Source organism: Mucilaginibacter sp. UR6-11 (assembly GCF_020880695.1).
Taxonomy (GTDB): domain Bacteria; phylum Bacteroidota; class Bacteroidia; order Sphingobacteriales; family Sphingobacteriaceae; genus Mucilaginibacter.
Window position 1 is genome coordinate 1,036,660 of record NZ_JAJIWO010000001.1, and the last position, 57,671, is coordinate 1,094,330.

A 57,671-nucleotide genomic window follows, 5' to 3' on the forward strand; every position below is an offset into this window, starting at 1 on the left:
CCGGGTATTTGTTTTGTGCTGGAAGTTATTGAGCCGGGCCTGCTGGTAATAAAACATAGCCGGACTGATGGTTTTGGCAAATTTGTGAACATAGCGGTACTTAAAGGGGACGAAATCAAAATTATTGACGAGCAAAATACCGGATTACAAAATTGTCCCGCCCTGATAGATTCCCTGCTGGGGATGCCGAATCCGTTTGCTGACGGATCTGTAAACATTATGGTTGAACTGGCTGCGTCCATGCGCATACATGGCCGCGGCGGGCTGGTATTGATAATACCCGAGCATTCAGGCCAATGGCAGCAATCTATCGTCCACCCCATAACTTACCCGGTGGTACCTACGTTTAAGGGTATTACCAGGTTGATGAAACAGGATAAATGCGATAGGTCAAAAACCGACTGGCAGGAGGCACTGCTGCGGGCGATAGATATCATTGGTGGCTTCACCGCGGTTGATGGCGCCACCATTATCAATCGTAATTATGAATTGCTGGCATTCGGTGCAAAAATTGCACGTTCAGGCATGAGCTCGCCCGTTGATCAGATCATTACTACCGAACCCGTGATGGATGGCGGACCTGTGCTGATGCATCCCAGCCAAAACGGCGGCACCCGACACCTGGCAGCTGCCCAGTTTGTGTTTGACCAGCGGGACGCCATAGCGCTGGTGGCTTCACAGGATGGCAGGTTTACTATTTTCGCCTGGTCACCAATATTAGAGATGGTGCACGCGCACCGGATTGATATCTTGTTATTGTAAACCGCCCCGGATCGTCCGTGAAATTTTAAAGTTGCCCCTTTAAGAGCAAAAGACCGGTAGAAAAAAATTAAAAACCGTCAGCCTTAGCGCGTACAGGTAAGAATACCTGAGGCAACTGACAAATCTCTTAATTTTTTCTACCGAACTTATATCCCTATGGACTTGTGAAGGCGCGTCCAAACGGTAGTCTTAATCTTTTTCTACATAATTTTTCAAACCAGTACCGGTAACATAGGTCCAGCCTTTGGCAAAACTTGTTCTGGCAAATGATGGATTATCCTGCGGGAAGGTTTCTAATCCGGTATGGGTGAGTTTAATGCGGGTTTTATCGCCTTCCTCAAATAGCTCCCAGGTTACCAGCGAGTCGCCCGGAAATTCTTCATAGCGCCACGAATGCGATAGTTTTTTAAGCGGCACCACTTCCGTAATAACACACCTGTGCCAAAAAGTAACGCCTTTATCTGTCCCGCTAAAGCGGAAGGTAAAACCAACCTCGGGCTTAAAATCATCAACATCAAAATACCACTCTTTCATTTTGGCCTTGTCGGTAATGGCGCTCCATACGCGCTCAACCGGCGCGTTGTAGGTTTGTTCAATAACAAATGGTTCTGTCGTCATATCGTAATAGCTGTTTATTATTTGTTTAAGAAATCATCAAGTTTACCGGCAAGATAGGTCCAGCCACCCAGGAATTTTTCGCGGGCATACATAGGGCTGCCTTTGGCAATTTCGGCCAGTTGGCTATGGGTTAATACTAACCTGGTTTTATCTCCCTCATCAAATAATTCAAACGTAACCAACGACTCCTGCGGGTAATCTTTATAGATCATTGAATAAGCCAGTTTTTTACCGGGGATGACCTCTTTAATCACGCTTTCATGTACAACCCTGGTGCCATTATCATTGCCTGAAAAGCTAAAGGCAAACCCGACCTCGGGTTTAAAGTCTTCCAGTTGAAAGAACCACTGGTTTATTTTATTGATGTCTGTCAGCGCCTGCCATACCTTATCCGCAGGTACGTTATAAGTGCGCTCTATTACAATAGGCTCTGTGTTCATAACTTTCTGTTTGATTTTTTATTGATTATTTCTTTTTAGTTTGTTGTTCTTTATCCAGAAAAGCGCCCAAAGCATCCAGTTTTTCGGTCCAGAATTTTTGATATCTGGCGGTCCAGTCGGCCACTTGTTTTAGCTTTCCAAAATCGGCATGGCAATAGCGTTCGCGTCCCTGCTGGGTTATGGTTACCAGGCCGCACTCTGTCAATATCTTTATGTGTTTGGATATGGCCGGTCGGCTGATGGCAAACTGATCAGCAACATTGTTCAAATTCAATGATTGTTGCGCCAGCATCCCGATGATCTCTCTACGGGTTGGATCGGCAATAGCCTGGAAAACGTCTCTTCTCATATATAAACCGGCATAATAAGTAACCGTTCGGTTACAAATATATAAGTAACCATTTGGTTACGCAAATTTATTTTAAAATTTATTGGCGAATGCTTCTGCTCCCCGCAGGGACGGGCTTCAATTTAAAGTGACATCTTGAACAAGCAAATGCGATAAATACGATTGAAAGTACAGACTTTGGATATTTCGATTTGGAACGCCCGTTGTGTTGGTCCGGATTTAGTCTGCCACTCTTCCGCAAGTGAGAGCGGAGGATCACATAGATTAACTGGTATTACTTCTTCTCCTTAGCAGCGTCGGGGTTTTCTTTCAGATAAATGCGGTATAGCTCAAAGAAATCCGGTGCGCTCAGCAGCTCTATTTTAGGATCCAGCTTTTTAAGTTCGGCAACTACCTGCACGTACCACGACGGGCTTTTCAAAATATTGCGGAACCAATGGAAAGGAACCCCGCGTTTATGAACACGATCATAAATGATCCGGGCGGCTTCAACCGGGTCCTGGTTAACGTCTTCATCTGATCGCAGTACCGGCATATTACCATGCAATGAAGTCAGGGGTACCTTTTGCGGCACAATACCGTTAGGGCTAAATGCAGCGTAGGCATCAAGCCCCTTTTGGTTCAGCGGCGGCGCCTGGCCGTCAATAATAAACCCGGTAATAGTCAGGCCCCATTGCTGGTAGTAGGGTTTGTTATGCGCTACCCAGGCATCCACACCATCGGGCAGGCCGGATAACGGCCGGGGGGCCTGCAGCATTCCAGGCATTAAATAACCGGCGCCATTATCCGCAGCAGCAAAATAATCATTGGGCGTAGCGGTTTCGCGCCGGTAATCCAGGGCCATCGGCACCCGCTCGGCCAGTACCGGGCTAATGCTCCACATCATGGGTACTTTGCCCCGGTTCGGATCATCCCAAAGCGTTGGGGTGGTTTGCGATACCCACGATGACGCGTCATAATCACCCACATAAAAAATAATGAAGTTGCGGCCTTTATAATCAATTTTACCATCAGCTGTCAAATAACCCTTGCCGGTTAACTGCGCTTTGGTTACCCAATTCTGCTTATACTCTTTTTTAAGCGGGAAATGCTGCCAGAACGACGCATTAGCCAACGCGCCATATCCAATAGCATCGGCATCCTTAAATGCATTGTAAGCGCTGATAATGCGCGAGTATTCCCACTCGGTTGCCACATCTTCATGGCTACCTTTGGCATGTCTGGTATATTTAAATGCCCACGGCGGGAAACCGCCCAGGTAAGCATAACCACCTTTGTTTTGCTTATATGCCGCCAGCAATAATTCTTTTAAGGTATTAACATCTGTACCCGGCGTTTGCGTCAGGTCGTCGGTGGCAGCTTCATCTGCCCAGGGGCTCAGATCAAAAAAGAAACCGCGACGGCTGATGAAAAAATCATGGTTTGACAGCGTATGATGGTTGCGATTAGCCAGGAAAGGATTTTTCAACCACTGCTGATCGATATAATAAGCGCCATAGCTGGTATTGACCTTACCGGTTTTCATGTACTTCTCTAAAAACCATAGATAGGCGTCGTTTTTTGCCGAACCGCTGGATACTCGGGTTGTACCGGGGATAGTACCCTTGCCAGTAAAAAGAGATGAACCGCCGGCATTTACCAAACTAACACGCACCGGGATTTTTGGGCCGCCGGTGATTATTTGCGAATAAAGGCTGTTGGGGCCGGTATCATATCTCACCACAATTAAATCCTCTGCGCCAGCCACTGACGATGCTACGTTACTGGTAGCCGGCACGTTTGGATCATAAACAACGGCGCCCCTGATCTTATTTTTATAGGCGGCTATTACATCAGCTACATTTTTATAGACGAGGGTATCGCGCCTGCTCAGCCATTTGCCTGGCGCACGGTATTTGTTCCACCAGTAGCGGTCTATATCGGCATTGGCGTTCTTTATCAGGAAAATATATAATTGCGGTCTATCCCGGTTAACAATGCCCTGCAGCGAGGCAATGGTGTGGGTATAATCCCATGCATTGTTTATGGCTTGCTGGTCGCCTTGCTGAACCTGCAGTGTAAAGCCCAGGTCCAACAAACCTATAGCTGGTAATTTTTTTGATTGAGCAAAAGAATTGGTAATGCAGGCAGCAATAAGCAGGCAAACTGCAAGGGCATATTTTTTCATAGGTAATATAATGGTGTGCCAAATGTAGTAATTGCGGGTTAAAATATTTAATAGGGCATTTATTATGAATTGTTTAATAAAATTTGTTTTTTTGATCGTGATAAGACCTATTGCATAACCGGCGATACCTAACCAATTTAACTGTTACCAATTATTTAATGTATATGATTGCAATGTCCTGCAATTATTTTACCCTAACCAACTAACCAATGAGCCAAAAAGCAGCTTTTACCGAGAAGAAATTTATTGTCACCTTTATTTTTGTCACCTCGCTGTTCCTGATGTGGGGTGTGCTACACGCTATGAGCGATGTACTGAACAAGCACTTTCAAAACGTTTTAAATCTATCCATCTCACAATCAGGCCTGATCCAGCTTTCTGTTTTCGGTGCCTATTTTATAATGAGTATACCGGCTGGGTTATTCATGAAGAAATACGGTTATAAAGCCGGGGTAATATTAGGATTATTGCTATTTGCCGGCGGTTTATTTTTGTTTGTGCCGGCAGCTAACGCAGCCTCTTTCATTTTTTTCAGGGTAGCTTTATTTATAGTGGGTTGCGGGATGGCAACGTTAGAAACCGTTGCGCATCCGTTTGCTGCTGCCCTTGGCGACCAGCGTAAAAGCGACCTGCGTGTAAACTTTGCGCAGACGTTTAATGCTGTTGGTACCATCATTGGCCCAACCATTGGCGCATTCTTTCTTTTAAGTGGCGATACGGTAAAGTCGACGGACCTTACTTCCGTAAAAACCTTATATGTAGCTATAGGTATTGTGGTATTGTTAATAGCCGTTGTTTTTGCGTTTTTAAAGATCCCCGCGCTGGTTGACCCACATGCAGCCGCGCCGTCTGACGATCCGGAAGCAATAAATGTAGACGTAGCCCCGACAAAAAAACTATACCAGCACAGCCACTTTGTTTGGGCCTGTGCGGCACAGTTCTTTAACGTAGCCGCTCAGGGTGGTACCTGGGCCTACTTTATCAATTATGGTGTGAGTGTTATGCATTTCAGTGATGAAAAAGCGGGTTATTTTATGAGTTTGTTTATGGGGATGATGTTGCTTGGCCGCATAGTGGGCACGTCATTAATGACTGTTATAGCACCTAACAAACTGTTGGCCATTTTTGCTGCAGGTAATATCCTGATGTGTTTAATTGTAGCGCAACATCTGGGCTGGCCATCATATATCGCTTTATTAATGATTAATTTCTTCTTTAGTATCATGTTCCCAACCATCTTTAGTTTGGGATTAAAGAACCTGGGAAGCCATACTCAACAAGCCTCCTCATTTATTGCTATGGGCGTAGTTGGCGGCGCTGTATTCCCTTTTATTATGGGTCAAATTGCTAATCATAACGTAGCGCAGGCTTATTACTTGCCAATTATCTGCTACGCGGTTATATTTATGTTTGGCTATAAATTTTACAAAGTAAAAGTAGCATAAGTTTTCTATACAGTTTTTTCTAGCCCGGGCAAATTGCCCGGGCTTTTTTTGTACCAGGAAAAAATATTTTCAAAAAAATCAACCTAACTATTGTTTCGTACGAAAACTTTCCTACCTTTGATTTATGGAACCCGGAAAAGAAGACAAAGCCCCTAAAACAGAACCGACAAAAGCCGAGCTGGAGATATTACAGGTATTGTGGCAGCATGGTCCAAATACTGTGCGCTTCGTTAATGACAGGCTAAATGAGCAGCGCGAGATCAACTACACCTCAACCCTAAAGCTGATGCAGATCATGGCGGATAAAGGCATTTTGAAAAGAGACGAAAGCCAGATGAAGCACATCTATCATGTGGTTGAGGCTGAAGAAAAAACCAAGGACCATTTACTGGATCGCTTTGTTGATACCGTTTATCGCGGATCGGCAAGTAAGCTGGTAATGCAGCTATTGGGCAACAAAAAAGCATCAAAAGAAGAACTGGCCAGCATAAGGAAAATACTGGACAACATGGAAAATAACGGTAACTTTTAACTTAAAAGATCATGACATTTCTGACAATCACTTCCTCTTTAATAATAACCGACCAATTTATCGGCGCGCTTTGTAATACCCTGGTACATTCGTTGTGGGAAGGGCTTTTGCTCTCGGCCGTAACCGGTTTGATTATTATTTTTACCCGGAAGGCAAGCGCCGTTACCCGGTACAATTTATTAATAACAGCGCTATTATTATTTGCTGTTGCGGCGAGCGTTACTTTTTTCATCCAGTTTAACCGGGAACAAATTACGGGGATAAGCGGGGTGTTGCCAACGGTCCGGGCGGGTTTGGTTGGGCCGCCTGTTATAGCCAATGACATAACCGCCATTGAAACTACCGGTTTTACCAATCAGTTATTCGGCTATTTAAACAACCATCACAATGCTATTGTGTTGGTCTGGTTTCTGGTTATCTGCGCAAAAAGCATACAGCTGGTTATAGGATTATTAGGCATACGCAGATTAAGGCAGACGAATATCATCCCTGCAAACAGCTATTGGTACGATAAGATGCAGCAATTGGCTGATGAGTTAAATATAAGTCAGGTTGTGGGATTACTGGAATCCGGCCTGGCAAAAATGCCCATGGTGATAGGCAATTTAAAACCAGTGATACTGATCCCTATTGGATTATTGACCACTTTATCAACCGAAGAAGTGGAAGCCATTTTGGTGCATGAACTGGCACACATTAAACGCCGCGACTATCTGGTTAATCTGTTGCAGGGCCTGATAGAAATTGTGTTCTTTTTTAATCCGGCCGTGCTATGGATCTCGCAATTAATAAAAACCGAACGCGAAAACTGCTGTGATGACCTGGCGCTGGCCCAAAGCAGCAATAAGGTAAATTATATCCGCGCGCTGGTAAGTTGCGAGGAATATCAACAGGCCATTCCGGCCTACGCCATAGGTTTTACGGGCGGTAAACACAGTTTAATTGACCGGATCAAGCGTATGGCAAGCAACCGTAATCATTCCCTTAATTTATTTGAAAAAACCATGCTGGCTGTTTGCCTGGTAGTATCTGGTTTATGTTTTTCGGCTTTTTCACAACAGGAAAAGGTTGAAAATATGGCCGATACTGTTGTTAAAGTAATCCACCATATTAATGTTAATCAGATTCAGCAACAAGAACTGGTAAATCCAACCCCTCCCCTAAAAAAACAGCTTGATAAGATTAACAAAAACGTTGCTGTAATTAATACCAATGCAACCGGATTAATGGCCGCTGATACCCTGCCGTCAAAAACAGAACAACATAGCGATAGGCGTATAGATGCGGTTACCTCACAAACGCCACCTGTTAATGTTCGTCTTGACCCGTTAAATGTCAGACTTGATAACGTAAATGTATCAACCAATTTAAAAGCAGATGTAAAAGCAAACGTCAACACCTCTGTGAACGTTGTGGCCCGGGTTGATACAACAATTAAAAAAATCGTGACGGTGCACTACGCGGATAAAAACACTAAAAAGTCTGCTCACAGTATTAACCAGGTTTTCACCTATAAAACAGATAGTGTTTATAAAAAGAACTACAATTATAACTACCACCCAAAAGTTAACGTCAACTATAGGTACACAAATAAAAACGACAGCGTTTATAAAGTAAATTCCAACTACAAATACACGCCTAAAATTGATGTTTATTCAAAAGGATATTCGGCCGACACATCAAAAAAATCATTTCCAAAGTCAGGGCCATTAGTATTAGCCAGACCAATGGCAATTGCAGCACCAAAGTTGAAGGTTAATCCATCAACACCCAGCTTTGCCGATGAATTGCTAAAGGCGGGTTTAATTAACAATAAAGGCAATTTTAAAGCAGAACTTAATAATAAGGAGTTAGTTATAAACGGCGTAAAGCAATCGGAGGAAAACCACCAGTTGATGTTGCAAAAATTTATGAAAAAAACCGGCGACAAAGTGAATTTGAGTTTTAGTCAAATCCAATAGATCTCTTCTTAAAACTACCTACCAACACTTATCAGTATGAAAAAATATAAACTGGTTCTTTTAACCATATGGGGATGTTTCGCCCTCAATTTTGCAGCCGCGCAATCTGCCGGATCAAAATTGTCAGGTTCGGTAACAGACAACAACACCCCACTTGATGGAGCCAAAGTAAGTTTACTTGCAGGAAAAGACTCGACAGTAATAAAAACAACACTGACTAAAGCTGATGGCAGGTTCGTTTTTGAGAACCTAAAGGCTGGCAGTTATTCACTACGCATAACTTCCGTAGGTTATAAAAATTATCTCAGCCATGATATAAGTATAACAGCGCAAGAACCGGTCAACTTGCCGGCCGTTCATCTCTCCCCGTCAAACACCGCATTAAAAGAGGTGGCTGTAAACGGTCAAAAAGCTTATGTGGAACAAAAGCTGGACCGCACAGTAGTTAATGTTAACGCACTTATATCAAATACCGGCAGCAATGCTTTGGAGGTTTTACAGAAAACCCCGGGTGTATTTGTTGATGCCGATGGCAATATCACTTTTAAAGGCAAAAGCGGTGTAATGCTAATGATAGATGATAAGCCAACTTACCTCTCAGCGGCTAATCTGGCAACTTATCTCCGGTCGCTGCCATCATCAGCGTTAGATAAAATTGAGCTAATGGATAACCCGCCGGCAAAATATGATGCAGCAGGTAGCGCCGGTGTAATTAACATTAAAACCAAAAAAAACACCATAAAGGGTTTTAACGGCACCTTTACCGGTAGCTATGCCCAGGGTTTTTACGGGCGAACAAGAGAGAGCCTTAATTTAAACTACCGGGTTGATAAGGTAAACCTGTTTGCCAACGTGGGTTATAATAGTAGTCGGTCTTACAGAAGGTTAGAGATAGACCGGCATTATTTTAATGCCGATGGCAGCCCGAACTTCTCATTTAAGGATGTATCTATATTTAGGGGAACAAGTACTGGATATAATGCCAAAGCGGGATTAGACTATTACCTGTCGCCAAAAACAATCTGGGGCATAGTTTTTACCGGCGGTTTATCAAACAGTCATGACGACAGCCCGGTATTCAGCACATTTTATAATATAAGCGGCGCGGCCGATTCGACCATTAGCACCCAAAACATATCCAGGAGCAAATTTGATAATGCCGGCATTAACTTAAATTATGGTCACCAGTTTGACACCACGGGTACTGCCTTAACGTTCGATTTGGACTATATCCGAGACGTATCGGGCAGCAATCAAACTTTTATAAACAATACTTTTACCCCTGACGGTGCTTTGCTTGCCTCGCAAACCTTAAAGAACGACCTACCGGCTTACATTAATATTTATGCAGCCAAGGCCGATTTTACCATGCCTTTAAAAGACAATGGAAAGTTTGAGGCAGGTGTTAAAAGCAGTTACGTAAATACTGATAATGCAGCCAACTATTTTAATGTGCTCAACGGCGTTAGTACCGTAAATTACGATAATACCAATCGATTTTTGTACAAGGAAAACATAAACGCCGCCTACTTAAACTATAACCGCAACTTCGGGAGGTTTGGTGTGCAAACTGGTTTACGTATGGAAAACACCAATGGTGAAGGGCACCAGCTGGGTAATGCGCAACGCCCCGACTCGTTATTTATTAATCATTATACTAACCTGTTTCCTACTGCCTATTTATCTTATAAACTGGATAGTGCGGGCCATAATATGTTGGTGGCGTCATACGGGCGTCGTATAGGGCGGGCCAATTATGGGCAGCTTAACCCGTTTACAGATATTGTAGACAAGTTTACTCATTTTCAGGGCAACCCCTTTTTAAGGCCGCAGTTTACTTATAATTACAAACTGGCTTATAGTTATAAGAGTTTGCTAACCGTAGCGCTGATGTATAATCGCATAGTAGATGGACAGGGCGAAACCATATACCAGGACGGTAACATATTTGTAGGCACCCCGGGTAATATCGGCGAACGCAAAAACTGGGATCTATCGGTAAACTTTAACCTTCAGCCTGCAACGTGGTGGACGGTTAATTTTTATGCCGAAACCTTTTACAATGCATACAGCGGTTTATTACATTCCAGTTATATCAATAACTCCTATACATCCTATTCGGGCAATGCAAATAACCAGTTTACAATGGGTAAGGGTTGGAGCGCCGAGCTAAGCGGCTTTTACAATTCGAGAAGCATATTTGCTCAGTTTAAAAACATCCCTAACGGTATGCTTAATGCAGGCTTACAAAAAAAGATCCTGCAAAATAAAGGAACTGTTAAGCTCAACATTAACGACATCCTACAAACATTCAAGCCAAGTGGCGATATTAATAATATCACTAACACAAAAGCATCCTACCATAATACGCTGGATACCCGGGTTACCACCCTGGCGTTTACCTATAACTTTGGCAAATCCATAAACAACCCACGCAGACGTGCAACAGGCAGTGCCGACAGTGAACAAGGCAGGGTTAAGTAATGAACAAATAATCGCATAAAAAAGCCCCGCCAGAAATCTGGCGGGGCTTTTTCTTATATAATTTTTTAACCTTTTGGCGTGTTAGCCGCCGCATAATCGGCCCAAAGCTGGTCGAACGTTTTGCCGGTTAGATCTTTGATCGTATTATCATTATAAGTATGCGCACGTAACCTGGCATCCAAATTAACAACCAGGCTTGGTTTTACATTTCTTTCAACCCAGATAAAAAAGCGGGCAGTAACGCGATAGCTGTCGGTATAACTTTGAGTAGGTTTAAATTTAGGCAGGAACCATTTAGCACCCGGGTTATCAACGCCGAAAACCGCGCGTACATAATCTGCTATACCTTCAGTAAGCCAGCCCGGGCCCCCGCTATTGCCATAATCCTGCACAATGTGCATTACCTCGTGGGTAACCACATCAATATCTGTGGGCTTTTTCAACATCCAGGCAGGGTTAAAATGCACTACGCCATTAGCTGTGGCGGCTACTCCTTTATAGTCAGGATCAATAATAAAAGTAACCTTATTTAAGGTGTTTTTATTGAAAGTCTCGGCCTCGGCGGCATACGCTGAAAAAAAGGCGTCTATCATCCGTTGTTTTACAGTGTCGCCTTTTTGAGCGAACGTAGCATCTTTATTTATAAAAATAAGTGTATATGTTTTCCGGCTGATGGTGTCGTGTGTAAGCGTATAGGTTTTGCGGGTGATTGAATCGCGGGTAATATATTTACCTGCATCTTCCCAGCCCTGGGCATTTACTTTTAAACCGGCAAACAGGATAATAATTAACAATAGTTTTTTCATTAATTGATATTTAAGGGTTGAATAACGTTGTAACAGGTTCAAATATCCCATTATTTAAGGTAATTAACAAGTGATTGGTATAACAAAAAGGTGTAATACAGAGCGATCTGACTATTCCTGCCCTTCTATAACCATGATTAGGCTGCATATCAAATGGTCGTTGAACAAGATCTCAAAATTGCAGGTTGATAAAAATATTGTGCGTTAGTATATTCGTTGATTTTTCCGACTTAGTTGTCGCCCATAAATAGGCTTAATGTATCTCTTGTTCTTAGAAATTTAATATTAAGGTAATAAGCCTGTTTTACTTTGCGTCCGTTAAATATATCCCTGATCATTATAACGACGTGGAACGCTTTACAGATTCTGAATTATTGGAACTGATAGTAAATGACGACAATAAAGCATTTACAATTATTTACAACCGCTATTTCCACCAGCTAAAACGCTTTGTTTTAAGGATATTAAAATCGCCTCAACTTACCGAAGATATTATACAGGAAGTTTTTATACTGATTTGGGCAAACAGAGCCAAACTAACCGGCGTTAAATCGATCAAAGCTTATTTATTTATCACCGCCCGTAACCGGGCCCTTGATAGTTTGAAGGCGGCATTCCGATCAGAAGTTGCCATGGCCGAGATTATCCAAAAGTTTATTGAGCAGCGTAATGTTATTGACGATGCATTGCTTGATAAAGAATATCATATTTTTTTAGACAAGGTTTTGGCCACATTACCGGACCGCAGCAGGCAAATATTTGCCTTATGCCGCGAGCAAAGTAAATCATACGATGAGGTTGCCGATATTTTAGGCGTCTCACGCAATGCTGTAAAAAACCACATGGTATTATCTATGAAGATACTTCGCACTTCGGTAAAACAAGAGCTTGGTATTTCCTTAATGTTATTACTAGCCTGGGTTTTTAGCCGCTAATTACTTAAATGCATTAAGTAATTATTAACTTTTATTTCAGTCCTACCCTGCCTTTAACTTTTACTGTCTTAGTATTTAAAAGCCATAATAATGGATGAAAGATATTATAAACAGTTAGTAAAAAGATACCTGGAAGGCAGTGCCAGCAATGATGAGCTGGAAGTATTTGCGCACCTGCTAAAAGATGGCAAGCTGGATAATTATTTAATACAAACGCTAAACAGCGAGGGTGGCATTAACGATGTAAATACCATAGCCCCAAGCAGTTTAACCAAAAAGGTTCAGGGTGTACCTTTTTGGTTAAAATACGCGGCTGCGGTATTCTTATGCACAACAATTGCTGTATACGGCTATTACTATTCTCTTAAAGATAAACAGGAGGTTGCAGTTGCGCCTGTAAAAAATGATGCTTTGCCGGGAGGTAATAAAGCTGTTTTAACTTTGGCCAATGGCCGAAAAGTTATTTTAAGTAGCCAGGCTAACGGGGCAATAAGTAAACAAGGCAGCACACGGGTTAACAAAGTGCAGGACGGTCTTTTAGTTTACCAGCCATCACGGGAAAATACAGTAGCGCAACCTGTTACTTATAACACAATTAGTACCCCTAAAGGAGGGCAGTACCAGGTTAGGCTCCCTGATGGGTCTAATGTGTGGTTAAACTCCATATCCACTATTACCTTTCCTACAGTATTCAATGGAAGTGAACGGGACGTTACCATCACCGGAGAAGTTTATTTTGAAGTAGCCAAAAATCAAGACCAACCATTTATAGTACATGCTGCCGGCCAAACTGTTAAGGTATTGGGTACCCATTTTAACATCAACGCCTATCCTGACGAAAACGCGGTGAAGACAACGTTGCTTGAAGGTGGTATTAAAATTAGTACACCATATGGCGAGAAAATAATTATTCCCGGGCAGCAAGCTCTCGTATCCAGCCGACATATTACCATTGTTGACGACAGTGACACGGAAGCCGCTGTAGCGTGGAAAAATGGAAATTTTGTCTTTAATAATACTAGCCTGCCGGCTTTAATGCGCCAGTTGGCGAGGTGGTATGATGTCAATATTATTTATAGCGGCACGGTGGCAGATCATGAATTTGTTGGCCAGATTAAACGAAGTGTAAAGCTTTCTGTAGTTCTTAAGATACTAGCAGCCAGCGGTTTGCATTTTACCGTAAACGGCAAAAATGTTTATATACAACCCTAATTGTTCAGCAATACTAATCCCCCCTTAAAAAAATGAAACCAGAAAAGTAACCACCTCAAAATTACACCCAAAAAAACCGGCAGTGCGCTAACACCACCGGTTAATGCTTGGGTGACCAAAAAACTATCGACAGAATTATTAACCCCCAAACAATGTAAATGTATGCAATTTAACCAAAGCAGTAAAGGTGCTGCAAAGGAAGTTTTCCCTTATTTCAAATATTTCATAGTCATGAAATTAACGGTCTTATTAATAACCATAGCGTGTTTACAGGTATCGGCGGCTGCGACAGCTCAACGCATTACCCTTCATGCTAAAAATGCCCAACTGGGTAAATTGCTTCTTACTATAAAGCAGCAGAGTGGCCAAAATATCTTTTATGATAACCAATTGATCAAAAATACGCCGCCAATTGATGTTTCCATACAAAACGGCACGTTAGAAGAAGCGCTGACCATAGTTTTAAAGGGACGGCCCTTAACTTATACAATTGTAGATAACACGGTAGTTATCAGCAAAAAACAAAGTGCAGTAAAAGCAGTTAACGCGCCGGTTCATATAACAGGCATAGTTACTGATGATCAGGATATGCCCTTACCCGGGGTATCTGTCAGCGTAAAAGGTACGGTAAACGGTGCTATTTCTGATGCTAAGGGCAGTTATAACATTACCGCCGAAACAGGCCAAACGCTGGTGTTTTCTTCTGTTGGATTTAAAAAAGCAGAGATAATAGTAAATAACAAAACTATAATAAACATAAAAATGATACCTGATGCCGCGCAATTAAATGATGTGGTTGTAACTGCCCTTGGGATTAAACGCGAAGAGAAATCATTAGGCTTTGCGGCGCAGACCGTTAAGGGAAAAGCGGTTGAGGATGCCAAAACCAATAACTGGGTAAACGCGCTTTCAGGTAAAGTTGCAGGTCTAAATATACAGGGTACCGGTTCGGGTCCCATGGGTTCATCGCGGATAACGCTCCGTGGCGAAAACTCACTTAACCTTGATAATAACCAGGCGCTTATCGTATTGGACGGCGTGCCCGTAAATAGTAAAATAACAGGTACCGGCTTTAAAGCACATTTGGCTACTGATAGCCCGGTAGATTTCGGGTCGGATGTTTCCGATATCAATCCGGATGATATTGAAAGCGTTACCGTTTTAAAAGGCCCGGGTGCTACTGCGCTTTATGGCAGCAGGGCGGCAGGTGGCGCTTTGATTATTACCACCAAAAGCGGCGCCCGGAAGGACGGTGGTTTAGGTGTTACTTATAATCTTAACCTAAGCATCGACCAGGTTAACCGCTGGCCTGCCTATCAATATGAGTACGGCGAAGGAAGAACCTCTGCGTACTATTCCTATGGTGATAGCCCTGACGGGATAAATACCAGTACCAACACTTCTGCAGGCAGGGCCTGGGGGCCTAAGTTTAATGGTCAATCTTATTTCCAATATGACCCTAATACGCCCGATAACAAAGCAACCGCACGGACTCCATGGGTAGCCTATCCGGATTATATTAAGGGCTTTTTCCAAACCGGTTCAACCGTTACCAATAACGTATCTATCGAAGGCGGTAGTGATAAAAGTTCAGCCAGGTTATCTGTTTCGCACCTCGATAATAAATGGATCATCCCTAATACCGGCTTTAAAAGAACGTCGGTAGCTTTATCGGTTAACCAAAAAATAACTGATAAGTTAAAGATCAGCGCTAAAGCAACCTACACCAATAAAAGCAGCGATAATTTACCATCGGCAGGTTATAATAACCAAACGTTGATGTATTTTTTAGCTATTGGGACCGCTCCTAATATTAACCATAACTGGTTTAAGCCTTATTGGACACCGGGATTGGTAGGCGTTCAACAAAAGAACCCGTTTAACCCGGGGCCCGACAATCCGTATATTGACATTTACGAAGATCTGAACAAGCTCTCAAAAAACGGATTTATTGGTACAACTTCAGTGAATTACCAATTCAATAAAAAGCTGGAGCTAATGTTACGAACCAGCCTGGATATGTCGAGCGAATTTCGCTCGGACCAGCGTCCTTACAGTATTACCAAATATCCAAAAGGCAGCTACCGCGAATCGAACGTATTTAGTTATGAAGCTAACAATGATCTATTGCTAACCTATAAGGATGAAATAAACAGTAAAATCAAGTATTCTGTTAATGCCGGCGCTAATGCCTTGAGTCAAAAATATAATTTCCAGGGTATTTATGCCGACCAATTGGCACAACCGGGTGTTTACCAGCTTTCTAACAGCCTTGATCCGGCTGTGGCCGATCCTTTGCGGACAGAAAAGGCGGTGAACAGTGTTTATGCAGCTACCCAATGGTCATTCAATGATGCTTATTTTCTGGACCTTACCGGCCGTAACGATTGGAGCAGCACATTACCTTATAAAAATAATTCTTTCTTTTATCCGTCGGCAAGCCTTAGTGTTTCGCTGGGCGATGTTTTTACATTACCTCAGGAAGTATCCTTTGCAAAAGTTCGTTTATCTTACGCCCAAGTAGGCAATGATACGCGGCCCTATCAGACCTCTAAATACTATGACAAGATTTATAGCAATAGTTTCACCACGGCCACTACACTGTATAACCCTGCGCTTAAACCCGAGATTACATCGAGCTACGAAGCTGGTCTTGATCTGCGATTGTTTGGTAATCGTTTATCAACCGATATTGCAGTATATCGTAATAATAGCCGAAACCAAATATTAGCTATACCACTGGATCCTACTTCGGGCAACGCAAGCGCGTTGGTAAACGCCGGGCTGATAGAAAGCAATGGCGTAGAAGTTCAGCTTAAAGGCACGCCGGTAAGTAACCCCGGCTTTAAATGGAATACCACTCTGAACTGGAGTGCAAATCGTAGTTACGTACGTGAATTAACGAATGGGTTGACCAGTCAGGTTATTTACAGCCACGATGGGAATGTAACAATCGAGGCGCGGGTTGGCGGCAGGATGGGTGATCTCTATGGCTTAGGCTTTCAACGCTCGCCAGCAGGTAAAGTTATCTATAATTCTACCGGCTTGCCGGCCCCATTAGACCCGGTGGCAAAAAACCGGGGTAACGCATTTCCTGATTGGAAAGCCGGATTGATAAATGAGTTTACGGTTAACAAAGTACGCTTCAGCTTCCAGTTCGATTATCAACACGGCGGCAAAATGTTCTCGCAAACCAATCATAAAAACAACACCTTGGGTAAAACGAAAATTACCTTGCCGGGCCGCGATAATGGTATTGTTGGCGATGGGGTAGTATTGGGTAGCGATGGCGTTTATCTTCCAAACACGGTTAACGTTTCTGCAAGCTCTTATTATGAGAATTTTTATGCCATCAACAATGCCGAGAATAACATTTTTGACACCAGCTATTTGAAATTACGCGAGGCGCGTGTTGAGTTTAATCTTCCTTTGGGCTTTTTAACCCGGGCAGGCATTAAACAAACTTCAATAGCCGTCTACGGACGCGATCTTTTCAATATCACCAAGTTTCCGGGATTTGATCCTGAAGGTGGTAACTTAAATAGCGGCACATTAACGCCGGGTGTTGAATTGATGCAATTTCCTTCAGCACGCACCATGGGCCTTAATTTAACATTCAAATTATAATCACAATCATGAAAAAGATATATACACTCATCTTCTTGTTCAGTTGCATGTCAATTTCCTGCACCAAGAATTTCGAACAGATTAATACTGACCCCAATCGCCCTAAAGAAGTAAACCCTGGTGTGGTGTTAGGCCAAATGCAATATCGCATCGTAAGCAGCAGTATTAGCGCTGCCCGCGGCTTCACGCACGAACTGATGCAGGTTGACGCGCCGCGAAGCAGTAGCGGTGGCGGGGTACACCGTTACGTTATTACCCCCGGAACCGGCGTATGGACCAGCTTTTATACCTACCTGGCCGATATAGATGTAATCATAAAAGGTGCGGAGCGGCTAAAGGAACCCAATTACAAGGCGATAGGTTTGGTGTACAAATGCTGGGCCTACTCTATTTTAACAGATTTGTATGGTGATATTCCATATTCGGAGGCAATGAAAGCTTCTGAAGGTAATTTTCAGCCTAAGTTCGATGCGCAAAAAGATATTTATACGCAGATACTTAAAGACCTGATAACGGCCAATGACTTGTTTGATGATACAAAGGCACTTACTTATGCCGGCGACGGGGTTTATCCTTCAAATGTTTTAACCGGCGGTAAAAACATTGGTATACAGCGTTGGAAAAAATTCTGTAATACCCTGCGTTTGCGTTTGCTGTTGCGTTTGTTAAAGCACAATGCAGAATTAAATGTGTCCGACCAAATTACTGCTATCTTAGCTAACCCAACCAAGTACCCGGTGTTCACATCTAATGTCGATGAAGGGATTTATAAATTCCCTAACGTAACCCCTTACTTTAATCCATACTATACTGCGAGGCAATTAGATTGGAGAGACGGCACCTATTACACAAAGTTTTTTATCGACCGCCTGAATACCTGGAATGATCCGCGCCGCGCAGTATGGGCTTTGACCGTGCCGGTTAACGGGCAAAATGTTTATCAAGGTATTGAAAGCGGCTACCCAACGACTACTGAATATGTGGTTGGCAAAAACTCAAGCTATACCGATGCACTTAAAACATCAGCTATAACCGGCGTAATGATTACCTATGCCGAAGAGGAGTTTATTAAAGCCGAATTAGCATTAAAAGGGTTCACTACGGGCAATACAGCTAAAGCTCATTATGAAAATGGAATAACCGCATCCATGGTACAATGGGGCGTAAGTTTACCCGCCGGGTATTTACAACAAGTGGGTGTTTTTTATGATAATGCTGCCAGCGAAGATATCCGCCTGCAACAAATTATGTTGCAAAAGTATTATGCCTATTTCTTTAACGACTACCAGGCCTGGTTTGAAAAAAGACGTACCGGCTACCCGATACTACCGCGGGGCACAGGTATCCCGGCTGAAAATCAGTTTCCTAACCGTATCCCTTACCCGACTTATCTGCAATCGTTAAATCCGACAAACCTGGCAGCGGCAGCTGCTGCTATGGGTGGCGATAACAGTATGACCAAAGTTTGGTGGGATAAATAATCAATTGTAAACATCTAAAACAGAGTATTATGTTAAAAAAATCAATAGCTATAGTAAGTGTATTCATTATGCTGGTAGCTAATATCTATGCACAATCATCGTCAAATCAAAACAAAACACTGATCGTTTTTTTTGACGGTTTACGTCCCGATTATATCACACCCGAAACCATGCCTAATTTGTATGCGTTCAGGAAACAGGGTGTATATGGCAAACAGCATCACAGTATTTATCCTACCGTTACCCGGGTCAATTCATCGGGGTACTCAACCGGCAGCTATCCGGCAAAAACAGGTTTAATGGGTAACACCGTATATTTCCCGGAAGTGGATAAGCTAAAAGGGTTAAATACGGGTGAGGCGGAAGATCTAAACCGCATTACGAAAGCCACTAATGGCAAACTGCTTACGGCAGTATCTTTAGGCGAGTTATTACAAGCTGCCGGTAAACGGATGATGGTATTTAGTTCGGGATCAACTGGTCAGGCCTTGTTACAAAACCATACGGTGAGCGGCGGTGCTATTGTTAACCCAACCATGATATTACCCGAATCATTTAAAGACGAAGTGGTAAAAGCGGTTGGCCCTACCCCCCCTCATGCTAAACCCAACACTGCACAGCATAAATGGGTGACTGACGCGTTGATCAAATTCGGGCTATCTGCAAATGGACTTGCGGTGAGCGCCATCTGGTTTTCTGACCCTGACGGTACAGCTCATGCGGATGGCATTGGCGCAGAAACATCTATGGCTGCCATCAAATCAGTAGATCATGAGTTCGGAAGAATATTGGATTATCTTAAAAATAATCAGCTTGATAAAACCTATAACATCATCATCTCTGCCGATCACGGTTTTGTAAGTCATGCGGGTAAACAAAATATGGGAGCTTTGCTGCTGGAAAAAGGCTTAAAGAAAGATAAGCTATCTGACGATGTTATTATAGCCGAAGGTGCTATTTATGTAAAGGATCATAACCCTGAAGTTATTAAAAAGATAGTGGCTACCTTACAGGAGCAGGACTTTATAGGGCCTGTATTTACCAAAGGTGCTAAGCATGGTGATGTTAAAGGATGGGTTGACGGTACACTGTCGTTTGAAGCCATCCATTGGAACCACCCAACACGGGTAGCAGATATTTTGGTTGATGAGAATTGGAATGATGATAAGAACCAATTTGGCTACGCTGGTACAAGCTTTTCGGGCGGTGTTGCCGGCCATGGTGGATTCAGTCCGTATGAGGTGCATATTGCATTGATAGCATCCGGACCAGATTTTAAAAAATCGTATGAAAGCGAGTTGCCCACATCTAATGTGGATATCGCCCCGACCGTGTTGCACCTGCAAAATGTTCCGGTACCTGCAACGATGGACGGTAGGGTGCTTTATGAACTATTTAACACCAAACCTACAGGCCCCATTGCGGAAGCAAAAATAGATTCCATACAAACAGAGGTAAAACTATCTACCGGGACTTATAAACTTTTATTGCACCGCACGATTCTTGGTAAGCACACTTATATTGATTATGCAAAAACTACACGTGTGAGCAAGTAGAAATAAGACTAAAAACTGGGAGACCCGCTAGCTGACAATTAAGACACTATTAATTGGGGGCAACCAGAAAGCTTGACATGCGGTAATTTCCCAACAGAAAGTCCTGTAAGCCAGATCTTAGAGGACTTTCTGTTGTAAATGTTGTACCTGAGATAATCGCTAACACGCAACATTTAAGCTGGCGAAATAATCTTATAAAGGGCATGGATGTTAACGCCGGAAATGAATAACGAGCACACCTGTTTTTAAGGCTTGGCTTACTTTTACCGGCATCGGCATAACCCCAGGCTTTGTCGTAAATGACCTTTCCGTTTTGAGCAACGAGTAGAGTACCATTAAACACCCCGGCGATTAGCCGACTGCATCAGAGAGTCAATTCTTTCGACCGGGGACCGTTGCGCAAACCCGGAAGTTAAAAAGCATAAAAAAAGAAAAGACAAAAAAGAATACGTTTCATAATTACAAGACATCGGTTAAATAAATACGTTACAGCAAATGTGAATAAGCATAAACAACAGTTTCAGCGACTGATCAAAGCCGTCATGAATTTATTTGGGGTATGCATCTTTTTCCGCTAAAGTATTTCCACCGGAAACTGGCCGGAGCTTTATTAGATCAAGGGCATGATTTTTTCGACCAAACGAGGTTTGGTCGAAATGCGGAGTGGTTTCGTCTAAATTATGGGCCATCACTATCCTGATACTTATCTTAGTGCCATGTATCACAGAAGGGACGATCAAAAAGAAGCCAGAAATCAGGACCCATTCCTGCATTACCTGGTCGATCGGCCCTACAGTATTTATCGCCGGGCAGCGTTTGTGATCATTTTATTGATCTTGTTGGAAGGCGGAAACGAACAGCACCAGTACGCGGAAGATATTTTTTTGTACTTAAAGCTGGGCGGCTTACTAATCATCTTGAGCCTGATAGCATTGAATATGTATGTGCTGATTCCCCGGTTTTTATTTAAGGGATTGTACAAGACCTATTTTATATGGGTAATTGGCGGAATCATGATTTCTTTCCTGGTGTTTGTACGGATCCGGGCCTGGTTGCCATCCTTGCGCTTATCGGCGCTTCCTTCAAAAACGGTCAATAACACCGGCGATTTCCTGGCTTATGTGGTACTCCTTTGCATCCTCTGCGCAGCTACTGCAGGAGTGAAACTTTTCCAGCGTTGGGTCAAAGATAGGTACCGCCTGACGCAGTTGGAAAACATGCGCATCCATACCGAACTGGACCTGCTGAAAAGCAATGTCAGCCCGCATTTTTTGTTCAATATGCTGAACGGCAGTGAAGTGCTGATTCGTACCGAACCCGAAAAAGCCAGCCAGATGCTCATCAATTTATCCGACCTGCTGCGTTACCAGCTCTATGACAGCAGCCGGGAGCAGGTTTTACTCAGTGCCGAGATTCGTTTCCTGCAGGATTTTCTGTCGCTGGAGAAGATCCGGCGGGATTTTTTTGAGTTCAGTATCGGAGAGACCGGTACGGACAGACCGCAAATGGTGCCGCCGCTGCTGTTCATCCCCTTTGTGGAAAATGCCGTCAAGCACAATATTCAATCGGAGGCCGGTGCCTATGTCTGGCTTGACTTTGTCTTAACGGCTACCGAGTTGGTTTTTACCTGCACCAACTCTAAAGGGGTTCAGCAAGCTACGGAGCCGGGCGGCCTTGGCCTGCCCAATGTTCGGCGCCGCCTGGAACTGCTGTTTCCGGGCCGGCATAGCCTTGAAATCCACAATAACCCGGATAATTATACCATTAAACTGACCTTAAACTTATGAAATGCCTGATCGTGGATGATGAGCCGCTGGCCCGTAAAGGCGTGCATTTGCATCTGAAAAAATATCCCGAGCTGGAACTGGCCGGTTGCTTTAATAATGCCACGGCTGCGGCAGCTTACCTGCAACTGAACCCGGTAGAACTTATTTTTCTGGATATCCGCATGCCCGGCGTTAACGGGCTGGATTTCGCCCGATCGCTGGGCAAACAAACGATGGTGATCTTTATTACCGCCTTCGCGGAATATGCGCTGGACAGTTACGAGGTGGATGCCATTGGTTACCTGGTCAAACCCATTCACCCTGAACGCTTTGATAAAGCGGTGCTGAAGGCACTGGCCTATGAACAACTATTCCGGGAATCCGACAATACGGCTATCGAGTTTGTTCCGGATCACCTGCTCGTCCGCTCTGACCGGCAATATATCCGTATCGCGCTGAACGAGTTGCAGTTTATCGAAGGGCTAAAAGACTACGTGATCCTGCATATGAAAGAGCAAAAGGTTATCACGGCGATGAATCTTAAACAGATCCATCAGAAACTGCCACAGGAGCGCTTCCTGCGCGTCAGCAAATCCTATATCGTCAATACTTCCTTTGTCAAAACCTTTGATAATAACGCGATTTATATCGGGGAGAACGAAGTGCCGATTGGGAACGCTTTCCGTGACACCTTTTTTGAAACTTTTGTCAGGCAGAAAATGATCCCACCAGGAAAAGCCGAAGAATAATACGCGCTGCTGGTTTATGACACGGTTACTAAGGCTTTTATCGCGCTGGCCATTAATCAGTATGTTTCGGCAGGGTCAGTGGCCAAGAAACTACTTTCCGGCCTGCGTTAATCTAATAAACCGGCACTTTCGTCTAAATTCCGGGCGCTTGTCTTATTCACGGTTTACTTTCGCCGTCATGAAAAAACGGCATCTACCGGCCTTCCTGTTACTACTAGCGGGACAAGCGGCCCTGGCACAAAATAAATACACGCTCAGCGGTACCATCACCAATAAGTCTAACGGCGAGACGCTCATCGGCGCCACCATCCGGAGCGGCGCCACCGGCACTGCCACCAACGCCTACGGCTTTTATTCACTGACGCTGACCAAAGGCAGCCACGAGCTTAACGTCAGTGCCGTGGGGCAAAAGCCCAAAACGATCACCATAGACCTGGCTGCCGATCAAAAGCTGGATATAGCCCTGGAAGACAACACCCAGGAACTCCAGACGGTGATCATCTCCGCGCCTTCCCGCGGCGGGCGTGACCTGCGCGGCACCCAAATGGGCGTGGAAAAGCTCAGCATCAAAGAGATCAAGGATATCCCGGTGCTGCTGGGGGAGCGCGATGTGGTCAAGACCCTGCAGTTATTACCCGGTATCCAGTCTGCCGGTGAAGGCAGCGGCGGGTTTTACGTGCGCGGCGGCGCGGTCGATCAGAACTTGTTGCTGCTCGACGAGGCGACGGTCTATAACGCCTCACACCTGCTTGGATTCTTTTCCACCTTTAATTCAGATGCCATCAAGAATGTCAGCCTTTATAAAGGCGACATGCCGGCGCGCTACGGCGGACGCTTATCCTCAGTCATGGATGTGCAGATGAATGACGGGAATAACCAGGGCACCCATGTCAGCGGTGGTGTAGGGCTGATCGCCGCCCGGCTCAACGTGGAAGGCCCGATCCAAAAGGATAAATCTTCTTTCCTGATCTCCGCCCGCAGGACCTATGCCGATGTGTTCCTGAAGCTATCCAAAGATACCGATGTAAACCGCAGCCAGCTGTATTTTTACGACCTGAACGCCAAAGCCAATTATGTTCTGGGCAGCAAGGACCGGATCTACCTGTCCGGCTATTTCGGCAAGGATGTACTGGCCGCGGACAAAGTAAACGGTATCAACTGGGGCAATACCACCGGTACCCTGCGCTGGAACCATATTTTTAACAACCAGCTCTTTTCCAACACCTCGCTCATCTACAGCAATTACAACTATACCATCAGCCTGCGCCAGGATGTGAACGATTACACCATTTATTCCCGCATCCGCGACTGGAACCTGAAAGAGGACATGCAATGGTTTCCCGGCGACGCGCATAGGGTCAATTTTGGCTTTAACGGTGTTTACCACAGCATCAAACCGGGCCAGATCACCGCCAGCGGCAATGCCGGGATCAGTTCCCAGGAACTGCCCAACCGCTTCAGCCTGGACCAGGCTGCTTATGCCGGCGATAACTGGAAAGTGAGCGATAGGTTCAGCCTGAGCTACGGCCTGCGGCTTTCGGCTTTTTCCATCCTGAAAGAAGACAGCCGGAAAACCTATCTGAACGCCGAACCGAGGTTGGGCGCTGCCTATCAGTTGGACGCGCAAAGCGCACTGAAAGCGGCTTACTCCCGCAACGCGCAGAACCTGCACCTGATCTCCAATTCCAGCTCCGGCTCCCCGGTGGATAAATGGGTGGCCAGCACCCAGCTCATCCGTCCCGAACTGGCCGACCAGGTTTCACTCGGCTACTACCGTGACCTGAGCGAACACAAATATGAACTGACCCTGGAAACCTATTACAAAAAACTACAGAACCAGATCGACTACCGCAACGGTGCGAACATCTTTACCAACCAGCCCATCGAAACGCAATTGCTCTATGGCCGGGGCCGCGCTTACGGACTGGAGCTGCTGCTCAAAAAGAAGACGGGCCGCCTCACCGGCTGGCTGAGCTATACGCTGTCCAAAACACAGCGCCAGATCGACGGCATCAACCAGGATGACTGGTACAATGCCAGGCAGGACCGCACCCACGATATTTCCCTGGTTGGAATCTATAAGCTGAGCGAGCGCTGGGTGTTGTCGGCCAACTTCGTTTATTACACCGGCGATGCGGTAACTTTCCCGGCCGGGAAATACCAAATAGATGGCAGCACCTATTACAACTACACCAGCCGCAACGCCTCGCGCATGCCTGCTTATCACCGGCTGGACTTGGGCGCAACCAAACAGCTGAAGCAAACCAAAAAGTTCTCCTCTGAGCTAAGCTTCAGCCTGTATAACGCCTATGGCAACCCGAATGCTTACCGGATCTATTTCCGCGACAACAAGACCGATCCCAACCGGACGGAGGCTGTCCGGACGACCCTGTTCACTTTTGTACCCGCCATCTCTTACAACTTTAAATTCTAAGCCATGAAAAACATTAACTATATCGCTTTACTGCTGCTGCTGTTGAACTCCTGCGAAAAGGCCATCGACCTGAAGCTGCCCGACAATACACCTAAATACGTGATCGAGGCGGTACTGACCAATGAAGCCGGTGGCTGCCGCGTGGCCATCTCGCAAACCAAAGCCTTCACCGGCGACAATACTTTTACGGGCGTCAGCGGCGCTACTGTCACCATCAGCAGCAACGGAAGCGCTCAAACACTTACCCCCACCGGCACGGGCATTTACCAGCACAGCACGTTTAAGGGCGCTCCGGGAAATACCTACCAGCTGACCGTACAGGTTGACGGCAAGACTTTTACCGCCAGCAGTGCCATGCCGCAGCCGGTAGCCTTCGACAGCCTTTATGTAAAAAAAGGTGAGGGCAATAACAAAGACGGCAGCCCGCTTCAGTATGCTTTTGCCGGATATAATGATCCCGGGTCAGTTAAAAACTTCTATCGCTTTGTGCAATACGTCAATAACAAAAAGGAAAAGACCGTTTTTATTGCCGACGACGAATTCACCAACGGCAATAGCGTGAACAACCGCCTGAGCTTCAGCAATGACAACGATGACCCCGCCCGCAATATTAAAAGCGGCGAACAACTGACCGTGGAAATGCTTTGCCTGGACCCGGTGGTCTACCAGTACTGGTACAGCCTCAAAAACGGCGCGGGCGGCGACGGTAACAATGCCGCCCCGTCCAACCCGGATACCAACCTTTCCGGCGGCGCGCTGGGCTATTTCAGTGCACATTTCATTCAGCGAAAAACCATCCTCGTCCTGTAACAACTCACGCTAAATATTAAGAGTGATGACTAACTTGTTCTCTTCAAGGTGTTTCAGTTCTTTTGACAAAACCCTCGTTGTAATTAACGGTAGGCTTCGCTGGATATCACGAAAGCGATAATTCCCGCTGTGTATCGCCCGCAATACGGGGAGTTTCCATTTACCACCTACGACAAACAAGGTGTCCTGCAAATACCTCATGGCCTGTTCCTCTGTCATTCCTTTGATAATTAAACGCTTTGGTATCCTTCAGGGTATTGATATCAAAATTACACTGGATTTAGAAATACATTTGCCTAAAACATGATAATAATGGAAACAATAAAAGATATTGACGGCAATGTTTATCACACCATAGCCATCGGTACCCAGGTATGGCTGATAGAAAATTTAAAAACCACCAAATATAACGATGGCACTGAAATTCCATTGATATCAGCTCCTGCTGAAGTCTGGTATGCGCTAAATTCACCAGGTTATTGCTGGTACGATGATAAGAAAACTAATACCGGCGCTTTGTATAATTAGCATGCCGTAAATACCGGTAAACTTTGCCCGAAAGGCTGGCACGTACCAACTGATAAAGAATGGTCAATATTGGCAGCATTTCTTGGCGGCGAAACGGTAGCAGGTGGAAAAATGAAAACAACCGGTACCGAATCCTGGTCAAGCCCAAACACAGGTGCTACAAATTCAAGTGAATTTACAGCTTTATACAGCAGTTTCCGGGGCAAAGGCGGATTTATTCCTTCAAGCAACGGCCTTTATTATTTTGGAGCAGCACAGCGTATGACGATGTGGATGCCTGGGCGTGGTATTTGCGATTCGACAGGTACAATAGGATGAAAAGATTAGTAACAAGTTCCATAATGTTATTGGTGCTTATAAAAAACTTGAATATTGACAGGCCCGAGCAGGCCTGACGACTCCAAGCCTTTCTTTGGATCGGGGCCAACCAAAGGACGCGTTTTTCTTTGATCGGCAGGTAAAAGTGCATCGCCCAGCAAGCGGTTGACCCATGTATTCACAACGTTAATTTGCAATTGATTATCACCCGGTTTAATCGCTTTGGTGATATCGAGCTGATATGGCGGTGTCCAGCAGCTGCCTACTTCTTTGCCGTTTACGGTTATTTTGGCAATGTCTTTGACAAGGCCCAGGTCAATAATATACCTGGCCGCTGTATCTGCTTTTTTTATTTTAAAAGTATTATGATAGTACGCCGTTCCGGAATAATATTTTATGCTGTCGTTCATATTAACCGACCAATCGGTTAATGTGTTGAATATAAGCGGGTTTGCCGGCCCACGCATTTCCCTGTCAAAATTCACTATCCAGGGATTTTTTATATCAATGCTTTTTTCGGGGAGCTGATAATTTGATTTTGTGGTGTCGCCCGCTGAACCATCTTTCCTAAAAATTATAAATGCGCTACCATTGGCGGCGAGCTGAATGGGAACCGAGGTAGTGTTGCCGGCTTGAATGTAAGATGGCAAATCACGCACATCTCCGGTTACTGCATCCCACAATTCAGGTTTCTTGCTTATTACCCGAAAGTTTGCTTTCATTTTTAACGGTCTGCTTTTTTGGTTAGAGATGAAATAGATTGAGGCATCCCGCAATTGGCGGTGAATGAAAAGAACATTATCGCTTTCAGTTGTCGTAAAATCGGGAATTACTTTGATCATGTCCAGTGCCTGTTGCATATCCACGCCACTGATGACCAGTCCTTTTCCATAATGATTTACTTTATTTTTCTTGCCATCGATGTTGCCCCATAATTCATCAGCCATTGACTTAACCTTTAGGTCGGCTCGGGGATAGTCCTGCAAGCTCGGGGATCTTTCGGGTTTTGGCCCCAATATCACCGCGCCGTTTTGCACCAACTCCTTTATTTTGGACAACAATTCCGGGCGAATCGTTTTAAGTTTAGGCAATACCAGTATACTATAGGTTATGCCGTTGGGTAAAGCAAGCTTGCCATCTTTTACGGAAAGCCTGCCTTTGATCACGTCCCCATTTATATAGTCAAATGAATATCCTTGTGGTAACTTAGGATCGGTAACGCCCATCAATTTAGGGGCATCTTCCCCGATAAAATATGCTGCATCGGCGACATATTGGCCCTGTTGCAGCATCAGGTTACACCTTTTGAGGTATTTCATAAATGGATCCATATCAAAGAACCAAGTATTTGCCCTGTTAAACTCCGTCCCGAACCATGCACTCAGCCCCGGCTTAGCTGTAGTGTCAGCCTGGCTAATAAAAACATGTAACAAAGTATTATTTATACCGTCAGTAAAAAACCGGTCCCCGCGTAATTTCAACATGCCCGGATACGCCCGCCATGGATTGTCGGCTGAAGTAAATGATTCTGCCGACACCTTGATTTTATCATAAATATGAGCCACAGAGGCTGCTGCCCTGTTTTCAAACATACCTAACCGCCCTTCACCCCAGAATTCACCACCGACTTCGTCGGATTGGCCCCCATATTGTAAAAATTCGGCAGGAAATCCAAAATAGCCATAAGGTTCCAGCCAGGTAGTTAATCCATGCTTATGACTTACCTCCCGCAGCCCGCCGACATAATTAAAAGCCGCATCATCTGCAATCAATCGCCGCAAATCCCAGAGAAACCGGTCTGAACGGTCTGAACTGCCCACAACCTTTCCCTGCAAAATAGGAATGAAGGGTGTCGGGTCATATTTAAATTTTTGCTTGAATTCAGGTATTAGCAGATCGGTCCAGTTTTGGCTGCCTGTTTCGTAGCTGTCTGCTACCACGACGGTAAGGGTTTTACGATCCTCCGGGGGAATACGCTTCAATACTTGCCCCACATAAGCATCAAAATGTTCGGCGATATGTTCCTTGCTCATTTTGTCTGTCTCCAGACCAGTTTCCTCCGGCGTTGCAGGGGCGTTATGCATGTTGGTAGGCGTCATGCCCGAACGCTCTATGATCCAATTTCCGGCGGGAACATTCCATTTAAGCGTGCCGTCGGCAGCCATATACTTTGAAATGTCGATTACCTTTTCGGGATCAATAATGTATTTTGAAGGCTCATTTGGCTGCGGCCCCCAGAGGTAGGCGTCCCAGGTCAAATCTTCGGTCTGCCATGCTTTGGCCAACGTTTTTTCCCTGTAACTATCCACCACCGGCGTTCCGGAGAATTTCAATTCGGTTATTCCTGAATTAGCAGAGATCTTGGTCAGCACCAATTTGAAACTGTTAGAAGTCGTGGCCGGTATGGAAATTGCTGATTTGGCCCACGGCAGAAAGCCGAAATTTAAAGCAGGGCTCCGTCTATCGATTGTGAAATGTTTTACTGTAACATAGGTGTTATTTATTTTTGCCTGGATCTCCCCTTCTAAAAACACCGCCTGGTGTAAAATTGATACCGTTAGGCTGCGCACTGTATGGGCCTGCTGAGTGTTGATAGCTAATGAAAACTGCTGGTCGCGGTTTAAATGGATACCGGTCGCCTCGTTGTTATCCATCAGGTTGTCAAGCGAATCAATTGCCGGTATTGATGACAGCTTGTGAGACAGCATACTGATGTCCATACCGTAGTCAGCCGGAACGGGATAAGCGAGGACTTTTACATCCTGAAAATTTACCTGCGGCCTGACCAATTGTTTATTAAATAATAACGGACCTTTTACCATGATCTGTGATGAAGTCAGGTAACGCATGGTCTGTTCGGGCTTTACCCAGGGGCCGCCGGACTGGCTCCAGCCCGGTCCGTTAAACAGGCCGATTGTAATGTTTAAACGGGTAGCTGTTTTAAGAGCAGTATGCAAAATGTCCCACCATTCATCAGAAAGGAACTTAATTTTTCCATACGGGACATCCCCCAAGCCGATATTTCCTATGAAAGCCCGAGTGATGCCTACCTTTTTCATGCTTTCCAGGTCTTTGACCACCCCATCTTTTGAAATATTGTCGGACAGCCAATACCAGTAAACACTGGTTTGAATAGAATCCGGAGCAGTTATAAAACCTGTTTCAATAGTTTTGAAATCAGCAGAAGTGTTTTGAGCTTTTGTTCCGGGTACAATGAAACTAAGTGAGATCAAAAACAGGAAGATTTTTTTTAACGGCATCATAAGGGTCTAAATTTAACAAACCTTTTCAGTAGTTTGCCAAAGATCAATTAGCTGGTCAAATAATTTCTGAAAAATCTTCATCTTTGTTAATATCGGCATTTTCTCCAAACAAGGCCCCTTCAGGGAAATAGGTTAAGAGGTTTACGTTAATATTTTATTGTCATTAAATATTAACGGCTTCATTTTAAAAACTTTTTATGACCAAATATTTGATTCCATAAACGTTTTTGATTTGTTGCCACCCGGCGATTAATTGTTTTTAATTAAATATTTGTAATGCCTGGTTATTATACTTTATCTATTTTCGACAGTGAATCAAGCGGGACCGGTTTATCTTGCGCGCGCGACTGTTTTTGATTTATTTCCCCTAACAGGCTCCATTTGCGCGTCAATTCCGCAGGTTCCTTTGTCGGAATATCATACCGGGTAAAATCAATTACTTTTTCGGGCGTGTTGGTTTTCCAGTCTTTCAGTAATGCCAGGCGAAAATCTTTATTCATAAACCAGCTGATTTCATTGTTGGCATCAGAGCCGCCAACACCCGATCCGCGTTCTACAAAACGGTAGTTAAAGTTATTGCTTTTATAATGTGCCCGCCAAAGCAAACCAAATTCGCCCTGCGTAATTAATTTAGTATCCGGCCAGCGTTTCCGGATGGCAGTTAACCAGCTTTTCAATGTAGAAGGATCATACGGTAAAGACAGTTTCTGTAAGTGCAATTTTCAAAGTGACGTACACAACTTGGGGCTATATAGTGCACGTAATAGCCTGGTTTAGTCTCCTGGAATATCCACCAGTGTCCCCCAAAATTTCAAATGACAAAATAAAAAGCCTCCTCATCTAAATTCACAGGCATATGGTTCAGTCTCACAGTTCCATTATTTTTAATATGTAACTCACCATAATTTTGGCCACAACGGTTAATCAAACTGACAGCAAACCGTTCCATAAATAAAAAGTTAAAAATGAAAACTATCAAAACATTATTATTAGTAATTATGATCTTTTGCATCTCATGGACTGCGAGCGCACAAAACAAAGAAACCATGGTAAGCCGGCTTCAAGCCATGCATAAAGAAACAGATCCGGAAAAAAACGTTATTGCCATGAAGAGAATCATCAAGGATTTTAAACTTGACGGTATAAAAAATGCCGAAGATATTGATGTCCTAAAGGGTGAGGTAGCCTTATCATACCTCAACGTAAATGCGTTTCAAAAATTTGAAGCATATATCAGCCTGGTAAAAAATAAGTTTAATCAAACTTCGTATTTGAATATCGCTGCAATCAACCTGATGAAAAAAACTGGCAACACGGATTATGCGGAAAAGATTGCAAAAAAAACGGTTGAGTTATATGACTCTTTCAAAAATGAACCATCAGCCAGGCCATCGGGCTTTGACCGGGATGATTGGAATCGCTTTATGACAATGTCCGCATACCCTTATTATGAAACCTACGCCGCTGCTCTTCATGTAAATGGCAAGGATAAGGAAGCGCTTTTGTACGAGGAGAAGGCAATTAAAGGCCAGGATTTGAATGATTTGCTCCAGTCATCTGTTGAACTTTATACTGCCTTGTTACAATCGCAGGGGCAAGAGGATAAAGTTTACGATGTTTTATTAAAAATGGCCAAATTTGGCAAATCAAGCTTAAAAATGAATGATCAGCTTAAAGCACTTTCTGTTAAAAAAACTGGTAGCGAGGCTAATGCTTCGTTGTTGTTAGATTCCATTCAAAGAAATATAAGCAAGACGTACAGGACGGAAACAGAAAAAAAAATGATGGCGAATGCCGATGCCCATGACTTCAACCTAAAAGATATTAACGGCAAGAATATATCGCTCTTTGATTTGAAAGGGAAGGTTGTGGTATTGGATTTTTGGGCCACCTGGTGCGCTCCATGCATAGCTTCAATGCCGGCAATGGAGAAAATCACAAAAGAGCACCCTGAAGTTGTATTCTTGTTCATTGCAACACAAGAGACCGGCACAGACGCAGAAACGCGTGTCAGGTCCTACGTAAAAACGCATAACTTTCCGGAAAATGCGCTAATGGATTTCCCCTCACCTACCAATCCGAAAATTTTCTCTTTAGCCGCTTCTTATAAAATAACGGGAATTCCTGCCAAGGTGATAATTGACCCACATGGCAGGGAAAGATTTTTGACCCAAGGTTATACCTCAGATACAGAATTAATAAATGAACTGGAAGCGATGATTGCTATTGCCAAAGAGCAATAGCAACTAAATATTATAATTAACAATAATTGGCGATTTAACATACAGTGTGTACCTTATTAGGCTTGAAATGATATTAACTAAAAAATTTAATACACTTATTTTATTTCTGTTTGCTTTTGTAAACGGTGTTCATGCTTGGCAGTCTAATTTGCCAAGCATAACATATATGAGATTTGATGGCCCTGGATTGCTTGTCGGTCAAATGAAAGAAACGCAAAATGGTTTGCTAGTGACTGTGGTTACAGCAGGGGGATTTATAGGTATCCATCCAACCAGTGTGTTAAATAATTTATCTGATAAGATTTACTACCGGGCATATTTTAATGGGGGGGGGCTTCACAATGATTCGAACCAAACTAAGAAAAAGCAAACTGGTCTACCAGCGCAAGGCGGTCAGATTTATTTAAAGGTAAATGACGAAGTTTTCGTAGATATTCTGGACAAACAAACAAATACACTTGTAAAAAGATATGAAATCAAGAGAATTAGAATAATTCCGAAGATAACGCTAAGTCATAAGCACGACGAACACAAGACTCTGGTACTCCCATCACATGCAGGCGGTTCTTCAAGTGAGGTCATGGTAGCACCGGGAGATGAAGTCCAATTTAATATAACATCAGGAGAAAATTTTAAAGGATTAGAAGTCGAATATACCTTAGTGAATTTAAAAACAAAAAGATCGGAATATAGAATTATCGACACAGGGTTCGCACCCTTTAGGTTGCTCGCAAACACGGAGTATGAGTTAAGGTATAACTATGTTGATCAACAGGAAAGCGTACAGACCGTTTACATCCGCGTAAAGCCTTATTGGTATCAATCCATTATCACATATGCAATTCTGATCACTGTGGTCGTCGCTATCGGTTTTTTGTTGGTAACTTTATTTTTAAGAAATAAGATCAGATCTTCAGAAAAAAAACAAAAGAAGTTGGAGACAGCAGCCATCAGGTTGCAATCATTATTGAATCCACACTTTACGTTCAATGCACTTAGTTCAATACAGGGGCTTATGAATACAGATCGCATTGATGAAGCCAATAATTATTTGCAGGAGTTCAGTTCTTTATTGAGGCAAACACTGGCCAATAATCAGCATGTTTTTAATAGCCTTGATCGGGAGTTGGAGATGATGCGGATGTATGTTAAGTTAGAAGCTTTACGATTTAATTTCAGCTGGAACTTTGATATCTCTCCTGAACTGAATATTTCCAATATAGAGATACCAACCTTATTATTACAACCGCTAATCGAGAATTCTGTCAAACATGGTCTTTCGAAACTAGGTGATAAAGGTGAACTGTCAGTCATTTGTAAGATGAGTTCAAAAAAGGATACTTTTGTAATAGTGGTTGAAGATAATGGGACGTGGGTAAGTAACAACTCTGGATATGGACTTTCTTTAACATTCGAAAGGATCCTTACGATCAATAAAATGACAAAAGACCGGAAAATTGAGCTTGACTTTGATAAAAAATCAGGCACGAAGGCCATATTAACATTTCATAACTGGTTAAATAATTAGATGATAACCGCAATAATAGTCGACGATGAACCTATCAATATAAGCAACTTGCAAGCGTTGCTTGCCAAGCATTGCAAAGAGATTGAGGTTGTAGCCACAGCATTAAATGCGGATGAAGCGACCGAACATATCCTTAAGTTAAAACCTGATGTTGTATTTCTTGATATCGAAATGCCTGGGAAGAACGGGTTTGACCTTTTACGATCGTTGAAAGACCCCGATTTTGCTGTAGTTTTTATTACAGCATACGATACTTACGGAATAATGGCCATCAAGTTTTCGGCCCTTGATTATCTGTTGAAGCCAATCAATATTGTCGAACTTAAAAATACCGTTGACAGGATCGAACAATCGGTAAATGCTAAAAAGGAAAACTCAAGGCTTAACAACCTGCTTTACCTTTTAGACAGAAAAATTCCTGATGAGAACCAAAAGATAGCTCTGCCCACAATGAAAGAAACTTTTCTGGTACCAGTTAAGGACATTGTCAGATGCGAGTCTTCAAACAATTATACCACGTTCTATTTGACAAATGGATCAGAATATCTTATTTCAAGACCATTATATGAATATGATGAATTATTAACCCCCTATGGCTTCATACGATGCCACCAGTCACATTTGGTTAATAAAATGCATATCGTCAGTATTCTGAACGAGGATTCCGGATACTTCGTGATGAAATACTCTTCCCCAAAAATTCCGATTTCAAAACAAAGAAAAAGTTTAATTAAATCTTCTTTAAAAATCTAATGCCATTTTAAAGAGCGGACTCCGATTAACGGTCGTTTTTTTTATTAAAAGCCATTTGTGTCTGCCGAAAAAACGCCCAATAATTCTTAGGTAAATGCCTTCCAGACAGGAGAATTGTTAATCAAATTAGGCTCTTTACCAGAAAATTTATGTATTTCGCCAGAGTCTTTGATTCTATTAACTGATATGCTGAGCTTTATAAACTAAAAACATCATTCAGATATAACAAATGAGCAAAATTAAATTTCTTTTAATGGCGGTAATAAGTGTAGTTATGTCATCTGTATCAATCGCGCAAACGGTTGCTTACACCTTAAGCGGTAAAATAGCCCATTTACCACCCCAGGCAAAAGCTTACCTGATGTATAGCGACGAGGCAGGCAGACATATTGATTCGACAATTATAAATGACGGAACATTTAATTTTGCCGGCAGTTTAAGCGAACCGGCACACGCATTCCTGATGGTGAATAAAAAAGGGACAGGCCTGTACTCAAAAGATATAGAATATCTTGAATTTTATTTAGAGTCGGGAAGAATAACTGTTTTTAGCACGGATTCTGTCGGTAACGCTAAAATTGCCGGTGGCCCGATAAATACAGATAACATCGGTCTGCGAGCTGCATTGGCGCCTTCGAATGCCGAAATGCAAGCGGTTGAAAGGGACTTACAGGCAGCCTCCTCTGAAAAACAGAAATCGAAGGAATTTAGCGAAGAGATTGCGAAAAGGGAGAAATCAATAATAAAAAAGCAAAAAGATATTTACCTCGGGTTTATAAAAGCTAATCCTAATTCGGTTTTAAGCCTTTTCGCCCTAAGAAATGCTGCCGGCGCAGTACCTGACGTTAATGAAATTGAACCCTTTTATCAGTTGCTATCAGCACGTGTGCGCTCCACGAAAATAGGGGTGAATTATGCATCAGAAATTGAAAGAATGAAGAAAACAGCAATGGGTTCTATTGCGCCTGATTTTACACAGGCTGATACTGCTGGAACAGCCGTTTCATTGCATGACTTTAAAGGCAAATATGTTTTGCTAGATTTTTGGGCAAGTTGGTGCGGACCGTGCAGGAAAGAAAACCCAAATGTGGTTGCGGCTTTTAATACTTATAAAAGCAAAGGCTTAGCTATAATTGGCGTTTCTCTTGATGACCCTGGTGCAAAAGATCTATGGTTAAAAGCCATTCACGCCGACAATTTAACCTGGACACAGTTATCAGATTTGAAATCATGGAAAAATGAAGTGGCCCAGTTATATTCTATCCAGTCTATTCCCCAAAATTTTCTAATAGGACCTGATGGAAAAATTATTGGCAAAAACCTGCGCGGAGATGAACTTAACAAGAAGTTGAAAGAAATATTCAGCAATTAAACTTAAATAACCCCTGTCACGTTTTAGGTTCTGATTCAATAAAGAGACCTGAAATTAAGTCATCGTCCGGGACCGGCAAGCGTGAATTACGATATTAACTTAGCTGTTCTGGAACTCGTCCAAGACGTTACATTAACATTCAGAGAGATTTATTGAAATTCGGATAGCCAAGCCACCATCGGACGTTTCTTTATATTTTGAACTCATATCGAGCGCCGTTGTCCACATCGTGTCAACTACCGCGTCCAAGCTTACTTTGGCTTTAGAAGAATCACTTTTTAACGCGAGATGTGAGGCGGTTATCGCTTTAATAGCCCCCATTGCGTTACGCTCAATGCATGGAATCTGAACCAAGCCGCCAAGGGGATCACAAGTGAGACCCAAATGATGCTCCATCGCTATCTCTGCGGCCATCAAAGTCTGTTCTGGTGAACCGCCTAGGCATTCTGTCAACCCGGCAGCGGCCATCGCGGAAGAAACCCCAATCCCTGCCTGGCATCCTCCCATAGCGGCCGAAATTGTCGCGCCTTTTTTAAATATACTACCAACCTCAACCGCTGTAAACATGAACTTCAGAAGATTTTGCTTTTTATTATTTGAGCAAAATAAAACGTCATACATTAATACAGCAGGAATCACTCCCGCAGCACCGTTAGTTGGAGCAGTCACTATTCTTCCCATAAGATGCGTTTTCCTCATTGACCGCCAAAGCAAAACAACTTACCCAATCCAAGCTATTACTGAAACTTCTTTCGCTATTTTTAATAGCTTCATACCACTACGCGGGAGTTTTATAAGACGCCCCATTCATAAGATGCACATTGAAGTCTGTTGCCCTCCTTTTTACGTGCAAGCCTCCGGGCAGAACTCCCGTTGTGTGACAGCCTCGATAAATGCTTTCTTTGATAACCTTAATTATTTCATGAAGGTCCTCGGTTATTTTACCAGGTGATCTCCAAAACAACTCATTGGCAAATACGATATCGGTTGTCCTGTTTGCTGGCAATAGGTTAAAAGGTCGTTTGCGTTGCCAATTGGATACTGCAGTGAGTTATCCGAAGCAGCCAGCGACACCTGTTTTCCTTGGGTGACAAATCAACCACCAACAGAATAATAGGTTTCAGATAAAGCTGATCCATTTTTAAAAAATGCCTGAAAGGTTAATGCATTGGGATGATATTCCAAACTTTCGTGATATGAATATAACAGGTCTTCCTCTACGGAAAAATTGATCTGATGTTCGCCGCTCAATAACAATGATACCATAGTAGTGATATCCAATACTTTTTCGGCGATCCGGTCGACATCGATAGTCACAGGGTCCTCACCAAGTAGTCCAAGCAAATTTGCAACATCAGTTGCGTGGCCTTTACACGTTTTTGCCAATCCGTAAAGTAGGATTTTAAGCCCGGTAACCTGGTTGAAAATAGCGTTGGTTTTTAAAACTTTAAGAAATAGTTCAGCAGCCTTCCATGGACCCCAATGTATGGGAACTAGATGGACCAATCCCAATTTTAAAAATATCAAATAACGATATCTGTTCGCTAACTTTTTCGTATTTCATTATCCTAAAATTCTGAAAAACTGTTGGTAATGGCTGATTATTTTTATTGGCTGGCATGCCTTAAAACCATTATAAAGAATAAGCCGTATCACTTTTAATTTCTGACATTACAAAAAAACTTTGAACGGAGAAAATACGCGGTAATGTGCCAAGTCTTCTATAAAAATCATGATATTCCTCCATATCCCGGGTGCATACCCTTAGGATAAAATCAAAAGAACCGCTCATTTGAAAGCATTCCATAACCTCCGGGAATTCGAGTATATCTCGTTCAAAACTCGTCAAGGTTTCCGCGGTATGATCATCTAACACTACCTGGCTAAAAGCGGTCAACATTTTATTGATCTTTTTTTTGTTAAGAATGGCTACCGTACGCAGGATATATCCCTGTGTTTTTAGTCGCCGAATCCTTTCATGAATAGTAGCTAATGATTTATGTACCCTATAAGAGATATCCTTATTTGTCAACGTAGCATTTTTTTGCAAAAGCTTTAATATTTCAATATCCGTAGGATCTAATTCTGATGCACTCATTTAGTAACGGTTAAAATAATCTGAAGATAATCGTTAACGCCTAGTTTAAATTGTCATTTCCGGCATTTATCCACTCATGAATTTTGACAACAAATAAAACAAATCCAGTATTATAACGGCATTCTTTCAAAAGAACTCGGTTTTGGCAACATTGTAGGTTTGAATAGATTCTCTTACATCAAATCTTGCATTTTAGTTACTGGCCGATGTTTCGGAATAAACTCATTTAACGGTATCAACCTTAACGCTAATACTATAGCATTGAAAACCAATATAATGGCTTTACAATTTGAACCCGCACACAGCGCCTTTTTTGACATAGCGTGACGAATGCCTGCAAATAATGAGCTAAAAAAAACGAGGTTAGCGCTCATATTTGACCAGAATAAAAATCAGGCTGGCAGTTAATATTGTTAAATCGTTATTATTATTATTGCTGTTTTGCAATCTTAATCATAGCCTCCATTTCGTTCGTCAATTCTTCATCCGATGAATATCCTGCCGTCAAAAACAACTGTTTCCCGTATTTGTCGATAACCACTTTCGCTGGAATGCCGTTTAGCTTATACGCGGCGGCTACGGGAAATATTTTGGGGTTATTTGCTGCCGGAAGATCCAGAAGAACGTGAAAATCATAACCATGACTTTTAATAAAGGACCGTACTTTTGTCGGAATATCTGTGCCTTGTTCCTCAGTGTCGATAAAAAGAAAAACTACATCAGGATGTTTTTTGGTTAGCTTTTCCATAGCGGGCATGGAAGCTATGCACGGGAAACACCAGGTAGCCCAAAAATCGAGCACAACAACTTTTCCTTTTAAGTCTGAAAGCGATATGCGGTTTCCCTGCAGATCCTTCAATGTAAAAGGGATGGCCGTCAAGTTGTTGAACATCTTTTTTTCGATTTGTTTTAAATAAGCCTGATTTACATTTGTCTGAAGAGAGTCTAATAAACTGTCCGCCCCGGTTTGGAGGCCACCTTTTTTAATATAAAGCTTTTTGAGCAATTCCTTCATAGCAGGGGTTGATTTTCCTGTACCAACCATTTTTAAGAGCAGGTTGTATGCTTTGTCGTCTTGGCCGCTATTGGCCAACAAAATCGCATAAAGCTCTGCTGAGGGGATATCTAATTGATCGATATCCTGGCCTTTCAAGGCCAATTCCTGATAGTTGAGTGCAGCGTCATCTTTCCCATTAGCATGCAGTATCTGGGCGTAGGTTTCGTAGTAAGGAAAGGCGGCCATTTTCATAAACCGATTCCAATCATCCCGGTCAAAGCCCGATGGCCTGGCTAATGGATCATTTTTGAAAGAATCATATAGATCAATAGTTCTTTTTGCGATAGTTTCCGCGTAGGCCAGGTTCTTTTTATCCCTAAACAGGTTGTACGCGCCCATATTCATGTACGAGGTTTGATTGAACTTATTTTTGATCAGTCTGATATAGGCCTCAAATTTTTGAAACGCATTTACGTTGAGGTATGACAATGCCACCTCACCCTTCAGGACATCAATATCTTCAGCATTTTTTACTGAGTCAAGTCCATAATCTTTTATGATCGCGATCATATTCGCTGCATTTTTCTCGGGATCGGTTTCTTTGGACATTGCCTTAATGCGGTTCGCAATTGGCTCTGTGTTTTGAGCGTATAACCTTTCTGTATTTAAATAAATAACCGCCAATAATAGCGTTGCAAATATTTTCATAATTTTTTGGTGTTGTTTAAAATTCATATCAATAATAATTCATTTCTAATCGTATTATGCTCAAAATTACGGGCTATGTACATTAGGCGTTAGCAGGAATGTGCATATAGGCCAAACGACTGTGAATTTGGATAGGTCGGAGTAAGTGCGCGATTACTTACCCATGATTTACTGTCGTTAGCAGCAATTTGAGCTGTTAAGGGTAATTCAAATTCATGGAAAAAACCGGAACTTCTCAGCTGTTTTATTTTTTATCTGACATTTGTCAGGGGTCTTTTTTAAATATTGTCCGCCGGTTTTTTTTAAACAACCAACAAATGAGCAGAATACTCACTTGTTGGTTGCGGCTTCCGTCCGGTAAATCCCACTACTTGAGGTCGAATCTTACTGAACTGTCCTTAACACCTAATAGCCCGGGTTCTGCACAAGATTAGGATCAGCGTTTAGATCAGTTGCTGGAACCGGGTAGAGCCCATCATTCGCATTCCAAATGCCGCCTTTCGTGGGCGTCACAGTACCCATTATGCTGTTGACGACTCCTAAACGCTTCAAATCCATCCAACGATGCCCCATTTCCGAAAAAAACTCGACCTGACGTTCATGTAGGATCGAGGTTATAAGCGCAGCCTGTGTGGTAGCTGTCGTATTAGGCAGTCCTGCGCGGTTGCGGATCGCATTGAGATCGGCTTGTGCTTTGGCGATGTCATTTAGCTTCGTTTCTGCTTCGGCACGGATTAGGTATTGCTCACCCAGTCGAAAAATGTTGGTATACTCGTTAATAGCAGAATTTAGAACATTGTTCTTGTATTTGTAGGCGAAATAGTAGGTTGTACCACCAGTTGTAACACTATTCACCCATTGAGTCCTCCTTTGATCTCCGGGTTCAAATTTACTCATCAAGCTGTCACTTAACCATACGGGGTGACTGACACTTGGTCCGGTAGCAGGTAACACAAACTCTCGGGCTTCGGTAGTTGGAAATCCGGCTGCTGTAGGCTCCAGTTGCCATATCGCTTCATTATTACCGAGACTAGCTTTTAAAAAGACTTGATCAAGGCTACTCAGCCCGAATAGCGCACGATTGTTGATAAGGATCGACGATTCGGATGCGGCCTTCGAAAAATTACTATTGTCACCAGTCACATAGCCATTACACAGGTAAACACGAGCCAGCAACGCAGTAGCTGCCCAATAACTAGGGCGCGATCGGTCTGCGCTGGGGTTCAGAATGGTTCCGTCCAGAAACTGGGTGCTCAACTTAGACTGCGCAGAGGTTAAGTCGCTGATGATTTGCTGGTAAACCTGGCTAATAGGCGCCCGAGAAAGTGTTGCATTAGTCTGAGGGGTTGTCGTTAGCGCCAAAGGCACCGGTCCATATAAATTAACCAAGTAAAAGTACAGAAATGCACGTACAAACTGAGCCTCACCCAATAACTGCTCTTTTATCTTTGTTGGCAGCGAGTTGCTGTTACTAATACCCGCTATAGCACTGTTGGCATTAAAGATAATAGGATACGCCAGGTTCCATATATCGCCATTTTGGTTTGTGAGCCCATTTGTGTGATAATGTATTAAATCAGCACCGGCTGTGCTGATCAATGAAAATTCATCCGCTGACAGTCCACAAAGCAGAGAGGTTTTTAATGAAAAAGAATTTCCTGAACCGATAGTCGCGCTCGGATTGAGTGATATATATATTCCATCTAAAACAGCAGCTGCCGTGGAAACTGAAGTATAAGTGTTCTCGGAGCTGAGAGTCGTAACCGGCGGAGGGGTTTGCACAAATTTCTGACAGCTGCTTAATATGCCTGATAGGATAAGTACTCGAACCCATCGAGCCATTTTTTGTCGCGAAATACCCGGGGCAAAATTATTTTTATACTTTATGTTGCTTACTTGAGCGTATTTTATGTTGCTAATCTTCATGATTTTAAGAATTAAAAAGTTGCTTGTATACCTAAAGTGATCACGCGCAATGGAGGAAGAAACTGGAACCCAAACGAACCTGGAGTTTCCGGATCCATTCCTTTGTATTTGGTGATGGTTAGCAAGTTCTGGCCCTGCAGATAAAGACGCGCGTTTGAAATGGACAGCGTCTTGCAAACATTTTCTGGCAATTTCCATGACAACGACGCATTTTTTAACCGGATATAAGACGCATCCGAATAACCCGCATTGCTATTTACTGCATAAAAATATTGCCCGAAGTTGGACCCACTTGCACTAAACTTTTGAATGGTTGCCTGATCGTTTGGATGTGTCCATACGTTATTTAATATTGAAACCGGCTGATTACCACTGTAATAACCACCGGGATCGCTACTACCAAAAACATCGTTAGCGCCAATTTGCTTAGTAAAACTAAACAGGAATTGTAGAGAAAGGGATTTATAGCTAAAACTGTTTTGCAGGCCGCCATAAAACTTTGGAGATGTATTTATTACTTCCGTTGCGTCGGCAAGCGTACCAAAATAATTGGGGTTTTCAGTGAGCTGGCCATTTCTGTCAATAAATTGGTAATTGCCGTCTCCTGGATTTACTCCAGCAAATTTCAAGACTCTTTGAATGGTTATAGGCCGGCCTATAATATATGTATTTGCGAAGCTGGATGTGGCGAGTCCCGGGTAAGCAACAAGTTTATTAGTTGGTATGGTAAGGTTAAAATTGGTAGTCCAGTTGAAATCTTTCGTCTTAATATTTATTGATGTTGCTGTGAACTCAAGCGAAGTATTCTGAACAGTTGCCGGCAAATTCTGCGATATGGAATTATACCCTGTAATAATCGGAAGCGGATATGGGAGCAATTCATTAGAAGACCGGTTGATCGCGTAATTTGCGGATAGCAACAAGCGATCCTTAAAAAAACCCAGGTCAAAACCGAAGTTCGCCTTTTTGGTCAATTCCCATTGTAAATAGGGGTTGGGAAGGCCTTGTGTTTTTAGGCCGAGATTTCCTTGATAGGCGTACCCTGGCACATAAGAATATTGTGTGAGAAAACGGTAGTCGCCGATCTGATCATTGCCGGTAGTGCCGAAACTAGCTTTGAGCTTGCCAAAGCTTAAAAATGGCAGCGTATTTTGCACCAGGCTTTCTTTGGAAAATATCCACGCCACCGCTGCCGAACCAAAATTATGAAACTCGTTTTCAGCACCGAAACGGCTGCTACCATCCCGGCGTATGGCGAACTCTGCAAGATATTCATCGTTAAGATTATAGTTAATCCTTCCAAAAATGGCGGAATAATTATATTGTGATATTGTGGCTGACGAAAATGTTTGCTGTGCAGCAGCGGGGTCGGTTAGTTGAAGATCTGTGTAGTAATTCACACCTTTATAGGTATCGCTGGACATATTTTGACGCTGCAATGTCATCCCTGCAAGCACATCGAGTTTTCCTTTCGCTAATGTCTTGACATAGTTGAGTTGTGGTTCGATGATCCAGGAATGAACATTTGCATATAGATAGTTCGCGCTGTTTTCTGATTGTGCCCGTACCTCCGGATCCAGCGCTGATAAAGGGTTGGTAGTGGTTTGGTCGATTTGGATGTTCGTATATCCAAAGCTGCTTTTAAGCTGTAAACCAGGCACCAGTTGGTAACTAATTAATGCATGGCTTTCCAGGTTATTGGTATTACTGGCGAAAGAATTCAATAAATTAGCAACAGGATTCCCAAAAGGCCAAGTTGAACTTCCCTGTGAATTCGGCGCCCAATTGAAAGTGCCGTCTGGATTATATAAGGGTGGGGAATTCGGCGCAGAAAATGAAGCGAGAAAAGTCGGATCAGTCTGCGGTAATTTGTTGTCGTCATTTAGAAAGCTGCCTGACATCTGAAACTTGAATTTTTTATTGTCCGATGAGGTATTTAGGTTAAAGTGTACCGAGGCCTTTTGGTCCGCAAAATCGCCAGGAAATACGGTGGTTTCCCGATGATAGCCCGCACCAACCAGGAACTGCGTGTTTTCAGTACCGCCTGAAACGGACCCTTGACCGTCCAGGTAATGAGAATTATTGCCCAATAGCACTTTTTGCCAATCAGTAAAACTGTTGCTATTCCATATTTTCAGGTCAGGTGCATAGCCCGGATCAGCAGGATCTGCACTCGGTGTAACACCATCGTTAGCCATAGCTTGATTGCGCATAGCTAAGTATTGCTGTGTATTCAGTTCAGGCACTTCTCTTGTAATATGCCCGAAACCATTCTGCACATTCACGCTGATTGTTGTTTTCCCAACTTTGCCTTTCTTGGTGGTAATAAGTATCGCACCGTTAGCTGCCCTTGAACCATAAACGGACGTCGCTTCAGCATCCTTTAGGATTTCAATGCTTTCGATGTCTGCAGGATTGATATAGGCTAAAGGGCTACCTGCCACCGGGCCGTTTAAATTAACAGCGCCTCCTGGCCAAATATTACTTCCCAGATTTGGTGGTAATTCTGAGATATAGGGTACGCCGTCTATGACATACAATGGGTCATTGCCACTGAGGAAGCTGTTTTGGCCCTGTATCCGTACGGTCACTGTGGAACCCGGTACACCGTTACCCTGCGTGATGAATATGCCAGGAACGCGTCCTTCAAGCGACAACAAAGGATCGGCCACCGGCTGGTTTTCTATTTCTTTAGCAGAAACAGAGGTGATATTACCCGTCGTAAGGCGCCGTGAGGTTTCCCCATAGGCAATTACCTGCACGGCATCCAAGGGGGTGGTAGCCACTACTAGCTTGATGATACCCATATCTGCTTGCGCGGGCAGTTCTTGCTTCTGATACCCGATAAAGGAAATGACGATGGTAGCGTTATCTGCTACATTTTTAAGATGGAATGCCCCCTTTGAATCGGTTACGTCGGCGTTGCCAGTGCCTTTAACGGTTACTGTCGCGCCGGAAATTGGGCGATGTTGCTCGTCTACGACAATACCGATAACGCCTGTTTGATTAAGACTGAGGGCATTTTTAAGTTTGTCGAGAAGGCTTGGCTGTTTAATTAGAACTACAACTGATTTATCTTCAATAGAATAGTCGAGAGATTGTCCCTCGAAGATCTTATTTAGCACTTCCATTAATTCGCCGTTTTTTACAGTGATAGTCACGGTTTTGGCTTGGTCAATTACTTTGCCAGCGATCGCGAAGTCGTAACCGGTTTGCCTTTTGATTTGGGTAAGGACGCTGGTGAGCGGTTCATTTGTAACGGAGAGAGTAACCTTTTGCGCAAGGGAACTTGCGCTTACCTGCATAAATGCGATAAATAGCATAAGCGTGGTTAACTTCATGACCCGAAATAGCTTTTTAGTATAGCCAGGCGGCAATACAAAGTGTTCTGAATAAATTTTGTACATTTGCTTAGTGAGGGTTGTGCGTTTGCCTTTCGTTTTCCAGACTGCAGGGCGGACGCGGTTCTTAAATAGTTTTAATTAATGGTTTGGGCAATCCTTTCATAAGTCATCCGGTTACCGCCAGGTGACTTTTTTACTGATAGCCGTGAGGAAAGTTTATTCGATAATGATTACCCTCCTCCCTTCGATCTTAAAGTGTACGTCTTTGGTGTTTTGGAGTATTTTCAATGCGGCACTGATGTTCCGGTCCCGGCTGATATCGGCGAAGAAAACTTCATTGGTCACCGGACCTTGGTAAATCACGTCGATGTTGTACCAGCGGCTTAATTGCCGCATTACCGATTGAATGTTGTCGCCTTCAAAATGAAAGTTGCCGTTCTTCCAGGCAGTAACGATCTCGGTATTGACCGTTTTAATATTTTTGCCGTCGGTTTGCTGACCAGGAATCAAAGTCAGGTTATTTACTTTAACTCTCCCTTCTACCAGCGTGGTGCGGGTCGCGGATTCGTCAGAATAGGCATTCACGTCGAATATGGTGCCGATGTCTTCGATGGTTTGTTTGACGGTTTGTACTTTAAATGGCTGGCGGGCGTTATGCTTCACCTCGAACAAAGCCTCCCCGGTAATTTTGACTATCCGTGCATTGCCCTTAAAGGCGGTCGGGAAAGTGATACTCGATGCGGTATTGAGCCAAACTTTGGTACCATCGGATAAAACCAGCGGGCAGGGCAATTGCTCGCCCCGCGCGGTGGTCAAAGTATTATAACTAAACTGATTTTCTGACTTATTTGCATCATAAATAATAGCGTTTTGTTTTGCACTAATGATTGTGCTATTCTGCACCGCCAGTTTGCCTTCCAGCCCCTTGGTCAAAACAATCTTTTGGCCATTGGCTAAGGTTAATGTGGCTTGGTTACGGCCTGGTGCGATGTCATTTTTGACAACTTGCTGCGTCGGTTGCTGTTGCCTATGAAAGACAAAATACCCAGCAGTTGAACAAGCGATCAGGATGGACGCTGCTGCCGCGGCCCTTAGCCAAAACGTCACCAATTTTTTATCGGGCGCTTTTTTCACGATCTTGCCCCACATCTCATCTTTTAGCTGGATGAGGTCGTCTTCCGAAAAATCGGCCTGATGATTTGTTTCTAAATGATGAAACCAATTTTCAAGTAGAATCCGTTCTTCTTCAGAACATAAACCCGCCTTATATTTTTCCCATAATGCCCTGGCGTTTTCCATGTTTATCTCGTGATATTTAATGTCAGCTATTTCACTGAACAACACTGTATAATATCCACGACAAACTTTACATGAGGGCAAGGTACAAGTGTGTGAAATAAATTTTAAGAAATCGTTAAGTTATGTTTTGATAAAGGAAAATTCAGGCGAATAGGACTTAAATACAGTTTTTATATTTTTGTTCAACTATACAAAACATGCAAGAATAAGCATTCCCAATTTAACTCGCAAAACTTTTAGGGCTCTCTTGACTTGTGTGGAGACAGTATGTTCTGAAATGTCCAGACTTTGCGCTATCTCTTTATAGGTTAGGTGTTCCTTACGGCTAAGTTCAAAAATTTCCCGCATTTTGCATGGCAGGTCGGCTATCCCCTTTTCGATCGTTAGAGCAATATCCTTCTCCCGGATTTGATAATCAGCTCCTGCCTCATACTGGCTCAGAAAGCCTTGCAGCGATTGGAGGTATTTGTCTTCCATTTTTTTTCGGGAAAAAACATTCATTGACCGGTTACGTACGGCACTATATAAATAAGCGGATAATGAAGTTGTCAAGGAAAAATGTTCATGGCAGGTCCACAACGCAATGAAAACTTCCTGTATAACATCCTTTGTTTCTTCCCGGCAATTCAATTTTTTATAAGCGAAGATATAAAGCAGACTATAATAACGGACGTAAATCTCCAGAAAAGCGTCGTGATTACCCTCTTTTAAAAGGACAGCCAATTCTTGATCTGTGAAATTATTATATACCATAATGCCTAAAATCCTATTTTAAATCTACGAGTTTTCAGGTCAATAATAGTTATTTTTTTATAAGCTACCAGCATAGCCTTTTGGATGCCAGTTTTACTATCGCTACAGTTCTATATTTCCCTGCTGTAACAGTGAAGGATTTACATCATTGGAAAACAAGGGAGGCTAAGAGTTACAAAGGTAGATTGGCTGGGAAAACAATACGAAAAGTTCCGGACTAATTTTTTGCAATATCCCAAAGAAATGCGTTCGCCGCTATTTTAAAGTTTAAATTTTCGAATCGTAAGGCTTTACGAAGTTTCGTAAAGCCTTGATTATCAGGTGGAGAATATCGGAGTCGAACCGATGACCTCTTGCATGCCATGCAAGCGCTCTAGCCAGCTGAGCTAATCCCCCGTTTATGTGTTGGGATGGCAAAAGTAATAAAAAGTTGGGCAATTGAAAATTTATGTGTTGAAAAATGCTATTTAATAGCTTCGCTTTTTTTAAAACGGCAATATGATCTACCGTGCTTGCAAGTTTAAAAACCGAAAATTATATTTGTTTCTTTAAATCTCTTCGGGATGTAGCGTAGCCCGGTATCGCGCCAGCATGGGGTGCTGGAGGTCGTGGGTTCGAATCCCGCCATCCCGACTAAAGAAACTTTGTAAGTAAGCAAAGCCCGGAATATACCACCTGTAAAAAACATTCGTAAGCCGTCTTACGATATTTAAACCCACCCACATAATTTTAATGGGATAATTATTTTTCGTATCATTGTTTAGAATTAGACTAAATAACATTGATAGAAATATTAATAGCTGATAACCAAACTTTAACCCGCGAAGGCGTGAAAGCCCTGTTGGCTACTATGGTAGATATTAATATTGCAGCCAGTGCCGCCTATCCTATCGAGCTGGAAAAACTCATCAATACCTATGAACCCGCAGTTGTTTTACTTGATCCTTATTATAGCCGGCGATTTACGGTTGATGACGTCAGGCACATTATGGCCAGGTATCCGCATGTCCGCATTTTGATATTATCAAACCGCCAAAACCGCGAGCAGATACAGGAAATACTTGACCTTGGCATTAAAAATTATGTTTTTAAAGAGTGCAGCCGTGAAGAACTGGTTTATGCTGTGTACTCGACCGCAAAAGGTGAACAATTTTTCTGCAAAAACATTTTCGAAACCCTTTTTGGTAACAAACTTATTCCCGAAAAAGCTGATACGCTTCCACAGCTGTCTTCACGCGAAACAGAACTTATCTACCTGATAGCGGATGGATTGACCAACAACGAAATAGCTGAAAAGCTATTTTTAAGCGTGCATACCATTAAAACGCACCGGAAAAACATCATCAGGAAATTAGGTTTTACATTTAAAAACACTGCCGAGCTGGCAGCCCTGCTCCAAAAACGTTAGTTTTATTTAGACTTATTATAAATTACCTCCTTGGGGGTATTGCTCGGCGCAGAGGGGGGTACTACTTTTGTCAGGAAATAAAACTACAACATCAAATGAAAAAATATCTATCAATACTTAGTGCTTTAACTATAGCCTTCATGCTTATTACCGGCTGTAAAAAAAATGACCCGACTACCGAGCCTGTACCTGTTTATACAGTGCCGACCACTTACAATTTTACCAACGCCAATTTTGCTGATGCGACTACCCGCTTGGGTATGTACACCGAAATTTCAAATCTGATGAAAAATGCGCTTACTGGCACATTTGATGCTGCGAAAGCCAAGGCCATGCTTACCAACACCGGCGCCCCGTTTACAACAGCGGCCTACAATACATCGGGCTTACAACTTAATGACCAGTTTGCCCCTGTATTTAAAACAGATGCAATAAGTTTTATTGACAGCTTAGCTAAGGCAAGTGCCGCCGCTTCAACTCCGGCAAGCCGGGGTAAAGCAGGTGTTGGGGCAAGCTCTGCAAATGCTGCATCTAAATATGCTTTAACCAGTTTAGGTGTTAACTATGCCCAGGTATTTAATAAAGGGCTAATGGGTGGTTTGGTTACTTACCAAATTGTTACAACAATGGATGCTGTTGCTAACCAAGCTATTGATAATACAGCAATAGTTAATGGCGCCACAGCGATGGAGCATGCCTGGGATCTGGCTTTTGGTTACTGGGGCGTTCCTGTTGATTTCCCTACCAACAAAACAGGCGCTAAACTTTGGGGTAGCTATAGCACACAGGTCGACTCGGGTTATAAAGCCAATACTATATTAATGACCGCCTTTTTAAAAGGCAGGGCAGCCATCAGCGCTAAAGACAAAGCAACTTTTGTTGCGCAGGCTAAGATCATTATCACTACGATGGAAAGATTAACCGGCGCCGCTGCCCTACAGGAAGTTAAAGAAGCCAAAGCCGCTATCAGCGATAATATATTAAGAAACAGCCGTGTATCTGAAATGTATGGCTTTGTTTACTCACTAAAATATAATCCAAAAAGGGTTATTACAGATACACAGTATAACGCGCTGCTGGCATTGTTCCCGAAGAGTTATTACGACTTAACATTAACTGATGTTAACGCAATAAGGGATGCCGTTGCCAATCAATATGACTTTAACAGTGTAAAGGACATACTATAATTAAAAATCAGTAATAGTTAATATATACAAAAAGTAACCATCCGCACCTTAAACCGTGCGGATGGTTTTACTATAAATAACAAACAATGAAAAAAATTATATGCCTGGCTTTAACAGCCGCCGTTTCACTAATACTCATACAATCCTGCTCAAAATCAGGCGCAGGAGATAATAACAATAACACAGGTTCATCCTTTGATCGTAAGGCCATGTTGACCAATATAAGCACCAATATAATTATACCCGCTTATACATCGTACCAGGCCGCAGCTGTCAGCCTGGATGCAGCCGTAGTTACCTTCAATACCACACCCACCCTTGCTAATTTAACCGCTTTACAAAACGCCTTTACCGCAACCTATAAACAATGGCAATCAACCTCAGTTTATGATTTTGGGCCGGCGGCCGATGTAAATTTGCGGGTAAACACCAACACCTATCCGGTTGACGTTAACCAGATCAATGCAAATGTATCTTTGGGCACTTACAATCCACAGTTATTATCTAACCTGGCTGCAAAAGGCTTACCGGCACTTGATTATCTGTTATTCAATCTGGGCGGCGATAACGCTGCAGTTTTAGCGCTGTTTACTACTGACAGCAAGGCTGCAAACCGCAAAACTTATCTTGCCGCGTTATCCGCCGAATTAAAAACAAACGCGACAACTGTTTTAAACGCCTGGAGCGGATCTTATAAAACCACCTTTTTAAATGCTACCGGGACTGATGCCAGCAGCTCGACCGGCTACCTGGTTAACCAGTTGGTTTATGATTATGAAGTACTTAAAAATTTCGAGGTTGGTATCCCTGCTGGTTCACAATCAATGGGCGTTACCTATCCAACCAAGGTGCAGGCCTATTATTCAAAAATATCATTACAACTAACCCTGTTGCATTTGCAGGCTATACAAAATTTATATCTGGGCGCAAATGGTTCGGGCTTTGATGACTACCTGGTGGCTGCCAACGCCAAATACAATGGCGGCTCGCTTAATGATGCTATTAAAGCACAGTTTACAACCGCCGCCGCTAAACTGCAAACCTTAACCGACCCTTTATCAGCAAACATAACCAATAACCCGACAGCGGTTATGGCAGCGTATACCGAGTTACAAAAACTAACGGTTTTGCTAAAAACTGATATGACCTCATCATTAGGTATCGCAATTACATTTGGGGATAACGACGGAGACTAAAAATGCCTGATACCTTAACGGCCCGTATTAATACGCTTATAAAAGCACCGGTACATATTGCTCCCCTTGCCGTCCTCAGGATAGCATTTGGGAGCATTATGCTTGTCAGCACATTACGTTTTATTTTAAAAGGATGGATCTATGCCTTTTACCTAAAACCGCCGTTCCATTTCACTTTTTATGGATTTGACTGGATGAAAGTGCCGCCGGGCAACACTCTTTACGTTTTATTTGGCTTATTGGTAATTACAGCTATTATGGTAACTGTCGGCCTGTTTTACAGGGCCGCTATTATAACTTTTTTTGTATGCTTTACTTATGTGGAGTTGCTTGACAAAACCACCTACCTTAACCATTATTACTTTATAAGTGTAATGGCCTTTTTAATGATATGGGTACCGGCACACCGCTATTTTTCTGTTGATGTATGGCGTAAGCCTAAATTGGCGGTAACCAGTATCCCCGGCTGGACTATCAATATATTTAAGCTGCAACTGGTACTGGTTTATTTTTTTGCGGGATTATCCAAATTAAATTACGATTGGCTGATAGCGGCTATGCCGCTTAAAATATGGTTGCCGGCTAACAGCAACATGCCCGTAATTGGCGGGTTGCTTACCCAGGTTTGGGTAGCGTATATCTTTAGCTGGTTCGGGGCGATATTCGATCTGTTTATTGGATTTTTGTTACTTAGCAACCGGTATCGCAGATGGGCATATGTGTTGGTTTTAATCTTCCATTTGTCAACAGGCTTGTTTTTTAAGATCGGCATGTTCCCCTATATCATGATACTGGTAACCCTTATTTTCTTTTCAGAGAAAACCCATATCAGGATCATCAATTTTTTAAAGCTGTTATTGCCCCGTGCCAATAGCACTATCCCCAATAAAGCGTACCACCTGCCCGTATTTAAAACGCAGTTTATTTATGGGATATTGATTTTGCATTTTATTATACAACTAATCATGCCTTTCAGATTTTTAATGTACCCTGGTAAGCTCTATTGGACAGAAGAAGGTTACCGTTTTTCGTGGCGCGTTATGCTGATGGAAAAAGGCGGCACTATTTTTTTCCATGTAAAAGACCCCGCATCAGGCACTAAAACAGAGGTTATCAACTCACAATACCTCAATACTTTCCAGGAAAACCAAATGGCTACCCAGCCGGATATGATATTGCAATACGCACATTTCCTGGCTGCCGAGTATCAAAAAAAAGGGATTAAAAATCCGATAGTAACTACGGATAGCTATGTTACCTTAAATGGAAGCGGCAGCAGGTTATATATTGACAGCACTGTAAACCTGGCTACCCAGCAAGAGGGTTTCGGCCATAAAAAATGGATCCGTCCATTTAGCACAACCAGCAAATGAAATACTTATATATATTATTATTCTTATTTAGCGGGCTGACGTTGTCGGCACAAACTTTTTCAATAACCGGTACGGTTAAAGACATTTCGGGTAACGCCGTTTCCAATGCCGGTGTTTCATTAAAAAATACCGGTTACTCAACCCGATGCGATAGCACCGGAAATTTCATATTAACGGTTACGGCGGGTAATTACGATCTGGTAACAACCGCTGTGGGTTATAAAACCGCCAGCCGTACTTTTAAAGTAGCGCATGATTTAACTGTCAACATAATTTTGGCCGAAGATATGCAACAGCTAAAAACGGTTGATGTAAATTCTGTCAAACAAAAAACATTTGGTATCACCCATTTAAAGTCTGTTGAGGGTACAACTATCAACGCCGGTAAAAAAAGTGAGGTTATTGTGCTGGATGATATCACGGCCAACAAATCAACCAACAACACCCGGCAGATCTATGCCAAGGTAGCCGGCTTAAACATTTGGGAGAGCGATGGCGCAGGCATACAACTAGGGATAGGTGGCCGCGGGCTAAACCCTAACCGGGTAACTAATTTTAATACCCGTCAAAATGGCTACGATATCAGCGCGGATGCGTTGGGTTACCCGGAAAGTTATTACACTCCGCCGGCCGAATTAACCAGCCGCATAGAGATTTTACGCGGTGCATCGTCATTGCAATATGGTACACAATTTGGCGGTATCATCAACTTCAAATTAAGAGAGGGCGCAGCCGGCAAGCCCATTGAAATAACGGCCAACGAAACTGCAGGTTCATGGAACTTTTTTAATACCAGCACCAGCATTGGAGGCACGGTAAAAAAGCTGCGTTATTACGCCTATTATCAGCATAAACAAGGTGACGGCTGGCGGCCAAACGGGCACTTCAATGATAACACAGCCTATACAAGTATTACCTATAGCCTCAATAATAAGTTAGATATAACCATCCAGTACACTTATATGCAGTACCTGGCCCATCAGCCGGGCGGCCTTACTGATGCCCAATTTGCAACCGATCCAAGACAATCTATCCGGACGCGTAACTGGTTTAAAGTAAACTGGAACCTGGGTGCTATGCTATTAGATTATAAGATCAGCGATAACTTAAAATTCAATTCCCGGTTTTTTGGCTTATATGCCGGGCGCGATGCAGTAGGCAGTATTGATTACAGTAATACTATTGACTATGGCGGCGACCGAAAATTATACCGGGATAAGTACAAAAATTATGGTAATGAAAGCCGGTTGTTATATACTTACAATATTGGCGGTAATTTGCAAAACCTGTTAGTTGGCGCAAGATATTATCATGGCCATACAGATCGCCAGCAAGGTTTTGGCAATAATGGGTCAACCGGCACCAGCACGGATTTTGATTACGGTACGTCAACTGCCGATCTAAATGGATACTCGCATTATAACTTTCCTAACTATAACCTGGCTTTTTTTGCCGAAAACATCTTCCGGATTACTCCTAAGTTAAGCATCATACCGGGCGTAAGATTTGAAAATATCGTTACCAAAGCTGCCGGTTCATTTAGTATTGTTAATACCGATCAATCAGGTAATGTTATTTACAGAAAAGACAGTGTTGACAATAAAAACAGCACCCGGCATTTTCTTATTGCCGGCTTGGGCTTAAGTTATTACCAAAGCCAGGCGTTACAGTTTTATGGCAATATATCGCAAAACTACCGGGCCATTAATTTTAACGATCTAAACTCGAGTGTAAAAGGTTTGGTAGTTGATCCTAACCTGAAGGATGAAACAGGCTATTCGGCTGATTTAGGGGTCAGAGGAAATATAGCAGACATCTTTGATTATGACCTAAGCCTGTTTGCGATCCATTATAATAACCGTATTGGCAGCAGCCAGGCAAATGACGCCAGTTTTAATACCTTCAGATACCGTACCAATATCGGCGCATCAAGAAATGTAGGACTTGAGTCGTTTGCAGAGCTGGAACTGCTGCATTTTATAACGGATAATACGTCGGACACCAGGCTATCGTTATTTAGTAATTTGGCACTGATTAATGCAAAATACACGGTTACAAAAGGACATGCATTCGATGGTAAAAAGGTGGAGTTTGCACCCGACGTCGTATTTAAATCTGGCTTAACGTATCGCCAGAAAAAATTTACAGCCAGTTACCAGGCAGCATACACCAGCCAACAATTTGGCGATGCTACCAACGCTTTAACCCCGGCAGCAAATGCTATCATCGGGCCGATCCCTGCTTACGCGGTGATGGATCTCTCAGCAAGCTACAAACTCAATAAAATATTTACCCTGCAAGGCTCATGCAACAACCTAACAGACAAGCGTTATTTTACCCGCCGCGCAGAAAGCTATCCCGGCCCAGGCATTATTCCCTCAGATGCCAGGGGGTATTACTTAACCTTACAGGTAAAACTGTAATAAAATATTTAAATATCGGATCAAACGCTGTAATGAGTAACAATAGGCGTGGATAACGAGAGCTGCGAAGGCAAAACTATGCTATAATTTAACAGGCTAAACAAAAAAGTATAGAAACAAGTAAGGCCCCTGATGGGCAGGGGCCTTTACTAAACCAATTATAAACCTAAATTATGAGAAGACTATTTTAATATGCTCCGGAGATGTTATCCCGTTTGCATGGTGTAAAGGTAACACTAACTTTTTTACTGTGCAAATTTTTTTTTGTAATTTTTTTGTAAAATAGATACGTCAGCCTATCAGATTAATAATTTAACGTATAAAATGTTAGCATTGTGTTAATTATAGTTAAAATATAATTTTTTCAGCAGATTAATGAGTGTTTTGACTTAAAAATTATTTTTTTAAACATATTATAACTAAAAAATCTACTATTATTATTAAAAACTATCAAAAAATACCAACAATGTTAAGTTAATATGAATTTTTATTCCATTTTTAAGTAATTTCGATTAAAAATAACTCCTTAACAATAGAAAAAATATTTCATACCGTTTTTTCGACACATTTTAAGTGTTTGTATTTTATTTTGAATTTACTACCAAATTACAGCCAACAAAAATATTACCTTTTGTAAACATCAATGTTAAGATGCTTTTACATTTTTGTAAACATTTACGCCGCATATGCCTGTCGCTACCGCAAAAAAAGAAATACCACACTTAAGCTCAACTACATTATGGGTAATGACTATTACAACAGGCCTGGTGGTGGCCAATTTGTATTATAACCAACCGTTATTAGTTGAAATTAGCCATACATTTAACGTAACCAGCGCGAAAGCGGGCCAGGTATCGGTACTTACTCAAATTGGCTATGCTGCAGGCATGTTCTTTTTTATTCCGCTTGCCGATATGTTTAAGCGCAAAAAGCTGATGCTGATAGATTTTGCATTTGTGGTACTATCATTACTATTGGCGGCTATAGCCCCAAACATCCATATATTATTAATAGCAAGTTTATTTATAGGCGCGTCGTCCATGATTCCGCAGTTACTCATCCCGATGGCCGCGCATTTGGCCGACCCTGCTGAACGGGGCAAAAAAATCGGCTTTGTAATGAGCGGATTATTGATTGGGATATTATTGTCGCGCACCTTTAGCGGCCTGGTAGCGGCACATTTTGGCTGGAGAAGCATGTTTTATATAGCCGCGGCACTAATGGTAACCATGTGGACACTGGTATATTTTTTATTGCCTGAGATTGAGCCCGATTATAAAGGCAGCTATAAAAACCTGATGCTATCTATGGTACATTTAATTAGGGATGAACCTAAATTGCGGCTTGCTGCGTTGCGTGGCGCGTTATGCTTTGCGTGTTTCAGCGCGTTTTGGAGCACGCTTACCTTTTTATTGAAGCAAAACTTCAATCTTGGCAGTGACATAGCAGGTTTGTTTGGCTTGGTTGGGGCATTTGGCGCTTTAGCCGTAGGCGCGATGGGGCGTTTAAGTGATAAAATGGACCCGTATCATTTGTCAACCTTTACTTTGGCATTAGTAATTATCTCATTTGTTGTATTTGCATTTTCAGGTCACAGCGTAGCGGGCCTTATTATAGGAGTTATTTTAATGGATATGGGTGTACAGGCTACCCATATATCAAACCAGGCCATCATTTTTGCTACAAACCCGGGCGCACGCAACAGGGTTAATACAATATATATGGTCACCTATTTTATTGGCGGTGCGCTTGGAACGTTTGCGGCTACCCAACTTTGGTACGTTTACCAATGGAGCGGTGTCTGCATATTAGGTATAGCAGTATCAGCAATCGCCTTTGCCGCGCACCTGTTTAACCGCAAAAAAATACAGAATAAGGCTACAGTTGTACAGTCCTGAGTACTCCAATAAAAATTATTGTTCTGTTTTTCTATACACTTTTTTAATAAAATACTTTTTTGTTACAACCAACCAAATAGCTTGTTTTCAGTATTTTGTATAGATTTTTCAAATAAACCGGGCCTGGTCTCGCCTTTTTTCACTGCTATTTAAAATTTTGGCATTTAATTGGAATAGTACTTATCAACTATCAGTTATTAATTATGGTTGTTGACAACAAAAAACCGGAAGGGACAAAAGAAAAAGAATGGGAAAACCCCATTGATCCTACAAAGTCTACCGACGAGCGCGATAAGGAACAATTGTTAAGACAATACAAGGAAGCCAAACGCCGCCACGATAACTTAAATGAAACTGAAGATAAAGACACTAAAACAGAACATTAAATTATTAAAACATACATTATGAAAACTATTAACCAAAAACCGGCCATAAGCAAACTGGTAGCCAGCTTTGACAATGAATTAAGAGAGATCATAATGAATGATCTGAAAATGCTAAGAGGAGCAAAAAGTAATTTTTTAAAAGCAATTAAAAACGAGCAGCTTTCAGTTGCCTAACTAATTAAAATATTCGACTTTAAAGACATCTACCTATGAAATCTTTACAAAAACCAGCAACCAGCAAATTACTTATCCGTTACGACAACGAATTGAAAAATCTGTTAATGGCAGACCTAAAAGCTTTCAGAGAAAGAGGTCAGTTTACCAGCAACAACCAGTCAGCCGCACAACAAGCTGCCTGATCAATATATACATCTACCTATAAAAATCTACTACTACCTACGAAAACGATAGAGCCTGGCAATTTTGCCGGGCTTTATTTTTAAGTAGCATATTTTATAATGAGGGCGGCTGTTTTTGCGGATGCTCCTGGCGAACCCATTTTCTCGTCTAAGAGATCATAATCAGCCAGTATGTTT

46 protein-coding genes, 2 tRNA genes and 1 pseudogene (2 of these 49 only partly in view) are annotated in these 57,671 nt (G+C 42.7%); 30 read left to right on the forward strand and 19 right to left on the reverse strand.

Annotated elements, in window-relative coordinates:
* Window positions 1–762 carry the 3' portion of a putative sensor domain DACNV-containing protein gene (locus tag LJ658_RS04875; RefSeq protein ID WP_230545337.1) on the forward strand. The gene continues 378 nt to the left of window position 1, outside the view, so 762 of the gene's 1,140 nt are visible here — the last part of the coding sequence; its start codon lies off the left edge, out of view; the stop codon is at window positions 760–762.
* A 189-nt stretch (window positions 763–951) separates the two neighbouring features.
* Here LJ658_RS04875 and LJ658_RS04880 read toward each other — a convergent pair whose 3' ends face one another.
* The 4 genes from LJ658_RS04880 to LJ658_RS04895 all read right to left on the reverse strand — a co-directional run bounded on the left by LJ658_RS04880 (window position 952) and on the right by LJ658_RS04895 (window position 4,336).
* Entirely contained in the window at window positions 952–1,380 is a 429-nt protein-coding gene (locus LJ658_RS04880) for an SRPBCC domain-containing protein (RefSeq protein ID WP_230545338.1), read from the reverse strand.
* A gap of 17 nt (window positions 1,381–1,397) precedes the next feature.
* The gene (locus LJ658_RS04885) at window positions 1,398–1,820 is read right to left on the reverse strand and encodes an SRPBCC domain-containing protein (RefSeq protein ID WP_230545339.1); all 423 of its coding nucleotides are present in this window, start codon (window positions 1,818–1,820) and stop codon (window positions 1,398–1,400) included.
* 25 nt (window positions 1,821–1,845) lie between these two features.
* On the reverse strand, window positions 1,846–2,169 hold the full coding sequence (locus LJ658_RS04890) for a helix-turn-helix transcriptional regulator (protein WP_230545340.1): 324 nt from the start codon (window positions 2,167–2,169) through the stop codon (window positions 1,846–1,848).
* Between the two features lie 274 nt (window positions 2,170–2,443).
* Window positions 2,444–4,336: a GxGYxYP domain-containing protein gene (locus tag LJ658_RS04895; protein WP_230545341.1), complete on the reverse strand. Its 1,893-nt coding sequence runs from the start codon at window positions 4,334–4,336 to the stop codon at window positions 2,444–2,446.
* Window positions 4,337–4,545: 209 nt separating this feature from the next.
* Between LJ658_RS04895 and fucP the strand changes: the two genes are divergently transcribed.
* The 4 genes from fucP (at window position 4,546) to LJ658_RS04915 (ending at window position 10,758) form a co-directional block, all read left to right on the forward strand.
* Complete coding sequence (gene fucP, locus LJ658_RS04900) at window positions 4,546–5,781, forward strand: L-fucose:H+ symporter permease (protein ID WP_230545342.1); 1,236 nt, start codon at window positions 4,546–4,548, stop codon at window positions 5,779–5,781.
* A 124-nt stretch (window positions 5,782–5,905) separates the two neighbouring features.
* Window positions 5,906–6,313 (forward strand): BlaI/MecI/CopY family transcriptional regulator, encoded by a 408-nt coding sequence (locus LJ658_RS04905; RefSeq protein WP_230545343.1) that lies wholly within the window; start codon window positions 5,906–5,908, stop codon window positions 6,311–6,313.
* An 11-nt stretch (window positions 6,314–6,324) separates the two neighbouring features.
* On the forward strand, window positions 6,325–8,274 hold the full coding sequence (locus LJ658_RS04910) for a M56 family metallopeptidase (protein ID WP_230545344.1): 1,950 nt from the start codon (window positions 6,325–6,327) through the stop codon (window positions 8,272–8,274).
* Between the two features lie 36 nt (window positions 8,275–8,310).
* A complete protein-coding gene (locus LJ658_RS04915) occupies window positions 8,311–10,758 on the forward strand; it encodes an outer membrane beta-barrel protein (protein ID WP_230545345.1) in 2,448 nt (815 codons plus the stop codon).
* A gap of 65 nt (window positions 10,759–10,823) precedes the next feature.
* On the opposite strand, the gene LJ658_RS04920 is transcribed toward LJ658_RS04915, so the two are convergent.
* Entirely contained in the window at window positions 10,824–11,564 is a 741-nt protein-coding gene (locus LJ658_RS04920; protein ID WP_230545346.1) for a basic secretory family protein, read from the reverse strand.
* Between the two features lie 347 nt (window positions 11,565–11,911).
* Between LJ658_RS04920 and LJ658_RS04925 the strand changes: the two genes are divergently transcribed.
* The 9 genes from LJ658_RS04925 (at window position 11,912) to LJ658_RS04965 (ending at window position 26,134) form a co-directional block, all read left to right on the forward strand.
* Entirely contained in the window at window positions 11,912–12,499 is a 588-nt protein-coding gene (locus LJ658_RS04925; RefSeq protein WP_230545347.1) for an RNA polymerase sigma-70 factor, read from the forward strand.
* 90 nt (window positions 12,500–12,589) lie between these two features.
* On the forward strand, window positions 12,590–13,711 hold the full coding sequence (locus tag LJ658_RS04930) for a FecR family protein (protein ID WP_230545348.1): 1,122 nt from the start codon (window positions 12,590–12,592) through the stop codon (window positions 13,709–13,711).
* A 231-nt stretch (window positions 13,712–13,942) separates the two neighbouring features.
* Window positions 13,943–17,338, forward strand: coding sequence for a SusC/RagA family TonB-linked outer membrane protein (locus LJ658_RS04935; RefSeq protein WP_230545349.1), 3,396 nt, complete (start codon window positions 13,943–13,945; stop codon window positions 17,336–17,338).
* A gap of 8 nt (window positions 17,339–17,346) precedes the next feature.
* Window positions 17,347–18,819, forward strand: coding sequence for a SusD/RagB family nutrient-binding outer membrane lipoprotein (locus LJ658_RS04940; RefSeq protein ID WP_230545350.1), 1,473 nt, complete (start codon window positions 17,347–17,349; stop codon window positions 18,817–18,819).
* Window positions 18,820–18,848: 29 nt separating this feature from the next.
* Complete coding sequence (locus tag LJ658_RS04945; RefSeq protein ID WP_230545351.1) at window positions 18,849–20,375, forward strand: alkaline phosphatase family protein; 1,527 nt, start codon at window positions 18,849–18,851, stop codon at window positions 20,373–20,375.
* Window positions 20,376–21,091: 716 nt separating this feature from the next.
* Window positions 21,092–22,162 carry a sensor histidine kinase gene (locus LJ658_RS04950; protein ID WP_230545352.1) on the forward strand — a complete coding sequence of 357 codons (1,071 nt, stop codon included), beginning with the start codon at window positions 21,092–21,094 and terminating at the stop codon, window positions 22,160–22,162.
* Window positions 22,159–22,890: a LytTR family DNA-binding domain-containing protein gene (locus LJ658_RS04955; protein WP_230545353.1), complete on the forward strand. Its 732-nt coding sequence runs from the start codon at window positions 22,159–22,161 to the stop codon at window positions 22,888–22,890. Before LJ658_RS04950 ends, LJ658_RS04955 begins: the two co-directional genes overlap by 4 nt.
* Before the next feature lie 178 nt (window positions 22,891–23,068).
* Window positions 23,069–25,324, forward strand: a complete 2,256-nt coding sequence (locus tag LJ658_RS04960) for a TonB-dependent receptor (protein WP_230545354.1) — start codon at window positions 23,069–23,071, stop codon at window positions 25,322–25,324.
* Between the two features lie 3 nt (window positions 25,325–25,327).
* Complete coding sequence (locus tag LJ658_RS04965; protein WP_230545355.1) at window positions 25,328–26,134, forward strand: DUF4249 domain-containing protein; 807 nt, start codon at window positions 25,328–25,330, stop codon at window positions 26,132–26,134.
* 9 nt (window positions 26,135–26,143) lie between these two features.
* Here LJ658_RS04965 and LJ658_RS04970 read toward each other — a convergent pair whose 3' ends face one another.
* Window positions 26,144–26,353 (reverse strand): winged helix-turn-helix transcriptional regulator, encoded by a 210-nt coding sequence (locus tag LJ658_RS04970; protein WP_370632934.1) that lies wholly within the window; start codon window positions 26,351–26,353, stop codon window positions 26,144–26,146.
* Window positions 26,354–26,446: 93 nt separating this feature from the next.
* Here LJ658_RS04970 and LJ658_RS04975 point away from each other — a divergent pair, with 93 nt between their 5' ends.
* Both LJ658_RS04975 and LJ658_RS04980 read left to right on the forward strand, forming a co-directional pair.
* The gene (locus LJ658_RS04975) at window positions 26,447–26,662 is read left to right on the forward strand and encodes a hypothetical protein (protein WP_230545356.1); all 216 of its coding nucleotides are present in this window, start codon (window positions 26,447–26,449) and stop codon (window positions 26,660–26,662) included.
* Window positions 26,663–26,677: 15 nt separating this feature from the next.
* A pseudogene (locus LJ658_RS04980) lies at window positions 26,678–26,980 on the forward strand (FISUMP domain-containing protein); the annotation flags it as partial.
* Between the two features lie 26 nt (window positions 26,981–27,006).
* On the opposite strand, the gene LJ658_RS04985 reads toward LJ658_RS04980, so the two are convergent.
* Both LJ658_RS04985 and LJ658_RS04990 read right to left on the reverse strand, forming a co-directional pair.
* Complete coding sequence (locus LJ658_RS04985) at window positions 27,007–30,243, reverse strand: glycosyl hydrolase (RefSeq protein WP_230545358.1); 3,237 nt, start codon at window positions 30,241–30,243, stop codon at window positions 27,007–27,009.
* Between the two features lie 287 nt (window positions 30,244–30,530).
* Entirely contained in the window at window positions 30,531–30,962 is a 432-nt protein-coding gene (locus LJ658_RS04990) for a DUF3864 domain-containing protein (RefSeq protein WP_230545359.1), read from the reverse strand.
* A 246-nt stretch (window positions 30,963–31,208) separates the two neighbouring features.
* Here LJ658_RS04990 and LJ658_RS04995 point away from each other — a divergent pair, with 246 nt between their 5' ends.
* From LJ658_RS04995 to LJ658_RS05010, 4 genes are all read left to right on the forward strand, one after another.
* Window positions 31,209–32,486, forward strand: coding sequence for a TlpA disulfide reductase family protein (locus LJ658_RS04995; protein ID WP_230545360.1), 1,278 nt, complete (start codon window positions 31,209–31,211; stop codon window positions 32,484–32,486).
* A 67-nt stretch (window positions 32,487–32,553) separates the two neighbouring features.
* On the forward strand, window positions 32,554–34,014 hold the full coding sequence (locus LJ658_RS05000; protein ID WP_230545361.1) for a sensor histidine kinase: 1,461 nt from the start codon (window positions 32,554–32,556) through the stop codon (window positions 34,012–34,014).
* Entirely contained in the window at window positions 34,015–34,767 is a 753-nt protein-coding gene (locus LJ658_RS05005; protein ID WP_230545362.1) for a LytTR family DNA-binding domain-containing protein, read from the forward strand.
* A 229-nt stretch (window positions 34,768–34,996) separates the two neighbouring features.
* The gene (locus LJ658_RS05010; RefSeq protein WP_230545363.1) at window positions 34,997–36,139 is read left to right on the forward strand and encodes a TlpA disulfide reductase family protein; all 1,143 of its coding nucleotides are present in this window, start codon (window positions 34,997–34,999) and stop codon (window positions 36,137–36,139) included.
* 132 nt (window positions 36,140–36,271) lie between these two features.
* Here the strand turns inward: LJ658_RS05010 and LJ658_RS20500 are convergent, their stop codons facing one another.
* The 10 genes from LJ658_RS20500 to LJ658_RS05050 form a co-directional block, all read right to left on the reverse strand.
* Window positions 36,272–36,820 carry an L-serine ammonia-lyase, iron-sulfur-dependent, subunit alpha gene (locus tag LJ658_RS20500; RefSeq protein ID WP_370632935.1) on the reverse strand — a complete coding sequence of 183 codons (549 nt, stop codon included), beginning with the start codon at window positions 36,818–36,820 and terminating at the stop codon, window positions 36,272–36,274.
* Window positions 36,821–37,234: 414 nt separating this feature from the next.
* Entirely contained in the window at window positions 37,235–37,666 is a 432-nt protein-coding gene (locus LJ658_RS20505; RefSeq protein ID WP_370632936.1) for a serine dehydratase beta chain, read from the reverse strand.
* Window positions 37,599–37,760: a serine dehydratase beta chain gene (locus LJ658_RS20510; RefSeq protein WP_370632937.1), complete on the reverse strand. Its 162-nt coding sequence runs from the start codon at window positions 37,758–37,760 to the stop codon at window positions 37,599–37,601. Before LJ658_RS20510 ends, LJ658_RS20505 begins: the two co-directional genes overlap by 68 nt.
* 12 nt (window positions 37,761–37,772) lie before the next feature.
* Complete coding sequence (locus LJ658_RS05020) at window positions 37,773–38,237, reverse strand: Lrp/AsnC family transcriptional regulator (RefSeq protein WP_230545364.1); 465 nt, start codon at window positions 38,235–38,237, stop codon at window positions 37,773–37,775.
* A 430-nt stretch (window positions 38,238–38,667) separates the two neighbouring features.
* The gene (locus tag LJ658_RS05025; protein WP_230545365.1) at window positions 38,668–39,942 is read right to left on the reverse strand and encodes a TlpA disulfide reductase family protein; all 1,275 of its coding nucleotides are present in this window, start codon (window positions 39,940–39,942) and stop codon (window positions 38,668–38,670) included.
* Between the two features lie 405 nt (window positions 39,943–40,347).
* Window positions 40,348–41,868: a RagB/SusD family nutrient uptake outer membrane protein gene (locus tag LJ658_RS05030; RefSeq protein ID WP_230545366.1), complete on the reverse strand. Its 1,521-nt coding sequence runs from the start codon at window positions 41,866–41,868 to the stop codon at window positions 40,348–40,350.
* Window positions 41,869–41,879: 11 nt separating this feature from the next.
* On the reverse strand, window positions 41,880–45,275 hold the full coding sequence (locus tag LJ658_RS05035) for a SusC/RagA family TonB-linked outer membrane protein (RefSeq protein WP_230545367.1): 3,396 nt from the start codon (window positions 45,273–45,275) through the stop codon (window positions 41,880–41,882).
* Window positions 45,276–45,428: 153 nt separating this feature from the next.
* Complete coding sequence (locus LJ658_RS05040) at window positions 45,429–46,511, reverse strand: FecR family protein (RefSeq protein WP_230545368.1); 1,083 nt, start codon at window positions 46,509–46,511, stop codon at window positions 45,429–45,431.
* Window positions 46,512–46,697: 186 nt separating this feature from the next.
* Entirely contained in the window at window positions 46,698–47,264 is a 567-nt protein-coding gene (locus LJ658_RS05045; RefSeq protein WP_230545369.1) for an RNA polymerase sigma factor, read from the reverse strand.
* Window positions 47,265–47,586: 322 nt separating this feature from the next.
* Window positions 47,587–47,660 (reverse strand) — tRNA-Ala (locus LJ658_RS05050).
* Between the two features lie 163 nt (window positions 47,661–47,823).
* Between LJ658_RS05050 and LJ658_RS05055 the strand changes: the two genes are divergently transcribed.
* From LJ658_RS05055 to LJ658_RS05100, 10 genes are all read left to right on the forward strand, one after another.
* A tRNA-Pro gene (locus tag LJ658_RS05055) sits at window positions 47,824–47,897 on the forward strand.
* 148 nt (window positions 47,898–48,045) lie between these two features.
* The gene (locus tag LJ658_RS05060; RefSeq protein ID WP_230545370.1) at window positions 48,046–48,672 is read left to right on the forward strand and encodes a response regulator transcription factor; all 627 of its coding nucleotides are present in this window, start codon (window positions 48,046–48,048) and stop codon (window positions 48,670–48,672) included.
* 95 nt (window positions 48,673–48,767) lie between these two features.
* Complete coding sequence (locus LJ658_RS05065; RefSeq protein ID WP_230545371.1) at window positions 48,768–49,859, forward strand: DUF4856 domain-containing protein; 1,092 nt, start codon at window positions 48,768–48,770, stop codon at window positions 49,857–49,859.
* A gap of 86 nt (window positions 49,860–49,945) precedes the next feature.
* Window positions 49,946–51,055, forward strand: a complete 1,110-nt coding sequence (locus LJ658_RS05070; RefSeq protein WP_230545372.1) for an imelysin family protein — start codon at window positions 49,946–49,948, stop codon at window positions 51,053–51,055.
* Window positions 51,056–51,057: 2 nt separating this feature from the next.
* On the forward strand, window positions 51,058–52,428 hold the full coding sequence (locus LJ658_RS05075) for an HTTM domain-containing protein (RefSeq protein ID WP_230545373.1): 1,371 nt from the start codon (window positions 51,058–51,060) through the stop codon (window positions 52,426–52,428).
* Window positions 52,425–54,851: a TonB-dependent receptor gene (locus LJ658_RS05080; protein WP_230545374.1), complete on the forward strand. Its 2,427-nt coding sequence runs from the start codon at window positions 52,425–52,427 to the stop codon at window positions 54,849–54,851. The genes LJ658_RS05075 and LJ658_RS05080 overlap by 4 nt, the downstream gene beginning before the upstream one ends.
* A 686-nt stretch (window positions 54,852–55,537) precedes the next feature.
* Window positions 55,538–56,749, forward strand: coding sequence for an MFS transporter (locus LJ658_RS05085; protein ID WP_230545375.1), 1,212 nt, complete (start codon window positions 55,538–55,540; stop codon window positions 56,747–56,749).
* A gap of 203 nt (window positions 56,750–56,952) precedes the next feature.
* Complete coding sequence (locus tag LJ658_RS05090; RefSeq protein WP_230545376.1) at window positions 56,953–57,135, forward strand: hypothetical protein; 183 nt, start codon at window positions 56,953–56,955, stop codon at window positions 57,133–57,135.
* 18 nt (window positions 57,136–57,153) lie between these two features.
* Window positions 57,154–57,309, forward strand: coding sequence for a hypothetical protein (locus LJ658_RS05095; RefSeq protein WP_230545377.1), 156 nt, complete (start codon window positions 57,154–57,156; stop codon window positions 57,307–57,309).
* A 35-nt stretch (window positions 57,310–57,344) separates the two neighbouring features.
* On the forward strand, window positions 57,345–57,494 hold the full coding sequence (locus LJ658_RS05100; RefSeq protein ID WP_230545378.1) for a hypothetical protein: 150 nt from the start codon (window positions 57,345–57,347) through the stop codon (window positions 57,492–57,494).
* Between the two features lie 80 nt (window positions 57,495–57,574).
* Here LJ658_RS05100 and lpxB read toward each other — a convergent pair whose 3' ends face one another.
* A protein-coding gene (gene lpxB, locus LJ658_RS05105) for a lipid-A-disaccharide synthase (RefSeq protein ID WP_230545379.1) crosses the window boundary here: on the reverse strand, window positions 57,575–57,671 show its 3' end. Its footprint extends 1,010 nt past the window's final position; only the last 97 of its 1,107 coding nucleotides appear in the window; the start codon falls outside the window, past its right edge — the gene reads right to left on this strand; it ends in the stop codon at window positions 57,575–57,577.

Bases quoted from the DNA above. Each gene is read 5' to 3' on its own strand.
- LJ658_RS05065 (WP_230545371.1), top strand. From the start codon at position 48,768: ATGAAAAAATATCTATCAATACTTAGTGCTTTAACTATAGCCTTCATG.
- LJ658_RS04975 (WP_230545356.1), top strand. From the start codon at position 26,447: ATGGAAACAATAAAAGATATTGACGGCAATGTTTATCACACCATAGCC.
- LJ658_RS05020 (WP_230545364.1), bottom strand. From the start codon at position 38,237: ATGAGTGCATCAGAATTAGATCCTACGGATATTGAAATATTAAAGCTT.
- LJ658_RS04920 (WP_230545346.1), bottom strand. From the start codon at position 11,564: ATGAAAAAACTATTGTTAATTATTATCCTGTTTGCCGGTTTAAAAGTA.
- LJ658_RS04970 (WP_370632934.1), bottom strand. From the start codon at position 26,353: ATGACAGAGGAACAGGCCATGAGGTATTTGCAGGACACCTTGTTTGTC.
- LJ658_RS04885 (WP_230545339.1), bottom strand. From the start codon at position 1,820: ATGAACACAGAGCCTATTGTAATAGAGCGCACTTATAACGTACCTGCG.
- LJ658_RS04905 (WP_230545343.1), top strand. From the start codon at position 5,906: ATGGAACCCGGAAAAGAAGACAAAGCCCCTAAAACAGAACCGACAAAA.
- LJ658_RS05100 (WP_230545378.1), top strand. From the start codon at position 57,345: ATGAAATCTTTACAAAAACCAGCAACCAGCAAATTACTTATCCGTTAC.
- LJ658_RS05045 (WP_230545369.1), bottom strand. From the start codon at position 47,264: ATGGTATATAATAATTTCACAGATCAAGAATTGGCTGTCCTTTTAAAA.
- LJ658_RS05095 (WP_230545377.1), top strand. From the start codon at position 57,154: ATGAAAACTATTAACCAAAAACCGGCCATAAGCAAACTGGTAGCCAGC.
- LJ658_RS05005 (WP_230545362.1), top strand. From the start codon at position 34,015: ATGATAACCGCAATAATAGTCGACGATGAACCTATCAATATAAGCAAC.
- LJ658_RS04940 (WP_230545350.1), top strand. From the start codon at position 17,347: ATGAAAAAGATATATACACTCATCTTCTTGTTCAGTTGCATGTCAATT.
- LJ658_RS05040 (WP_230545368.1), bottom strand. From the start codon at position 46,511: ATGGAAAACGCCAGGGCATTATGGGAAAAATATAAGGCGGGTTTATGT.
- LJ658_RS04930 (WP_230545348.1), top strand. From the start codon at position 12,590: ATGGATGAAAGATATTATAAACAGTTAGTAAAAAGATACCTGGAAGGC.
- LJ658_RS04910 (WP_230545344.1), top strand. From the start codon at position 6,325: ATGACATTTCTGACAATCACTTCCTCTTTAATAATAACCGACCAATTT.
- LJ658_RS05030 (WP_230545366.1), bottom strand. From the start codon at position 41,868: ATGAAGATTAGCAACATAAAATACGCTCAAGTAAGCAACATAAAGTAT.
- LJ658_RS05000 (WP_230545361.1), top strand. From the start codon at position 32,554: ATGATATTAACTAAAAAATTTAATACACTTATTTTATTTCTGTTTGCT.
- LJ658_RS05025 (WP_230545365.1), bottom strand. From the start codon at position 39,942: ATGAAAATATTTGCAACGCTATTATTGGCGGTTATTTATTTAAATACA.
- LJ658_RS04880 (WP_230545338.1), bottom strand. From the start codon at position 1,380: ATGACGACAGAACCATTTGTTATTGAACAAACCTACAACGCGCCGGTT.
- LJ658_RS04935 (WP_230545349.1), top strand. From the start codon at position 13,943: ATGAAATTAACGGTCTTATTAATAACCATAGCGTGTTTACAGGTATCG.
- LJ658_RS04950 (WP_230545352.1), top strand. From the start codon at position 21,092: ATGTATCACAGAAGGGACGATCAAAAAGAAGCCAGAAATCAGGACCCA.
- LJ658_RS05075 (WP_230545373.1), top strand. From the start codon at position 51,058: ATGCCTGATACCTTAACGGCCCGTATTAATACGCTTATAAAAGCACCG.
- LJ658_RS04945 (WP_230545351.1), top strand. From the start codon at position 18,849: ATGTTAAAAAAATCAATAGCTATAGTAAGTGTATTCATTATGCTGGTA.
- LJ658_RS04955 (WP_230545353.1), top strand. From the start codon at position 22,159: ATGAAATGCCTGATCGTGGATGATGAGCCGCTGGCCCGTAAAGGCGTG.
- LJ658_RS04995 (WP_230545360.1), top strand. From the start codon at position 31,209: ATGAAAACTATCAAAACATTATTATTAGTAATTATGATCTTTTGCATC.
- LJ658_RS04890 (WP_230545340.1), bottom strand. From the start codon at position 2,169: ATGAGAAGAGACGTTTTCCAGGCTATTGCCGATCCAACCCGTAGAGAG.
- LJ658_RS20510 (WP_370632937.1), bottom strand. From the start codon at position 37,760: ATGCCAGCCAATAAAAATAATCAGCCATTACCAACAGTTTTTCAGAAT.
- LJ658_RS05085 (WP_230545375.1), top strand. From the start codon at position 55,538: ATGCCTGTCGCTACCGCAAAAAAAGAAATACCACACTTAAGCTCAACT.
- LJ658_RS04985 (WP_230545358.1), bottom strand. From the start codon at position 30,243: ATGATGCCGTTAAAAAAAATCTTCCTGTTTTTGATCTCACTTAGTTTC.
- LJ658_RS04895 (WP_230545341.1), bottom strand. From the start codon at position 4,336: ATGAAAAAATATGCCCTTGCAGTTTGCCTGCTTATTGCTGCCTGCATT.
- LJ658_RS20500 (WP_370632935.1), bottom strand. From the start codon at position 36,820: ATGGGAAGAATAGTGACTGCTCCAACTAACGGTGCTGCGGGAGTGATT.
- fucP (WP_230545342.1), top strand. From the start codon at position 4,546: ATGAGCCAAAAAGCAGCTTTTACCGAGAAGAAATTTATTGTCACCTTT.
- LJ658_RS04965 (WP_230545355.1), top strand. From the start codon at position 25,328: ATGAAAAACATTAACTATATCGCTTTACTGCTGCTGCTGTTGAACTCC.
- LJ658_RS05010 (WP_230545363.1), top strand. From the start codon at position 34,997: ATGAGCAAAATTAAATTTCTTTTAATGGCGGTAATAAGTGTAGTTATG.
- LJ658_RS04960 (WP_230545354.1), top strand. From the start codon at position 23,069: ATGAAAAAACGGCATCTACCGGCCTTCCTGTTACTACTAGCGGGACAA.
- LJ658_RS05035 (WP_230545367.1), bottom strand. From the start codon at position 45,275: ATGTACAAAATTTATTCAGAACACTTTGTATTGCCGCCTGGCTATACT.
- LJ658_RS05090 (WP_230545376.1), top strand. From the start codon at position 56,953: ATGGTTGTTGACAACAAAAAACCGGAAGGGACAAAAGAAAAAGAATGG.
- LJ658_RS05070 (WP_230545372.1), top strand. From the start codon at position 49,946: ATGAAAAAAATTATATGCCTGGCTTTAACAGCCGCCGTTTCACTAATA.
- LJ658_RS05080 (WP_230545374.1), top strand. From the start codon at position 52,425: ATGAAATACTTATATATATTATTATTCTTATTTAGCGGGCTGACGTTG.
- LJ658_RS04915 (WP_230545345.1), top strand. From the start codon at position 8,311: ATGAAAAAATATAAACTGGTTCTTTTAACCATATGGGGATGTTTCGCC.